This is a genomic window from Erythrobacter sp. S259 (assembly GCF_057364965.1).
On the sequence record NZ_CP200286.1, the window covers coordinates 3,223,368 to 3,281,038 of the forward strand.

The following is a 57,671-nucleotide window of genomic DNA, read 5'->3' on the forward strand; positions in this document are numbered from 1 at the left end:
ACAGGTCCGATTGCGCTCAGAGGTTACGTCACGGGCTTCTTCTATCTCGCCGCGTGGGGGCCGCTCTTCGTGATCCTGCATATGATCCTGATGTTCAAGGGTGCTGGCGATGTCGCAGCTGCCAGTGGAAATTCAGGTCTCAGTCTTGCGACCTTTGCCGGAATGAGCGACGTCAACAGCGATATCGGCATTCTCGCTGGTTATCTTGTGGCCTCAATCCCGTTTCTTGCCGGCGGCGTGGCGCGCGGCGCGCTGGCGATCTCAGGGCAAGCAACGAGCTATCTAAACCCAAGCCAGAACGCAGCAGAGGAAGCGGCACGCGACGCGAGCACCGGCAATGTCTCTCTGGGCAACTCGAATATCGACAATTCAAACGTGTTCTCGCGGCAGTTCGCTCAAGGGAACCTCGCACCCAATGTCGCCTATGGTGCGACCCAAACGCGCAGCATCAGCGACACAGGGACGCAGACGACCAGCTTTCCCGATGGCGAGTTCGCAGCAGTCCCGAATTCGAGCTATCCGTTTACTCCCACGCTCGGGCAGGATTTCTCGAGCCGATTGTCGACCATGGCCAGCGAGAGCCGCAGCCAAAGCCAAACCTTCTCCAATCTAGCACAGCAATCGACAAGCTCAGCGGTCACGCGCTTCAGCGAGCTTCGCGATGCCTACACTCGGTCGCGGTCTAATGAGACGGTCAGCGGAACGTCAACCAATGACAGCATCGGCCGAACCTTCAGCGAGCTCGACAATGCGTCCAACACACTGCAGCAGCAGTTCGGTCTGTCGCGCCGGGCATCAGATGACATCACGGTCTCATGGTTCCTGAATGGAAACGCAGGGGCCGAGGGAAGAGTAGAACGAAAAGGCACACGTGGCTCACTCGGTTTAAGTGGCGGTCGCAATCAGAGCTGGACCGACAGTGATATCGGCATCGCTTCTGAAGATCGTTCGCGTATCGAAAGTGCGCTCAGCCAGATTTCTGAGAGTCAGAATTGGTCAAGTTCGAGAGAAGGTTTCTTGCGTGAGACCAGTTCGAGCTCAGAAGCGCTTGTCTCGAGTAGTGCAGCGGGCGTCACAACTTCACTCACTGAAGCCCAAAGTTATACGCTCGAAGCGCGCCGCGCGGAAGAGATTGCCAATCGGCTTGAGAGCCAGGCCAGCTGGTATGAAAGTTCCAATGCCGCGGGAACCTTAAATCTGAGCCAGGCCTACCGCGAATGGGGCATGGCGGAGATCGAGGCCAATCGCGATTATTACGGCCAGGCGCGTTTTGATGATATCGATTTCCAGATGAGCGCGCAGGGACAGCAGCTGCAAGCGCGGTTTGTTGAAAGCTACGCTGACGGGCTCAATGAGGAGATCGCGAGCGAACTTGTCTTGCCTGATGCAGCGCCAGTGGCCCGGCCCAACGTGGGAAGCGCAAGCAGTGTGCGCGGTTCGGTTCGGCTTGGCGGCGTTCCAAGCTCGCTCGGAGATCCGTCAGATGGCAGAGATGAAATCGCGCGCGAGGTCAGTCAGAGGCAAAACGAGGGCTCTCGAAGCATCGAACAACGAAGAGGATCACTTGATCGAACCACGCGAGACGCGCGAGGAGCATCGGCCGAAGCAGCCGATGATGTGAAGGAATGGTAGCTAGGCCCTGTTGACAAACTGATTGGTCCAGAGGCGCGCAGCGGCGATGTGTATGAAGCCGAGATAGCTTGCTGATGTTTTGTCGTATCGGGTTGCGAGGCGGCGAGAGCATTTGAGCTTGGCGAAGCATCTCTCGATGCGGTTTCTGAGGGCGTAAGTGACGGTGTCGTGCGGGATGGGTTCTTTGCGATTGGTCTTGGCCGGGATCACGGCTGTTCCGCCGCGCTCGTTGATCGTGTTGCGGATGTGGTCGCTGTCATAGCCCCGGTCGGCCAAGAACACGCGCGCGGTTGGCAGATCATCATCGACCAAAACGTCGAAGCCCTTGAAGTCGGAGACTTCACCGCCGGTCACTTCCGCCCGGACAGGGAGGCCGTGAGCGTTGGTAATGAGGTGGATTTTGGACGTGAAGCCACCTTTTGAACGGCCAAAACCCTGTCTTTGAGTCCCCCTTTTGCGCCCGCTGCCAAATGGTGCGCGCGGATCACGGTGCTGTCGATCATCTGGACGCTGTCTGGCGCTGCGCCGCTATCGTTGAGGGCATCGAGCACCAGCTCCCACAGCCCAGCCAAGGTCCATCGACGGAACTGGCGATAGACGCTCGACCACTTGCCGAACTCTTCAGGCAAATCGCGCCAGGCAGCACCCGTGCGGGCAATCCAGAATATCCCATCGAGAACAAGCCGATGGTTCGAGGCAGGCCGACCGCCTTGCCCACGCACCGCCATCAAAAAGGGTTCAAAGAACGCCCACTCGGCATCCTCCATCAGCAACCGCGCCAAGATAACCTCCGCAAAAGCTATCTTGAATCACATCTCGCCGCGCTTGTGAATCCAGTTTGTCAACAGGGCCTAGATCAGTCCGTCGTAGATCACGACGTATATTGCGAATGCGATGAATAATACTGCAAAGAGATATATACCTCTGCGTTCCCAGGGATCTGCCCAAATCTTCTTCCAGGTGTAAGATGTCAGGCGATCTTCAGCGATAGCGCGGTCGATCTCCCGGAAGCCATCCCAGTCCTTATCCTTCTGATTTTTCTCATCGGGCATACCGGCACTCCTTAATTCAGCTATAACGTATCGATATTAGCGCATTAAATGCTTTTATCACGATTACGCATCGATATTGACACATTATAAGCCACTATGTAAAGATGCAAAATCGCTACACAAAGCTCCATTTCTGAGGTAACGTCTCGATAATGACGCATTACAATTCATCAGACTTGCGTCCGCTCTCGGTGCTGCTGTCCGATTTGGGGCAGCAGCTCGAAGCCTATCGTATATCACGCAATCTCAAACAGGCCGAGGTTGCAGAGTTAGCGGGCATCTCGCGTTCAACACTTTCCCGCTTGGAATCAGGCAATGGCGGGACCATCGATAGCCTTGCCAGGATCATGCGCGCGCTCGATATCGAAGATCGCCTTCTGGATATCGTGCCCGATGCAAAACTAAGCCCACTCGACCCGCGATCGGACACGGGCAGAGCGCGGCAGCGAGTGCGGAAGTCTTCGGCAAGCGAGCCAAATGAAGACTGGAGTTGGGATGACGAAGCCCCATGAGCCGCGCCGTTGTAAACCTGTGGGGCCGGCAGATCGGCGCAATTCTGTGGGATGAGGACCGCGATGTCGGGGTTTTTGAATACACTCCGGAGTTCGCCCGCAGCGGTATCGAGGTCGCCCCGCTCACTATGCCGCTGCGAAGCGGAGTTTATGACTTTCCTGCACTGAACTATGAGACCTTCAAGGGTCTGCCGGGAATGCTCGCTGACAGTCTACCCGATAAGTTCGGCAACGCCCTCATCAACCGATGGCTCGCTGAACAGGGCCGAACAACTGACAGCTTCGATCCGGTTGAACGGCTCTGCTATACCGGTCGCAGAGGCATGGGCGCGCTTGAGTTCGAGCCTTCGACGGGAGAACGACGCGAACAAGGCGGCCCCGTTGACATTGCGCCGCTTGTCGACCTGGCCAACCGAGTGCTCGCCGCGAGAGAAGAGCTATCTGGCGTCCTCAACGGCGATGATGATCATCATGCTCTCCAGGAAATCCTGCGTGTCGGTACCTCCGCCGGTGGCGCGCGCGCAAAAGCGGTTCTCGCCTGGAACGAAGAGACGGGAGAATTCCACTCTGGCCAGCTGACGGCAGGCCCAGGCTATACCCAATGGCTCGTCAAATTCGATGGCGTATCGGGCAATGCCGACAAGGAACTCGCCGACCCCATGGGCTTCGGGCGACTTGAATATGCATGTTATTTGCTAGCGAGGGAGGCCGGTATCGACATGGCTCGCTCACGCCTGCACGAAGAAGGCGGGCGGGCACATTTCATGACTCAGCGCTTCGACCGCACGCCTGATGGCAAGAAGCTGCACATGCAATCGCTCTGTGCGATGCGTCATTTCGATTTCAATCAGGCCCGGGCCTACAGCTATGAGCAGGCGATCGAGACCATCCGCATGCTCGGTCTCGGACGCGAAGTGATCAAGGAGCAGGTGCGACGAGCGTTCTTCAACATTTTCATCCGCAACCAGGACGATCACACCAAGAACATCGCCTTCCTTATGGACCGGGCTGGCCGTTGGAGTCTCTCGCCTGCCTACGATGTGGTTTATGCCTATAATCCTGACGGCGACTGGACCAACGAACACCAGATGTCACTAGCTGGGAAGACCGATGACTTCGAACTCGAGGACCTACTAACTTTCGGAAAGTTCGCTGACCTAAAAACAGGCGAGATCAAGGCCATGATCGAGGAAATCAAAGTGGCCATAGGCAACTGGGAGAAGCACTGCAATGCAGCGGGAGTGCCTAATGAAATTGTGCAGCGGGCGATCCGCGGTTTTCGTTCAAGCATTCGATAGCAGGACCGAATTTCATGAAAATCATTGAGACGAAATCGACTTCGGCCAACTTTGCAGGCAGAAGAATGCGATGACACAGCATCGTCAGATCAGGCTTCCGGAAGTCGCAAGACTGCAAGAAGCCTTTCTGGCTTTGCGCCCTTTGGTGCGCGGCGGGCTGCCTCGTGCTCCGAAGCAGACTTACCACCTCAAAAACCTTGGGAGTGCATTTGAGGAACTCCGAACCGGGCTTTCTCAAGCGAGAGACGAGGGTGGATTTGTCAATCCATGGTCGATTGCAGGACTCAAGCGCGACGAAGTCAGAAACGCTGCTGCTCTCGCTGGAATATGGCTTACTGAGTTTGGCGGAGCCGCTTCAAGGCGCTTCTTGGCAAATGTTCTGAATGCTGCATTGCCGAGCGAAGAATGGAGCGAGGAGCTCGCTGAGGACTACCGCATAGAAACCGAATTCAGCCCGATCGGAGATATCTCTGATCGGGTGGACCTAGTCATCGAGTCCCAAAATCATCTTGTAGGTATCGAGGTAAAGATCGACGCAATGCTCGGGCACCAGCAGCTTGAGAGATACTCAGCAGCGATTGCTCGCCGGGCGTCAATGACAGGCAAACAGCCTCATGTTTTCCTCCTTGCTCCGTTCGCACAACCGAACTCAGCTACACCTTCCATAACCTGGAGGGAAATCACGCGAGCCGCCAGAGCATCAGTCCCAAGTAGGTCGAAACAGTGCTCATTTGCGGAGCGGCTCATCGTCAGTTTTGGCGATCACGTTCACGTTTTCTAAGGTTTGGAAGTCATGACCGAAACTTCTGTTGGTAGATTGATAGTTGAGCACATCAACGAATTGGAAGCAGCCCTGCGCATCGCGAGAGGAACGATGAGTCAGGCACTCGGAAACGCTGTCGCCGATCTAGTGGATTATCGAAGGCGGGCTGTGGATTGGGAAGGCGAAGTCAATCGAGATCTAAACGAAGGAATCTGGCTTGCGCCGAGTGAATGGCGAACTGCAAATGACGAGTATGACAATTACGACCTTTACGTCGAATTCGAGGAAACAGATTGTCTCGATGGGGAGGAAGCGGAGACTTGGATTGGTGCCTTCTGCGGCTTTGCAGGAGCAGGAATTCGTCTCCGCCTAAAAACCAACGCACTTGGTCAGCGCGACTGGAAAACACTGCTTCGTACAGAAACCGAGGTCATTGATAAGCTAGTTGAAGGCGGTTTTTTGTGCGACCCAAAGAAGGGCGAACTTGCAGCTCTCATTTCAATTGAGAAAGACAAGCTGTCAGAAGCATTCGCTGACGAGGAATTCGATGAGGCTCTTCAACCCGTTTGCTGGGCAATCGATAGAATAATCACACACCGGGCGACTCTGGACCAGCTTGTCAACGCAATCAGGGCTAAGTCCTGAGTGGGAGCAACATGTGGGGGCTGAAGCAAAGAAAACCGACGGTGATCCGCTGTGGACCAAGACGGGCAGTTGGACGATGGGCCTCGACCCCCTTGGGCTTCAAGCTACCAGCATCAGGATCTATCAGTCTCTGGTCCCGAACATCACCAACATTACCAACAGACTGAGATACTACGCATATTTCCCGTGGCTGGTCAGCTTGTATACGAAGCTCCACCACTCCGATGATCCAGCAAAATTTGCCAACCTCATGCGTCGCGGCGAGGCCCTCTATGCTCTCGCCACCCTCGTGGACGATCAGCAAGGCAGCGACGGCACTGGGTGGTTCGAATTGGGCAAGCCAGCATCGTTCTGAGGCAGCAATCAAAGGCATAGATTTCCGCCCCTACACCGACGAGACGACGTCGCCTCAAACCTACCTGCAAGCATCGCGCGGCAACTATGGCGTTGCCTATGCTCCAACCCTGGTCGAGATGGAGTGGCTGACCCGCTCATCGGTGCCCGTGACAAACGGGCGCGGTGAAACAGTGGCTTCCGCATTTGCCCACTCAATTGGACAGGTAGCCGACGACATCGAAGCCGTCCTGCTTGCCGGCACAGCAACCGCCAAGCAGCTTCAGGATATCGGAGCCGCAATCCACCCGGCCAAAATTCCGTCAGGGTCTCAAGAGCAGTCCGTCCTTCGGGAGTTCCTGATCGGCACGCACGATACGACGAAGGACGCCGTGTCGCGGCGATCGACGATCTGGCTTGTTCTCGACCTCATTCGCAAGGGTAACGCCCCCGGCGACATCGACGCACTTCGAGAAGTATTTTATGCCCGACGATTGCCCAATGGCGAGGTGTACAATCAGTCTGCCGAAACGCTTGATCGCTGGCGTGCATACCAGGCCAACGAGTTGGGGCAGGTTGCAATGGCTGGTGCGTTGAACGCGCTGACCGGCTTGCAACGAGAAGATCATCCTTCTGGAATCGGGCCAAAGGACCTGATCAGGAAGGTGATCGCAAGTTCACTTCCGGCAAGCAACCAAAGCTGGTCGCAATGGGCCGGTTCATTGGCGGCAGACTCTGAAGCTGATGAACTGAGGTTGATCGAGCCCATACTCCAAGACCTGGGTAATGGCGTGCGGCCGGCAGAAGAAACCATGTTGAGCGCATTCAAGCTGCTCGCTGTGCTTTGGGCACGATGGGCGAAAGGTGACGAAGCTGTCCGGCCAATCATCGCGCGAATGGCGGGCCCCGACGGTCGCTCGCTCGATGGTATTCTGCGGACCCTGGATCTGGCTCAGAGCCTAACAGCCGGTGACGCCTTGGCCGCCGTAATGCTGAAGCACGTTGTTATCGACCATCAGATCATTGCTGGCCGTAAGCTCTCGACGGCAGGAACCTTCACGTATCACTTTCTTGTCGAAGACGGCCTGCTCAGTGAGGGCTTGCTGGGCGAGTACGGCTACACGACGCCGCGGTTGTTCAATTTGACCCGTGTTCTGAGAGATGCAGGGTATCTCAGCGACGATGGCGTGACGAGCGATGGGGAGGCGTTCCTTGAACAGCATCAGCCTCTTTAAAGATCTCGCGCGCACCGGCTTCCACACCTCGATCGTTACAACCTACTCGGTGGACGCGGCATTCTACGATGGCTCGCTGCATCATCGGCTGCGCGTCTACGGAAGCGACAACAACATATTGATGGCCGATGCCAATATGCTCCAGCGGGCCATATCCGAGACGCCAGAATCGTTTGGCCGTGCCGGCACGGCCTATGCCTTGTTGCCAATTTCAGTGCCTGGCGCATTCCATCCCAAAATCAGCGTTCGACTGGGCAGTGATGCTGGCTGCGTCATTGTTGGATCTGCCAACGCGACCGCAGCGGGCTGGGGCAGGAATCGCGAGATCGTCGGCCAATTCGAGTGGTGGCGCAAGCGCGACGATGGTGAGGAGAACGCCAATCGTCAGTTGATCCGCAAGGCTTTCGATTATCTCTCAAAGTGGCTTCAGCAAGCGGGTCTCGAAACGGTCAAGCGCAAACTCGACCTCATCGAACGCGATGCCGCGTGGTTGTTCGAGACTGAAGCAAATGAAGGGCCGGTCGAACTTAATGATGGCACACTGATCGATCTGCTGTGCGAGGACGCCAGTGGCGGACCTGGTATCCTTAGCCGAGTAGTCGAACTGGTCGGGGAAGCAGCTGTGACCCAGCTCGTCGTGCTCTCGCCCTATTGGGACGCAAAACTCGATGGCCTGCTTGGCCTTATCGAAGCTTTGAAGCCTGAGAAGGCAATCATTGCTCTCAGTGCCCACAGCCCCGAGTTCCCCGTCGATCAACTCCATCGCATTCCACAAGTCAGTTTTACCGGGGTTTTCGATGGCAATGATGGCGCGCGGTTCATCCATGCCAAGGTCTTTGTGATCCAGACGGAGGATTGGGACCATATTGTCTACGGGAGTGCCAACTGTTCCGACGACGCATTGGGCCTTACTGACCTTGCAGCGCGCAACGCTGAGTGTTCAGTCTATCGCCGTCTTCCGTCGGGTTCCGCACTTAAGCTGTTGGGCCTCGATCTGTCATCGACGATAGACCCTTCCGACTTGATGGAGCCGACAAAGGAACTTGTTGAAGCGAAAGCCGGCGCACCGCTACCTCTTGGCACGATCGAAGCGGCGGGAAGCAGCTTGCGCTGGGTGCCATCGAAACGAATTACCGATCCGGAGGGCGCGGTACTTGTGATCCCCGAAGGCGAGTTTGCATTCTCGGGCGTCCGCAGTGGCAACTATTCACTCGATTTGCCGGCAAAACCTCGGTTTCCGCTGATCGCACGGATCCGGCTGAACAACGGAACGCTCACCAGCGCCGTTATCGTGAACGATACGGTCAGTTTGACCCACGCTGCACCCGGTTTGGGAGACAAGCGGTTGCGCTCGGCGTTTGCGAAAGTGGAACTCGAGGGTGGCGACTTTCTCGAACTTGCCAGCCTCGCCGCGATCATCTTCTCCGAAACACCCGAGAGCCGCCGAAAGGCGGCAAAAGCGGTCAGATCCATTGGCCGCGCCCATGGCAAGGGAACAGAGGACGGCGACGACCACGTCGTCTTCGACTACGAGAGTCCTGAAGCCTTCCGAGAGGCAATGTCGGCCAGCGCACCGTCCAAGGGCGATAGCAGTCGGCTCAATTTCGACGACCCCGATGCAGTCAATCTCCTAAGGATCATTCTTCGTGGCATCGGCCAGGCGGATGAGGAGGAGGATGACCTCTATCGCGACGAGGTGCCCGACGGCGGCGATGGAGCCGATGGAAGCGACGGAGATAATAATTCGGAGCAGTTCGGCGATCGAGGAGCTGGCGATAACGGGGACCCGCCGCCTCGAGAACCGCGTACGTACCGACGTGATGAGGCCGAAAGGCAAAGCCTCGACATCCTGAAAGCGGTCGATTGCTTCGAAGCCTACATTGCGCGGTTGGCTGCCGAGGAAACTCCTCCGCCTCGCAAGCTCACTGCGGAAGTCTGCTTCATTCTGCGACTGATGGTCGAGGCGTGCCGTCGCCCACTCCAAGTCAAAGAAGGCGAACAGCGAGACCAGCTGTTCGCACTGGACCTAGAGCCTAAGCAACACGATCGCGAGCGCGCGTTTGTGGTCCGTGTTGGACGAATTCTCCAACGCCTGTGGCAGGGCAGCAAATCGGAAGCCGCTTTGCTGTCACGGATTTTGATCGGCCAGCATCAGACAGAACTGCCCTTCGACTGTTTTGCCTTGGTGGCGATCACGCGATGGGCGCTAGCGCGTTCAGTGATGGCAGTTGCTGACCACAAGCAGGCGGCTTTGGCAGGGTTCGTGACGAAAAGTGCAATCGCGATCTGGAAAGCAACCCAATCTTGGCCGCGGCTCGATCAAGAGGCCGAACTCGAATTTGTCGGCAAACTGGATGCTGCTCTAGGCATTGATCGCGAAGAGACAGAGCTTCTCCTAAAACACTATGCCCAGCTCAACCAGCAACTCACGAACGCCAGCGCATCTTGGGCGTGAACCTGCAGGCCTGCTCATTGCGCTCTCTCGAGGTAGCGACAAAAGGCATTTGCAAGTTGCATTTGTCTCGGCGTGCGGCACTCGGCTTCGAAAACTTGCGGAGAGCCAACTAGGATCGTCACGCACTTCGCGCGGGATGTCGCAACGTTGAGGCGATTGAGACTGTAGAGAAACTCCATCCCTCGCGGAGCGTCTGCATGCGAAGAGCTGGCGAGCGAGTAGATAGAAATCGGCGCTTCCTGCCCCTGAAACTTGTCGACGGTCCCAACCCGCGCCTGCGGCAGGCGCTTCTGAATTTCGAAGACCTGCGCATTGTACGGAGCGATGATCAGGATGTCGTCACTTCCGATAGGACGCTCGTCCCCATTTCGGTCAACCCAGGTCGCTCCTTGCTTGAGAATATCGTCTACCAAGGCTGCGATAACGTCGGCCTCCGCCGGAGAACAGTTCTGATTGCCTTTGTGCTCGACGGGCAAGAAGCGGAGTCCCGTGCCCCCGGCAATGCCGCTGGCATTGACGCGTTGACCCGCCGTCTCCTGCTTCGATTCAAGCTTTCCCTCATAGAAGAGCTCTGACGTGTATCCGGAAATGTCGGGATGTAGCCGCCAGGTGACGTCGAGGAACAGTCCTTCGTCAGATGCTATCGTCTGTTTCCCCGACAAGAGATGGTCGAGAGCCGAGCATCCTGTGCCGTCCGGATGGCTTCCCTGCATTGGTTGATCGAGTTGCTGAGGATCACCGAGCAACACCAGCGTTTTGGCTGCCTGTGAGACCGCGAGCACATTTGCGAGGGACATCTGCGCGGCCTCATCGACGAAAAGAACGTCAGGACATTCAAACGCGTCTTCGGTGGACCACAGCCACGCCGTCCCGCCTGCAACCTGGCAATCGCCATGCAAAGCGGCGAAGACCTCACCGTTACTTTTCTTGGCAAAGCGAAGGCGGTCGGTCGCTTCTTCCTTTGAACCCCCTTTCGGCTTTTGAATGCACGCAAGCGGTATGGAGGTTTCCTCGGCAACCTCGATGACCTTGTCGAGAAGGTTGCGGATGACATCATGACCGTTGGCGACGATGCCTACCTTCTTGCCTTGCTTCACCAACTCGCAGATCATATGCCCGCCAGTGTGCGTCTTGCCGGTTCCGGGTGGCCCCTGGATCGGCAACACTCCTGACGCAACTAGCGGCGCAATCCGCACACCGGCGGCCAGCGGCGTTTCGTCGTCCATCCTGATGGGCGCATCACCTCCAACTTGCGGACCTACGCGCATGAGCATGTCACGGGCAGGCCGGTAGGCAGCGCCGTCGAACATGCCGTGCTCACAGACATAGCGCGCCAACCGCACCAGCGATTCCTGCATGGGCTTCGATGAAACATGCTCGTGGACGAAGATCGCTTTGGGATGCTCGCTCGCCATGGCGGAGGTCTTCTTGATGTCGACAGTCCGGTGGCTGCGGGAAATGTCCTCGACAGAACCGACCGATTGGCCGCCACTGGACCTTAATTCCCTTGCCCGGGCGTATGTCGGCTTCCTGAGCTGGAAAGCTGTAGCGGTCGACCGGACATTTTGCCGTTCCACCAACTGTCTCGATGTACTGGAGACCCGAGAGGCCCGCGCGTTCATCCAGTAGATCTTCGGCAGAAAGATCGCACAGGCGGAAGTATTCCCACCAGCCTGCCTTCTCCTCGCGGCGATGCCACTCGATCAGGTTGGCCAACAGCCAGCGACCATGCTCCTCGGCTGATCGATCGGCCGGATCGACTGGCACTCCATCGGTAAGTTGCTCGATCAACGGCGTGATCAGCTCGAGCCATTCGGAGAGGTTTTCGCTTGGTGCGCCATCGGCGAACTCCGGACGCGCAATGTCGGCTCCCTGTTCGACCAATTTCTGCCGCTGCACCTCCAGCCAATCGCGCAAGTATCGCGTCGCAACGCAGTCATCGCGGTTGTAAGCCTCGACGGTAGCGCGATCCTCGGCCTCGATCCCAGTGGGATCGTTCGCTTCGAGGCACAGCTGAAGCCGCGTCAGAGCTTGGTTCACATCGGGCAGCTTGGCGTCCCGCACATAGCCGAACAGGGGCTCTAGCTTCTTAATTGAGTAGCTTTCGACACCGGCACGAACAGCATGTCGTACCACGCTGAGCAGGTCGACAAGAACCTTGCCGCGCAGCAGCCTGTCAAGCTCATCTTCGCGAGTGGCATAACGGCCCATAAGCCGCTTGAGCGCTCCTGGCTCGTATCCGCCGTAATGATAGATATGGAGATTTGGATAAGTCTCGAGCCGTTCGATCACAAAATCGATGAAGGTCTCAAAGGCAGTTTTCTCCGCTTCAATATCAAGGGCCCATAACCCTTGATATCTTGCTTCACCATTTTCGAAGTAATGGAAGCCATGCAGATACTCTAGACCGTGCTCGCCAACGAACGAGTCTCCTTCGAAGTCCAGAAAGATATCTCCTGCATCAGGTTCAGGCAGGCAGGCCAAACCAAATCCAGGGACTGATGCAAGGAGCTCAAACTTGAGTTCTCCTGCAAGGCGGCTTTCAAGCTGGACACGGGCCTGCTCGCGAACGCGCGTAAAGCCCTCAACTGAGCCGCGTTCTGGTTTCCACTGCAAGGGCAAAGGCATTTCAGCAAGCTGACTGACTGTCTCAATTCCTTGCTCTTTGAGTTCAGACATCTGCAGGCTCGAAATGCCTGCCACGAGGCAAAGATGGTCGTCGTCGCGGCGCTGCTTGTCACAACGCGTGTTCCAGACGCAAATATCGCAATGCGCGGCCGGGTCCGGGTATGTTTCCTGCGACTCACCGGAAGTAAAAGTGGCCGCCATTCCTCCCTTAACCTGACGGTAGTATGCCCCGTAATCGGAGACGCGATAGCGCTCTGGCTCAAAATCGGTCCAGGGTGGAACGACGTACGCAAACTCTGGCGTACGGCCTTGAACCTCGCCGATGAGCTCAGAATAGAGGCAAAGCTGGAGGACTGTCCCGCCTTTGGTTTCGCGGGCGAGCTTGGTGTCGACAGCTTCATAGGACCAACCGCCGAAGTCGCTCGGCGTATCGACCTTCCGGAGAATATCGGCGCGACCGACCCATGCGCCCGAACGCAGAGCGCCCTGCACGATGACGTCAACGCCCGCGCGCATGGCCTCGTGTGTCGCTGCAACAGCGCCATCCGTAATTTCAACACCGTCGATATGCACGACGTGCAGCCCGAGGGATGCCAGGTGCTCGACATAGTCCTGCTCATGTTTGGCCCCGCGTTCCCACAAAGCTTCGAGCAGAGGGTCGTAGTATTTTGGTTTCGCCAGCTCACCCTTGGCAACGGCGTGTTCAAGACCACTCAGGTGCCGACAATTGAGGTAGCCAACCAAATCGGTCGCACTGAAGCGAAGCTGATCATTCTGGATTTTCACGAATGTCCTGCCTGAAGCAGAGATCTCAGCCGAATAAGCAATTTCTTTCTCCTCTCAAAGTCTACGCATAATTACGCGTTAAGACAGGCATTTGGGAAGACTTGGAGAAGTTTTGGGAAAATATCCATCAAGGTCGAAATAGAGGCATGGATCGTGAGGTTTTAATGTACCTCCGCTTTAGGCTTCCCGTACATAAGTCACATAGAAGTTCTTCAACATGCGGTGCTCTTGTAAACGGTCGCCAAGGCTAAACCCGTCCCGCTTCATCGGCGCTTGGAAGATATCGAGGCCTCGATCGAGAACGATTTTCCAGCCCGTGTCAGTGATGATATCTCTAGAGTGGCCAGTACCTGAACTGTCAAATGCCCAAGTGAAGTCAACGCCCGTGCCGGTGCATGCCTCTGTAATGCTATCGAGCAACTCGCGCTGCTTTTGCACGTTGTCATCGTCAGGCCCCGTGACGAGATGGATGGCCACCTGGTCTTCGAGCGCTTTGCGCTGAATGACCATTTCGACAAATTCCATCATGTTTTTGATCTGGTAGAAATAGCGAATGTAAGGGTCCGTCACGATGATCCGGGACGCTCCCTCCAGATAGGGCCCGAACAGTTTATTGTAGCTGATGCCCTTCCGGTTTTCGGCAAAGACGTGATGGCCCTCTTCGGCAACCGGCTTCGCAGGTCGTTTGGGAACTGGCGTCTGAGCTGGTTCAGGTCGGCTATCGGTCCCATCATTTTCGACAGCATCGCCAGCGTCATCCTGCTGCTTGGGGTCCAAGGCCGGTTTCAGATAGTAGAATTGTGGGAACTCTTGTTCTTCAACGGTCTGCACGCGACGCTTTTCACCGTCTGAGCCGGTGTAAGAGAAATCGACCTCTGGATAGGTCGCATCGATGCGGAACAGTTGGTCTTTTACGCGCTTCCGACCCTCAAGCGCGAGCTGCAATAGCTCTTCAACATCTTCGGCTGTTTCGCCCCCGGCGGGGAAAATGACTTTCAAAAAGCCAGACATGGTTTTGTAGACGGCATCACGGTCACGGGTAGAGATCTTCTCACTGATCTTGAAATGCAGGTCAGGCCGGTTGGAGAAGTCTTCCTGGCGCAAATGGCGAAGGATCTCGGCGAGATAGTCGACGATGAAACCGTATCCAGCGGTGAACATTTCACTGCGAATTACGTCGATCTCCCATCCGGGAAGATAGGCGTGAAGGCGGTCGATAAAGGCCGAGTCATGGAACTGAGGGGGAAGAGCTTCGAACAGGTCGCTGTTCTTAAGCATGAATGGCACATTGTGGTCTGTGTTCCCCACGAAAGCGAAACTTGCTTCGGCTCCCATGGGATTGATCCCGCGCGAGAAGGTCTTGTTCGCCATGTAGTTCTTCATGATGTCGACCAAGGCTTTGTTCGCGGTCTTTTCACGCCCAGCGAATTCATCGAAGGCCACGACATCCCAGTAGCCTACCAAGCCGATCCGTCCGTTCGCGTTATTCACGAACAATTTTGGGATGGTAACTTCCCCGCCGGATATCAGCTGCCCATGCGGAGAGAATTCTGAGTAGATGTGGGACTTGCCCGTTCCCTTTGGACCGAGTTCAATGATGTTATAGTTGCGCTCGACAAAGGGGATCAGCCGCATGAGTTGCAGGAGCTTGCTTCGACGACCGAAGGCTTCAGGATTGAATCCTATCGACTGCATAAGGAGGTCGATCCACTCGTCTTTGGAAAATTGCGCTCGCGCTTGCTTGTAGCCCTCGTAATCGACCTTTGCGATCTGGATGGGTTTGATGGTCTCAATCACCCACGGCGAAATCCGCGTGTCCTCTGAAAACTCGTATTGGACATCAGCAATGCACCATACGCCGGTCACCAGCAGCTTGGGATGCGCTTTGACTGTATTGCTGTCTACAGCGACCTTCTTAATGCCCAGATTGTCGAAGGTCGCTTCGTAGCTGTCTGTCTTTTCGTTCAAAGAGACGCTTATCTGGTCGATGACCTTGTAACGTCCTTTTTCCTTGATCGTTGATTGGATCAAGCCCGCTTCACTTCTGTGAACGTAGTGCTTCTTAAGTATATCTTTGACCGTATCGATCCCACTATCGATCGAGGCTTCATCGTCAGTCGCACAGTATTGGCCGAGCAGATACTCAAGGACATAGGTTGGGACGATTGCGTTGCCCTTGACCGCTTTCACCAGGTCTTTGCGGACCACATAACCTGCGAAATGCTCGTTAATCTTATCGTCAAGTGCGCTCATGAGTGTCCCTAAAAGTCGAAATCTGTCGATATGCCACGGCGCAATTGGAAGCGGTGACTTGTGTAATCTTCATAATGGCTTGTCTTGCCGACGCGCTCCCGAAGCTTGAGCAAAACGTCTTGATTGTTGAAGCGGTCCGCGTCCCGGGAAAGAAGGAACTTGAGTGGCAGCTCGCGTTCGCGTGCATTTTGCGAAGTGTAGTCGAAGGTGAGAGCATGCTCATCAGAGATGAGTGTGCCGTCGGAGGCGTAAATGCCAGCGAGAAGATCTCGTTGCTGCTGCTTTTCCGAGACGGGCTGAGCCTGATAGAGAGTGACCGAAGTTTGTCCGGACGAAATTAAACTCTTTCCGGCAACGATGATCTGAACTTCAACCGTCTCGACATCCGAGTCGCGTTGTTTCCCGACACGGATTACAGGAATGACAATTTCCTGAAGCGTCGCTCCGCCATGCACGAAACGACTGCCCGATCCTTTGACGCGCATACGATTGATGGAGTTTGGCAAAAGCACATCCAGGTCTCCCGCCAGCCCTAGGTCGGCTGAAGAGAACTTTTTCATGCCTGAAGTCTCTTGAAGATCGCGGCCGATAATGAAGCGACGGTTCTTGACGAGAATTTCGGCGCCCGCTGGGACCGCAATCGAAAATTCTGTCTCGTCCAAGGCGCGATGCTGATAGATAAAGCCGTGGTCGGCCGTCACCAAGATGTTTGAGAAGTTGGCTGTCGTGAGTTTGCGGACAAGCTTGGTCAAATCCTCGATGGCGTCCTGGGCAGCTTCGGCCGTGTGTTCCTCGGTGGCCAGCTTATCGCCAATGTTATCGATCCTGTTGTGATAGAGATAAAGGATGTCGTGATCGCGGAAGATCTCTTTGCCCTGATCCGCTTTCAAGCTCATAAAATCATCAGCTTTCATAGCTTTGGCTCGATCTCCCGAGCGCCCCATTTCCAGAACCTTTTCGCGGTTGACGGTTCCTTGAGTGGGTAGACCGAAAGAAGACACACTTGCGTCCGCTTCCAGCGTTAGATCCTTGTTGGGTAAGAGCGCCGCCATGCCAAGCTGCGTGTAGCTGGGCAGAGCAGAAATCATCGGTTCGAGCTCGGCGTCGAACCTATTCAGTTTGCGGATTTCGCGCAGGGCTTCTTCTGCAACCTCATAGCGCAAGGCGTCCGAGATAATCACCACCACCTTTTGATCTCGGCGGCGGAATTCTGCTGCCTGATCCACGTAGAAGTCCGTCTGGTTCGCGAAGCCCGAGATTCTCCAGTCCTTGAGCTGAGCAATGTGGTCTTGCCAAGCATCGTTCACAGCCTGAAGGAAGTTAGTCGTATACCGGTTTTCGACGCTCTCGAAGAGCGCGCTGAGGAGCGAGGCTTGGCCGCTCTTTTGCATATGATAGATGAATTTGCGGTAGAGCTGGTCGATCCTATACCAGTGGGAAACATAGCGCTTCACCCCCTCATCGGGGGAGGCCATAGTCAGGTTTGCCTCAGCCAAGGCCTGCTGGAATTCTGTGGCATGGCCGATGGCTTGGTAGATATCTTCGTAGGTCGGATACCAATGGCTTTGTCTCCGCTCCCGTACGGCTTTCAATACCTCAGCTGATGACACCGTCTGACTTGCCATCTCATGTACGAGAGAACGGATGATATGGCGATCGATCTCCTCGAAGTGATCAATCGCACCCAGAGTCTTGATGTCGCGGTCTTGCACATCCTCAGGTATATTCAGGAGGTCCTGATACTTACCGCTCAGCGTTTCAAAGGCGGTCGACCATAGGCGATTGTTTTTCCAGCGGCGGAAGACAAGCAAGGCTTCGCCATTCAGCTTGCCATCCTCACCCAGAGCGCGGGCATAACAGGACTGGAACAGGGTTATCGCGAAGTCTTCGAAATCGGGCTCTTCGCTCGTGTAACCGTAGGCATTCTCAACCTGCTTCCAGAAGAACACTGTCAGGCCGGAGCGTTCAATCAGGCGCATGGAGTCGTCGCGCTCGTCTGCGAGCTCTGCCAGCAGCTCCTCGATGACCGTATCCAAGGCACCCTGAGCCCCTGCGCATACGGCGAGCATACGGCGTAGCACTTCGCTCTTTGTGTCTGAAGGAGTGACCGACTGCTTCAGCGCTTCGATGCGAACTTTGGAGCGGTAAAACTCCATATGGTCGCGCACCACGTCTTCAAACTGCAGCGGCAGGCCCAGTTCCGCTAGCCAGATTGCCGCCTGATCTGCTTTGAACACACCACTGGCGAAATACAGATCCAGCAGCCAATTGTCGGCCATTTCAGGCGCGGGCCCATCGTGAAACACCAGAAACTTCTGGCGAGGCTCCTGCCGCAGCATTCGGTATTTCAGACCGAACTCGTTATTCGCGATCTCGACCTTCTGCACGTCTGGCAGATCAACTGCGTCAAATTCACCCCGCATGTCGCGCGCTGCATCGTACCAGAACACTATCCGGTGCTCGTCGAAGAGCAGCTTAAGACCCGTTTCGATACGGCCTGACATCAGCTCAACCCAGCGATCTTCTTCAAGGCCGATCCGAACTTCGGATAGTTCGCTTTAACCCCGTCATCGAGATCGATCTCGATCTTCTGCTGCGCGAGTGGGAAGATCACATCTCGTTCCCATTCGTTCAGCTCATCGATCTGCTTGGCGACTTTGGTCGCATCCTTCAGCGCTTTGGTCTTCTGACCTTGGCTAGCGGCAGGGTCGTCGGAGAGCTTCTCTAACCTTGTACGCTCTCCCTCGAGCTTGGTGATAAACTCGCGCAGGTAATCGTTGAGGATGACTGAAAGAGTGTCGTCCCGATAGCGATGCATGTAAATCAGCGCGTTGAACGTGCCTTTGGGGGAGGAGACCATCCAGTAGATCGGGCGCTTTTTGTAGCGCTTTACGTGGTCGGAATAGAAATCCTTGGTAAAGTATTTGCGGATGTCCTTGCCAAGGCTGTCCTCGATGAACTTCAGGTTCTCGCGGAAATGCGTCTCGCCGAAGGTCACGCGCAGGAACAGGCGGAAGCGTTCGGTGATGTCGTCGGGGAACCAGTTTTCGTCAAGCACTGGGATAACGTTGTCTCCGTCCGGCATGAAGCTGGGCTCGGTGATGCGGGCGAGGTAATCCTGCAGCCGCTCGCCCTGATTGGCGAGGATCAGGCCCGGCGCGTCGAGGCTGTAGCGGCCGAACATGCAGCCCACGGCGTAGCTAAGGAACTCGGCCATCGTGTCGGCGCGCAGGCGGACCTCGCGGTCGTACTCGGAGATCTTCACGCCATAGCGATAGGCAGGGTTGCAGGTGAGGGTGATCTCCTCGATCGGCACCTCGGGGGTCAGCTCATCCTGCAGAGCATAGGCGTTGATGAAGATGCGGTTGTTCTCTTCCTCTAGCCGCTGCATTTCGTCGGCCATGCCCTGCCAATGTGCGCGGAGCGTGGCATAGCTGTCTGCCAGCGTCTCGCCGGCATGATCGGGCGAAAGCAGCGGGAGCGTGGCGAAATCCCAGGAGGTTTCGTAGGCGTCCCAGTCGGATTTACTTAAGGATATGATGCTGTTCGTCATAAGTGTTGCATCCGAAGCGGCAGCGTTTCTTCTTGCTTTTGGCAACACGGGTATCTTGCTGAGGTGCTCAGCCTCAAAATTCAGTGTCGGCGAAAGTGCAGCCAAGAATGACGTGACAACACATGAGTTGAGTAAGCCCGTAAAATAGGCCGTGTCCTTCTCGCCCTCAAAGAAGATAGCTGACCCTGCAACATCGAAGATGAAACCAGAAGGAAAGTACCGAACCGCAAAAGATCCAGTCGAGATCTTGGACCAGCTCACACAGGGTTGGAAATAGTATTCTTGGTTTTTTAGTCTTCCGCCAGGGCTGGTTTTGTTCAGCTCTTCGTGGAAGTCTTTTATTTCTTCACCATCATTTGCATAATTTATGGCAAATTCTTGGTTTCCGTACCAACGGCGAAACTCGCCTCCTTTGTTATAAGGAAACCATTTTTTTGAACTCGCTGCCGCGCTTTCTCTATCAGTGAGGCGAAGTCCAAACTGCGATTTTGAAATTTCACTCCACACACGCAGGAAACGATTGTTGTCTGAGGTGGTCGCTCCCTGTCTTGGCTTGGAGGTTTCGCTCAGTCCGTCAAGAACTCGAAATAGCTCGTAAAATCGGTCGCTCTGCCAGTAGACAATCGGACTGCCGGGAATGCTCTGCACCTGCTCGGCAGATGCGTTGAACTTGGCGAAGTGCTCTGCCTCACGCGCTGCCGCAATCAAAAGGTCATTTTTTTCGCTTTCGGAACGGCCCTGAGTAAGGCGAACATACTGCCCTATATGCTCCCTCATTTTCACCTTCTGAATCACGAATGCCGTGGTTGAGACGACCGAGCCTCCGATTGAGTCAAATGCTCGCTCTCCAAGATGAGCCATAGAAAGAATGGCGCCATTCGAAAGCAATGAGCCTCTTAGCTTCTCGAACGATGACAGAAACATCCATGACTGCATGTTTATCATGGACATTAGGCCATTTACGACGGCCAAAGACATGCCGCGCTCCATAAACATTGCGAACAGGTCCGACTTGCTGTCCAAGTAACTCTGTTTGGCGAAGACCTGGAGCTTTCCGTTCATTCCCTTGCTACCCATATATGGCGGGTTGGCCACCACCACGTGATACTTCGGCGACAGCGCCTCGGCCATGTGCAGCACGGAGATGACGCGCTCCTGCACTTCTTTCAGCAGCAGATCGCCGCCAAAATCCCGCGCCTCGATAACCCTTAGGGTCTCTGCCGGATCACGCAGTTTCGGTACGATCAACGAGCCGAAGTTCTTTACCTGCTCGAACTGCAAGAGCGTCTCGCGCAGCTCATCAGTGAATAGGTCCTTGCCCACCACGGCAGCCACGTCCTGCATCTCGGCCTCTGTAAAGGCTACGTTCTGCAACACGCAGATGGGTGGCTTGGCCTCCAGCCGCAAAAACCGCCGCCGCCCCAGCCGCGCCGCCGCCTTCATCGCCAGCGCAAAGGCCGCAAGCGCGCCCGCGCGGTCGTCGATCTCCACCCCGGTCAGATTGTGCTTGAGGATCAGCGCGGGGATATCTGTCCCGTCATATCCCTCTTCCTCGTAGATGGCGTAGAGCAGGTCAAAAGCATAGGTCAGCATGTGCCCCGAGCCCGCGGCCGGATCGCAAATGCGGATCTCTTCGGGCTTGGTGATGCGCAGGAAGTCTGTTTCGGGCTCTGCTGGCGCGATGTAGTAGTCCATCTTGGCTGCCAGTTCGCTGTGCGGATTGTTGAGCAGCCAAAGCCGCCCAAGCGAGTTCTCGACCAGATAGCGGACGATCCAATGTGGGGTGAACAGCTGTGTAGCGGCGGGGATGTTCTCGGCCGTGATCTTTTGGTTCTTCTTCAGCCCCGCGAAGACCTGATCCTTCTTCTCCGAGATATAGAACTGATAGAGCCAGCCGATGATCTCGACGTCTTCACAGACGTCAGGCGTCATTGCTTCACGAAGGTATGCGAGTATCGATGCGTTGGACTGGAGGTCCGAAGGCATTAGAAGCTCGGCGTAATCGTCGATGCGCTCGAACATAAAAGGCATAGCGTCGTGCCAGTAGTTGCATGCGGCAACGACAAGCAGTCGGTAAGCCTCACCCTGCGGGTCGGGGCTCGAGGTGCGACCATCCAGTAGGCTAAAGACCTCATCTCGAGTGATTTCGGGGACGATTTGCTCGTTGATACTCCCCGACTTCGCATCCGAGAGTATTTCCGGTTGAAATTGACCAACGGACGGAGACACAACGCGAACCGGGGAGAGACCGTTGACATCCATGTACCGCAAAGCAGTGAAGCGGTTGAACCAGGTGTAGGCGACCTTTTCGACAACTTGCTCTCGTCCGAGTTTGCCAACTAGTGCCTCAAGCTTCTTGAAGGCTTTTGGGTATTCACGCCGAGCCGACGAGCCGTCGCTCAAGACGGCTTCCAGCCTTGCGGCAACTTGATCAATCAAGGTACTCCGCGCAAATTGCGCAAATTTCCTGAGCTTTGTGGTATCCATCAGGCGCCGACCTCCGCAATAGGAGACACTTCTGCAACTCGGGCTACAGGCCAATCAACAAATGTTTTGTTCCAAACATCGACGGACATCACAACGCAGTCAGCTATGTGTTGCCGTCGCCAGGGAGTGTCTGTTTCACAGCGAATGTCTGCCAGAAGGCGATCTTTGAATCCTGTAAGCAAGGCCTTCTGCTGAGACGGATCGTACGCATCTAGACCGATGAGCACGACATATTTGAACGGCTTCGTGTCGCGCTCCATCAAGTGCAAAAACGTGTATGAACTGCGTGCTTTCGGCGTTAATTCTTGGGTTAAGATTGAATTGTCCGAGAGCCTCTTGAAGTATCTTGCGCGCTCATCCGCTGGGGTTCTCTTGTTTGAAGGATCCTTGATTTCAACAAGCAAAATGTCGTTTTCTCGTTCGATAACGAGATCGACAAATTTCATTTGAACCGGGAGCTTCACCCCCTGCTTGTCAAGTTCATCCCATTTCGCTTCATCTGGAAAAGAAAACACGAGATCAGCATTTTGCTCGGCTTTGTATAGCTTCATATGCTCGACACCTCGAGCGCACGAGCCATGTCTTCATCGAAGAGTTCAGCAAAAGTGTCTGATATGGCCGTCTTAGAAATAAGCGAATAGCTATCCGCGCTTTCGACGCTCATTTTCTGCGTTGTGGGATCCTGATAAATCGCGTGGAAACGAATATGGTCTTCTTTCCCTTCGTCCATAAGAAGGTCTAGCCACTTCAACAGGACATAGTCGTGGGTGGCGAGAATGATTTGTTGCCCGTTTCGGGAGAGTTCCAATAGCACCTGAACCAACTTTTTCATCAGTTTCGGATTCAGGTTCGACTCTGGCTCATCCCAAAGAAGGGGCCCCGTGTTGCCAGGGCTTATGGATCCGTTACACAGCAAGCGATGAAGAACACCGATTTTTCGATATCCTTCAGCGGTCATTCCAGTGGGAAATCCCTCGACGTCGGTTGGGACAAATCTGGTCTCCGTCGAGTCTTGATATGCCTTTGCGATTTGAGCTCTAGATTTCGCCTCACCGCCTTCTCTATTGGACTGGGCCCGTTCTTCATATTGTCCGGGCTGAAACTCGAACTCACCGTCATTTTTTTCGCGATATCGCCCTACTACAAGAGCAACCAGATCGCGGATCACATTAGAGAGTCTTGGATCTTCGAGGAGGTCAGATGTTTTCTCGTCGAAGCCGGGCTTCACGAGAAGTTCTGCAAGGTTCAGATACCCATCATCGAATATCATCTCGACAGTGTCGCGATCATGCTTCGGGTGGCGAATGCCACGAACTAAGGAAAGCACTTCTTTCGTCGGAATGTAGACCGGTGTGTTTGCAGACTTGGGTGTCACAGCGTCGGCGGAAGAATCCATATACTGAGACCGCGCGCCGAAAGTCACTTCCGTGGCGGATCCATCAGCGCTTACCAGTCGCAGCCGAGTCAGCGATCGTGTCCCTTTGGATGAAAGGGTCCCAATTCTATCGTTCTCAGTAGAAAATATGCGCAGGAATTTGCCCGATGCAGATGCCACAAATCCGTCGTCGGAGCGATCAGGATACTGTCCGTCGGCTAACAGGCCTAAGCCATAGATAGCCTTCAATAGAAGTGTCTTCCCAGTCCCGTTTGATCCAATGACAACGTTGACCCGAGGGGAAAGAGCAAGGTCGAGGTGTTCGAATACGGCAAAGTTATCGAATTCAAGATTGGCTATCACTAGACGATCACCTTTTTGCCTGCTCGGATTTCGTTCAGGAGGGCCCCTTTCATCGCATCAAGATACTCATCAACGTCGGCCTCATCGGTCAGCAGCGTTTTCGGGGAGGCGACCTTCAACTGTGAGGCAAGGACCGTTGTGGGAGCCTGCGGCGCCGGCGCTGGCCCGTCGGATTGGCCTGGCTGCGGCTGAGTCCCTGGTGCTGGGCGCGCGAGACGATCCAATTCAGTGACAACGTCTGATAGCAGGTTGGTGCGTGCACCATTGGCGCGATCGCGCAGTACGGGAATCAAAGTGACCGTATCGAGGCCTTCTTTGTGGTTATCAATGCGCGCGGTGATGCGCGCCTGTTGGTCAGTATCGAGCGCCTGGAAGTCCGGCATTTGTGCGATCTTGGCTGAAACGTCTTCTACCTCTGCGATGACAGCTTTGCGCTCCTCAAGCACCTTAAGTTCGACCTTGTTTTTCAGATCAAAAAGATCGGACTTGAGGTTCTGGATCGTCGATCCTTTGAAACAGTTCGGATCCTCCAATGCGGCACTCAGCTTCGCACCACCGTCAGGGTTTACATAATCGATATTGGCAGACTGGCTGGCGAGCATATCGCGGGCATCGTCGTAGATGTCCTTTTGTGCGCCGCCCATGAAGGACTTCACCTTGTCGAGGATATCCTCCTTCGCGTTCAGAAGGTCATCCTCGCGCTTAGGCGCCTCTGAAATATACCAGTTCGCCGGTTTGCCCTTCATGCTCCGCAGCAGCTCATTGAGTGGCTCGAGCGAAGTCAGGAACGGGTAGCGGTACGATTGGCGAACAAGTTCGTCCACTTCGGCTTCAAGCACATCAATGCTTGCAGTCCATTCTGCACCCAAACTGCGCGCGTCGGTTCCCGAGGAGGGGTGTGCAAAGAGTTCCTGATAGAGCTCCTTTGCTCGCCGAATTTCGGCGGCAGTGAATTCCGTTTGTGGGGTAAGCAATATGTTCGGAAGCGCGTGGCTGTTGTTCAACGCTTTGGCGAGATCCAGTCCCTCCTTCACAGCGCTGTCCAGTCGCGCTTCGATCTTGCCCCTCGCGACCAGACTACCTGCAAGGCAAAGGACCGCATTTACTGGCCAGCCGTAAGGTTTCGACGTGAAGCGATCAGCCAGATATTTGAAGGAGACTTTTACACCGTTGCGTGCCTGCGCATTGATGAAGCTGAGGACGTCTTGCTCGGCCTCATTGATCCCTGTGCCGTCAGATCCGAAGAGCCTACTTTCAGCTTGCACCGCCTTGTTGATATCAGCCTCGGTATAGCTAACACCGCGCAGCATCGGGAGATTGGTGTAAACCTTGTCGACCAGCGATTGGAACGCCTTGGCGATGCGCTCTTGAGCATCTTCACCGCCGATCTCGAGTTCGTCACCTCTAACGAACAGGCGAGCGCTTCCCATCAATTTGCGGAGCCGCATTTCGAGGTCTTTTAGGCGTCGACTGTTTTGCTCCCCTTTTTCCGCGACAATGCGATCACGTCCTGGCTGCGGTGAGCCGCTGCGTGACTGGCGGATGAACTTGTCGGTTTGCTTGAAAAGGATCAGGTCGCGAACGAAGGTCGCATCTGGATTCATGGCAACCGCAAGCTCTTCGCGAGACATAGTTTTCATACGAATGCCATCGGGGCTTTCAACTTCATCGCTCAAGGGTGAAACCAGATTGATGGCCAACTCGTATTCGCGTCCTACAGCGTGATCATCCAGCTTTCGGGTGAAGGGGTATTCGTTATTTGTCGCGAGATGTTTGATCTTACGGTGACGTAGAATGGTATCGAATGCGAGAGTTTCGAGTTCTTTCGAGAGCTCGGACGGATCGATGTCGAGAGCCTTGATTTCGGCTTCGACATCCTTTTCTTCATTGGTCAGGAACTCATAGACCTCGCCATTGCGCTGGATATAGGTTTCTCTCTCCAAACGGCTTAATGCTTCCTCAATCTTGCGGCGCATTGTCGTCTGGTCCGCCTCAAATTCCGACAAAAGCAGAATGGCGATGTTGCGAACCGACGGTTTGAAGCCCTTGACATATTTGACGAGGAACAAGGACTTTAGGACTCGAACGGCAAAGGGGTCGTCCAGATTCTTTTCGGCGATCTGAATGCTCTGTTGCACCGAAGACTTCAGCGCGGTGCGTATCCCTTCAAACATGAGGTCAAAGGTGGCCAGCCCACCAACCTCCTGGTCTTTCAGCTTCTTGGCAACCTCTTGGAAGACGGCCAGCATCGACCGCTCGCCAACAGAGCTGTGCTTGCCTTCAAATGCGTTGTGCTCCGATAAAGACGTGATCGCCATTTGAAAGAGATCGTACTGATAGGGAGGGAATGGATAGCTCGATATGAAGTGGTCGCGATCGCGATAGTTTTTGAGCTTCTGCGACCCGTCCGCAAAATCGAAAAGTGTCTTGAGGTTGTTTTCTTCGCGATCATGCAAATTGCCGAGCGTCACTTGGCCTTCAGAAGTCTTGGCGAGCAGGCGACGCTGGATGACTTCGGCGACATCGGCCGAATTCAGCGGCATGCGGTTGCCGAAGCGAGCTTGAATTTTGGAGAAGTCATTCTCCTGCCGCTGGGTCATATCGCCGATCACGGACGCCATGTCCTGCTGCGCCGTTACGATGATCCATGCCTGGCCCTTGCACTTGGTGTTGAGGCTTTCTGCGATGGTCTGCAGATTGGTCATCAGTTTTACGTTGTCGGCAATATATTGGCCGACTTCGTCAACGAAGAAGTTCACTCGAAAACCCTTGGGTTGATCATCAATCCAAGCTTTCACAGTGTCTGCGAAGTCCTCAATCGAGACACGCGTGTCCTTTCGGTATTGGCTCAAAATGTCTTTCGCATCCGATGATTCGCCACCAGTTGCCGCGGCAAACGCGGTCGCGATATTTTTGGCTTCGAGCAGCGCCTGTTCTCTTCCGTGCTCCCAGTCCTTTCCTGCAGCGCTTCGGAAGGCTTCTTTGAAAGCCTCAAATTGCCCGCGGCTTTGCAGATCGCGTTCGAATTGCGCGATGTGAGGTTGCTTGCCATAGAACCCGCAAGCTTCGTCGAAGACTTTCTGGAACACAGATAGAAGCGCATCGACATCCGTCTTCGAGATGACATCGGCCTTCTGGTCGATGTTGAACAGAATTGATTTCGACGGGATAGAAACGGCCTTGTTGAGGGCGCCGGCGAGCATCGGCTCGTCTTTGAGTTTTGCAGCAAAGATCTCGTGAGCAGTTTTTCCGTCGACCTCACGGTTTTCGAGCAGCAAGGCCAACATTTTTAGCAAGTGAGACTTACCAGAGCCAAAGAAGCCAGAGATCCAGACGCCGTTTGAGGTGTCATAAGTGTTGTAAGCTTCGAGGAATTGCTCGAGCCTTTGGCCTATTTCACCCGTAATGACGTACTCGTCGAGCTCGACGCGAAGGCTGGCCTCATCATCAGCCTTGATGACGCCATCAATTGCGCGATCGACGGGCTTTTCAAAAATGTCTTTTAACAGCTGAGCCATTGGGCTTAGACCTCGTAATTCAGGATGTTGAAGGCGCGGTAGTACTTGTCGTCATGGAGCTGACCGAAGAGCTCCAGCGACGCGCCAGTTGCCAATGCATGGGTGTAGCTTCCCGGGAAAAAGAGTACGGTGGGCGCTTCTTTCGCGGTGCTCTGTAGATTGTTCAAAACGTTGTGTGAGCGGATGTAGGGGTACACTTCACCAACGCCGGACAAGAAGATGACGTCGTGCGGTGTGGCTGCGATTGCCTTAGCAATATGTGGGACGAGATGAGCCTTTGGATCTAAGACCCCCTGCAAAAGTTCCTTAATCTCACCCTTGCTGTTTTCCGCCTCAATCTCGAGCACCTCTTCGAGAATCCCACGCTCAGCTAGGATAGTGAGTGCAATATCAAAGAGGTTCAAATCCAACACCCGGGTACCGGAATGTTGAAGGCGAGTAACGAGATCCTCGCGATCTTCGACCATTGTGAGCCCTTCCTCTGCGGGAAAGGGATAGATGAAGAATGGGACTTCGTTTCCGAGGCCTTGCTTAGTGAGGAAGCGCTCACTTCTGATTACGCGATAGAGATGCTCGGCGCGCTCTTTCCGGTTTAGTTCACGCATCAAATCAGCCTCCCTCGACCGGAACACTGGGGAATATGGCCAGTTCGCTGGGGTTGGTGGCTTCAATCATGTGCCGCACGCGGGTTGAAATGACAGCCGTCTGAATGCGGTGATCTTCTGAGATTATTCCGGCCTCACGCATTATTCGGAACATGATCTGACGAAGCTTGAGGCGGGTTGATTGGCTCAGACTGGCCAAGTCATCATCCCATTCCGCTTTTGCCTCAAGAAGAATGTCAAAGCTTTCGAGGGGCAGTTCGAGTTGGTAAGCAAGGTATCGATCCCGCACCACTTCGACGGCAAATTCACGTATGAAACGGTAGGCTCGGCAAGTGGCGACCCAGAGAAGCGCTTGTTGTTCAGAACGGTCAGCCTCATCCAAAAGGTAAGCGCGCTCGTCGGTTGTTAGAGTAAGCAGGCGGTTCGAGATTTCACGCAAGGATCGGCGGTTCGATGCTGACTTTGGCAGGCTCGTTGCGCCTTCCTCCATGGCCCTGAGAATCGTGTCCTCCCAAGACTCTCCATCTAGATGCAGGCGCGCGACTTCCAAGCTTTCGTTATGGAAGAGACCCCCGGTGCTAAATGACATTTTGTAATCTTGTTTGGCCGAAGCACTCATCCCATCCCCTTGAAGCTCGTCTTGCTGACGAGCTCACGTAGCCCTTCTCCAGCGGCAGAACTAGCCTGATCGCGGCGAGTCCACGGAGGAGAAGCTCTCACAAATTGATCTAGAGAAGTGAGAGCATCGCGCCAAGATATGTTTCAGCAATCTCAAGAGAAATTCAGAACCGCAGTAGTCATTTTACAATGATTTATCTGCGTTGAGGTAATCCTCCACCTTCTCGATAGTCCTTCTGCGCGGCCTGCGGCCAGCTCTTAGATCAAGAACGAACCGAGGGTCGCCCACGGCACGCCGACCGAACCGCGTCGCCGACATGTGCGATTCCTTGAGATGACGCTCTATTCTATCCAATAACTTCATGGGCTCTCTCGACTCACTCAACGCTTGTGTTCTTGTTTTGTTCTTAGTAGGAAGGTTCCATCGAGTCTAGGAGATTTCCTTCACTCCTCAGACCGTCAGAAGGAATTAGACGATGGAACATGTCAGAGAGGAGCTTGACCGGCTGATCCAGCAGCGACGGCTCGGCTATTCGGCTATTTCGCGGTTGATCGGACGCAATTCGTCCTACATCCAGCAGTTCATCAAGCGCGGCTCACCGCGCAAACTCGATGACGATGACAGACGCGTCCTCGCGAGCTTCTTTGGTGTTGACGAACAAGTCCTTGGCGGCCCGCCCGCACCGATACGCGATGGGCTGATCGAGATCCCGGTGCTCAGCGTCGATGCGTCGGCAGGCTTTGGAGCGATTGCCGAAAGCGAAACGGCACATACCCGTTTCGGCTTTGATGAGCGCTGGCTCGCCGCGCTGACACGGGCAAAGAGCGCAAGCCTCTCGATCATCCATGTATTGGGCGACTCCATGGAGCCGACACTTAGTGATGGCGACGAAGTGCTGGTCGATGCATCGGACGAGGGTTCACGGCTGCGTGACGGTATCTACGTTCTGCGCGCCGATGACGCTTTGGTGGTCAAACGCGTGACGCTCAAGCCCGGCGGACGCAAAATCACTATCAGCAGCGATAACGCAGCCTATCCCAGCTGGGACGATGTCGACCGGTCAGAGATCCAGGTGGTCGGCCGGGTGATCTGGTTTGGCCGGGCGGTCTAAAGCTCGAACAGTCAGAAACCGGCAAAACGAGCCCGATGCTTGGCCACAAAGTCGGGACGGGGATGATCTTTGGGGTCAGCCGGTAGTCTGATCTGCTGGCCTGACGGGGGGAACAGCGTAAGCAATTCGGATGGCACCTTATTGTGCGACACCAGAAGGCAAAAGTTGTCGTCGAAGCTAATAAGGTGACGATCAAACAGCCAATGCGCTGTTGCCGAGAGCGCTACACCATTGGGCACAATATCGGGGCCGCCATCCGCTACTGACCAGATGTGAGCTGCCTGCGCTTCTGCTTTCCCGCCACCATTGACGATCCGCAAACCCGTCACGGCACAGGTGCTGTCGTAGGCATCGAGAACATGATTGCGGAAGGCGGCCGATCGGATCTTCTTGTTCACGAGGATCTGCTCGATCCGGCGCTCGCCAAATTCCTCGGCCAGCAACCCAGCAGTCGCATCATCAATGTACCGCTCGTCGAGCTCAAGCCTGATCCGGTTGTCCGGATCCAGCGTCTCACGCAGACCCTTGTTGACGATGGCAACGAAATCGTCGCTATCGAGCGTTCGCACCGATTTGCCGCGCAGCGTCCTTCCTGCATCGCCCGGACGGGCCATCTCGCGCAAGAAACGCTCGGCAAAGCGTCCGTCCGTGTCGCGATAGGCAACCGCATCATCGAACGGCAGATAATCTCTGACGCGCGCATAATAGTGGGTCGGATCAGCCTCATCGGGATCGATCCACTCAACAAAGGCTGTCGCAATATAGGCCATGCGGCCACCGGAAACGCGGGTCTCACGGTAGAGTATCCAATCGTTCTCGAGCTGCTTGGCTTCGGACAGATATTGCGAGGGGAAATGATACCGCTCGGTGATGAGGTCGTCATAGCGCGAATTGCCGCTGATTTCGAACACGCCCTTCACTGACGACACTCCGCATTTCCCATTTGAATGCATCGTGCCTGGTAAGACCAAGTCCGTCCAGGCCATCAAACATCAAATCCCTATTTCAAATGGCTTTACTCGCTCTTTTGTCAGTTCCGGCGGCTCCTTCACAGGCGCAGCGCTTTCATTGGCCTTACCTTGAGCAATACCTTTTTCGGCTGCTGACTTGAGACGCTGTGTCACCTCGAGTGCCGAGCTCTTCTCGCCGCTGTTCGCTTTGATTGCGCGGCCCAGTTTCTCTGCGCTGTCGGCAACAAGCGTGAGACCATCGCGCAACCTGGTCACCGTGACGAGGAAGGTTTGCCGGTTAGCAAGATTGCGCTCGTTGCTGTCCATCACCGCTATGCCGCGGTCCGAGGTCAGCCCCTGCGCCATATGCGCGTTCAAGGCATAAGCCAGATCAAGCCGCTTGAGCATCGGATCGCCGCGCGACAAGCGGAGCTCCTTGCCCGCTGACGTTTCGACAGTAACGCCCTTGGTATCCACCGCGACAATCTTCGCCTGATCGGCATTGAACAGTGCGCGCTTGTGATCGTTGTCGGTCCATCGGATCTTGTCGCCCTCAAAGAGCCGGAGGGGTTTGCGCTCGAACAGAGAGAAACGGTCGTCGCTCCGACCTGGTCTGAGGCGCGAGGGGCTGAAAGTGTGCTTCCTGCCCTTCCTGTCTTCGAGCATGACACGCTTTCGGGCGTGGTCGATGGATTGCACGGTGTAGTCGCCCTTTGACAGCTTCTGGGAACTGTCGCGCGAGCGGACATTCAGGACCATGCCGGCGCGGTAAGTGCCCATGTACCGAAGCTCCTCCCGTGTCGCGTTTACCCGGGAGTGAACAGTCAGTCGTGCGGCACGCGCGCCAAGCTCGCCATTGGCCTTAAGCCCCTGCTGTACGGCATCGTTGACGGCTGAGCGCAGGGCGCGTCCGGAAGCATAAATCGAAGTCGTCGCGCGCTCAGTTGGACTAAGCGAAAGCCATCGCTCGGCGGCAACGATCGCGCTGCCTCCCTTCGCTTCGATGGTCGTTGGCGCAAGCGCTTTCAGCGCATCATCAATCCGACCTTCCTGCGCAGCCGCACTGGGCGCGCCGGAGCACCGGATCACGTCCGCGCAGATTTTCTTCCATATTGGCGCGCTCGATCCCGGCCTGCTGGACGAGGTCGAAGGGTTTGCCGGCATCAACCGCCCCCAGCTGCTTGCGATCCCCAACAAGTACCAGTCGCTGAACCTCAGCAAGGTTGGCGAGACGAACCAACACTGGCCTTGTCCTCGTTCGAGACCATCGAGGCTTCGTCGAGCACAATCACATGGTCGCCGAGCGCGCTCTTCGCTTCCCTCAGCAAAGCGGCATTGCCCGGCTCACCGAGCAAGCGACCCCATTGCGACAGGAAGCGGGCAATGGTCATCGAATGAATGCCGGTGTCGCGTTCGAGCATCTGGACGAGCGTGTTCTGCACGGCGAGACCCAGCACTTGCCTGCCTTCCTCGCGCAGAAGCTGGGCAACCGGTTTCATCACGCTGCTCTTCCCGGCGCCGGCAACGCCCTGGATTGCGACAATCCGGTCGCGCGATGAAAGCACCAGGCTGGCCGCCTCTTCCTGGCCCGGATTGAGCGTGATGCCGTGATTGAGCGCGCAGACCGCCTGAACACGCGAAGCGCCTTCTTTGCGTTCAAGGATTGGCAAGGAAGCGCTGCGCCCCTCATCGACACCGGCAAGGATCAGGCCTTCGAGCTGCAAGGCCTCTTTGCTCGCAAGCCAGCCGGATTGCGCACCTTTGCCGCGTAAGAGCGCGCCCTCCCGGACCAACGCATTCACCTGTCTTTCGACCCGGTCCACAGTCGTCGGCAGCCCGAAGTCCAGTGCTGCTTTGAGCAAGCCTTCACGCGGAAAGGCTGCTTCACGTTGGGAGAGATTGCGCACCGCGGAAGCGACAGCCTGCGCAGCGGCGATGGTAGACGCGTCTTTCTTAAGTACATGGGCGGGGATCAGCGGGTCTGCCGGATCGCCTTTGATCCGCTGGGCAAATTCTCGCAGCTTGGCCATGCCGCGGTGGAGAAGGCTTTCCGCTTTGGAATTTGCTATGGTCTTAGCCGCTGCCCGCATCTGTGATGCATCGATCATCGCTTGTAGATCAAGCCCGACCTCTCCTGCGCTTTGCTGCCACTCCCCCAGGAGGCCTTCACGATCCCTCACCGGTGCCTTGCTCTTCCTTGTATCAAGCACAGCAACGTCACGCGCCTTAGGGGAGTTTTCGCCAAGTTGGCGGACCGCATCGAGGACCTCTTCGCGGCGCGAAGAGAACGCCTTGACCTGATCTCGCGTAATGCCGGCGGCTTCAAAATTGCCGTGCTTGCCGACCGGGCCTGCTTCGTAACCCATTTTCTCGACCGACATGCGAAAGCGGGCCATTGTCATCGAATTGAGCAGCGTGTTGAAAGACCAGAGCTTGTCATTGCGCAGCGCCCGCCACTTGCCGTCGGGGCCTTGAGTGACATTCGCGACGACCGCGTGAAAATGCAGGTTGGGCTCCTGGTTGCGATTGGTATCGTGCTGGAAGAGGCCGATTGTGAGGTTATCGGTCGCGACCTTCCCGTAACCCTCCTTGCTGCCCATCCGGGTCTGTGCCGCGTTGGTCTCGGCCCAGCGCAAGGTCTCGACTACCGCTCGGCGATAGGCCTCGATTATCCGCTTGTCCCCGCCAACGAGCGCGAGGAGCGACCAGCTTTTGGGAAGCGAGAATGTGAGGTCCGTTCCGGGTCTGTGGGACTGGCCAGCGTTACCAACCTCGATACCGCCGGGCAGTTCTCCGCGCAGCAAGGCGTCGAACTGCTCAGCGCTGACCCTGCCCTCAAGACCAAGTCGCTCGGCGCCCTTACCGGTCCAGAGCCCTGAGCGATCAGCATCAGCGCCGGTGTAGTAATTGTCGGCGGCAAAGTAGGCCGCTGCAGCCGAAGGTGAGCGCACATTGGCAACGGAAAGCATCGTCTCTGATCCTCGTCACGGCTCCCCTCCAGACCGAAAAACCCCTTCCCTTGCCCACCTCACATATCGGGCTCGAACTCTCCCAAATCCTTCGCAGGCGGATCGCTTACAGCGCCTTCTCGCAGATCCTTTTCGGCTGGTCTGAGTGGCTGGCGCTCACTCTCGCGTGATGGTCTCTGGGTAGGAGAAAGAGCTTTGTCGGAGGTTTTGGCGGTGGCAGAACCGGCCTCGGCCGGGTCCTTTTCGCCAGCCTCGACCGGAGAATTATCGCCCGTTTGCACGGCAGATGGTGGCAGCGTCGCAGACGCCTCATCGACTGCATTGCCGCCGGCTCGGAACCTGGCTGCACCTGCCTGACGCCATGCCTCCAACTGCTCGCGGGAATCCGCTTGCTGATGATCTCGCGCCTCATCAAGGGGACTATCACGTCCTGCAAGATTGAGTTTGAGCTGCTTTGAATCGACAGGCTTTCCAGCACCGTCATCATTGGACGCAGGATGCTCACCGTCCGTTTTATGCATGGTCTTTCGCTTCTTCGCCGAAGTGGTGCCCGAACCCTTTGTGCTCTTCGAGGCCGGTTTCTCGCGAGGAATGAAACCCTCGGCAATACGCTCGCGCGAACAGGGTATCAGCGAAACCGGGGCGGCAGGGAAACCGTCAGGAAACTTGATATAGGCTGACAGCCTTGGAAGGTTCATGAACTGGTCCGGGAGGAGCAGAGGTTCGACCTGCCGCCTCGGTGTCAGGCTCACCGCGTCGCGGGCATTGTTATACCCGTAGCTGAAGCCTTCCTCCATATCGCGCACCTGCCGATGGCCTATGAAATCAGAGCACCATGTTGCTGTCTCGCGGTCGGCTGTTGCCAGGATCAGCTTGGTCCGCGCAAGCGATGACAGTGTCATGGCCATGTTCTCGCCGTAGACTTCCTTAAGCTTGGCAAAGGCATGGACGCCGGTGACGATCGCGCCGCCGAAATTGCGCGCGGTCTGCAGGCCCTTTTCGAGGGCAGGGAGACGATGGAGAGCCCCGAGCTCGTCGATCAGGAACCACATTCTGAGGTCCTGTGTGCGTTCGAGCGTCATCAGCGTGTTCATCGCTGTATCGAGCCATAAAGTGAGCAATTGCGAAGAGATGCTCATGTCGACATAGCGCGCTGAAAGAAACAGGATCGAACCCGGTTCGCAGTGGCCCTTAACCCAGTCACGGACCGAGAAGCGTGGACCTTCCGAGGGCAGGAGCTTCAGCACTTTGGCGTTGGCATTGAACACCGCGCGGATCGATTCCGCCATGCGGGCAGCCTCCGGAGCGGTGAGCGGATCAGCCATTGTCCCGCGCATCAGCTTGTGCACCTCGGACAGATCCGCGGTCATCAATTTCTGCGCAAGAGCCTCGTTGGTCGCTGCCGCTTTGCGCGAGAGTTGGAGACACATCTCGACAAATAGCATGCGTGCAGCAAGCACCCAGAACTGTTCCGATCCGCCGCCATCATGGGGCACCAGCGCCTCGGCTGCGGCATGGAATTCGGCTTCGCTCGAGCAGTCATTAAAGACGCTCCACACCGGACAACGCGCATCGATCGGGTTGAGAATAATGTCGCGTGCAGGCTCGTAGTAGGCCTCGATAAAGGCACCGGTGAGATCGAAAATCACCGCGCGTTGGCCGCGCTCACGGGCCTCGGTCACGAGCTGTGTAAGCGCGACGGTCTTACCGGTCCCGGTTGTTCCAATCAGCATGGTATGGCTTTGCTCAAGCCGCCATGGCCAGCTTACACCGGCGAGATGGGCGGGCATGTAATGCCCGGCTTCCGCCAGCGCAGAAGAGCTTGCAAGCCGCCATTTCCAACCGAACTTCCGGCTCAGCTCCTCAGCGCGATATTTGCGATTATAGCGCTCGATTTCGTCCTCGAGTTCATCGAGTGAAACGAGCATGGCCCCGCGCTCGTGCTTACGTTCTTTGGAGCGGCCACCGAAGCGCTCGGCGAACCACCAGAAGAACACAAAAGCTGGCGCAAGAAAGACAGCTGACATGAGCAAGCCTTGTTTGGTCGCGGATACGAATGCGTCGATTGCATCACGCATGGGTGGGAACTCGCGAACCACCGCAAAAGGCAGGCCCACCTTGTCACCATCGGCCAGGGTGAGGTTGACCAATTTTGCCGGATCGAACTCCATAAAGGCGTAAAGGCTGGCATAGATATGCATCCAGACCAGGTAGAACTGGTGATCGGTCAGGCTCGTTCGCACCTCCCAGTAACAGGTGCTTAGAACCACAAGCGCCGTGAGGATCACGGGTCCTTTGAGGCCGGCTGCAAACATGAAAACAAAGTGTCCAAGCAACTGGCTTCCGCGGGTGAAGTTGAGAAGGTTATGCTTCATGGGAAGCGCCTCCCATGTTTGTGCTCAATGGCAGGCCGAGCCGCTCGAGACGGCGGCGATAAGCCTCGTGCGTCCGGTCCCGCAATGTAACATCCGGATGGCCAGCGAGCAGCGCATCAAGCGCGACCGAAATGAAGATGTTCTGCCGCGCCGGATCGAGACCAGCGGGCCTGTCTTTTGTCTCGTTATCGAGATGCCAGGCTGCAACAATGAGGTCGCGAATGAAGACACTGACGCTTTCGCCCTGGTCCGCAGCAGACTGGCGAACCCAGCTGCTCACGGGAAGCGATACGAATGTCTGAAGCCGATCTTGTCGGGTCATGAAACAGGTTCCTTGTCGGGCCGACGGAACCTGGCTCACCCTGCGGAAGGTGAGGATGAGAATAAATCGTGAACAACTCGCAGTCAATCGAAACTTTATAACATGATTACAATGCACTATAACGAAGTGAGTTGTACACGGATCAGCGCAAACCCGCTCTACTCGCAGACGGGTTGATTCCGCCCAAAACGAGATTTTACAATAAAATCAGAATGATAGTTCCCGAATTCGCGGGGTAGGGTGTGCTCCCTTGTTCCCATATGCGCGCGGGTTATCCAGGCGATCTGAGGTTTTGACCAAGGGTGTCTTTTCCTGTCCCTGAGGATGGAGCGCGAGCAACGGATGTCGGCGGGTCAGCAAGAGCAAGTGAGAAGCTCTTGGATGCCCCAAACAGAAGGCTGCACCTGCGAAAGAGGCAGCGGCCAAGGGCGCGTGGGAAGCGAAGCACGCGGGGCATGTCGCGTGCCTCGCTTCCCGCCGCCCGACCCGCTGCCGGTTCGCAAGTGCATGCAGGGCCCGGATACTTAAAACGCCGCACCCTTAGGAGCGCATCGCATGATGCGCGGGACAGAGTGCGTCCATAGCCCTGCTCCTTTTTCGGGCGCCGCTGCTAAGCACGCGGCGCCCGTCAGCGAGGGATAATGTCTGTCGGCGATCCGCTATTCTCTACCAAGGCGAACATGAAAAAAGGGCAGGAACCGTTGCCGGTTTCCGCCCTGCCTTTGGTATCAGAACTCGTCGAGCATGCCGCCGTGGACCGTGTGGACCACCCGCGCTGTGAGATGCGCTGGCAAGGCGTTGTAGTCACCCTCGTCGAGAGCGATGTATCCAAGCTCATCATCCTCGATAACATGCTGATCAAAGAAACTGTGCAGCGCCCTTTTCTCGGCGGTTTCCAGGGCCTCGAAGTAGCTGTGCGATGGTGGAGTGCAATGTGTAGAACAAGCCATGGTAATCCTCCTGATATCTGTCGTGAGACGACAGGAGGTCGTGTGATGGTCTTGCGTATTCCGGGTCACAGGATCGCCCGAATGGGCGACCGCGTGAGCGGCGGTGGGGGCAACGATTTTGTCCGACGCCGGATGCAATCCGGTGGCGGGTAAAATGGTGGGGCCCCGCGCGTCCTTGAGGCGGAAGGCGCAAGGCCATCATGCTGGGATGTCCGTGAGCCAGGACCCACCACCTCCGCCCCAACGTCAAACGTCTGCTGGGTGCGAATTGCCTTTCCTACACCCCGATGACGCGCGCATGGAATCAATCGGGGAGCTGATCCGAGGGGGATAGAAGGACAAGTAACATGCCCCGAAACAGAAGCGCGATTGCAGCCCTGCAAAAGCTCGAAGCGGACCGCGAGGCGCTTGACGCCAAACAGCGAGAACTTGAAGTGCAAGCGGCCAGAGAACTTGGCCAAATCATCCTGGGAAGCGGCCTCGAAAGCTTCTCGAAGAAGGGCCTGAGGAAGGTTGCCGAAGAACTCGGGAAACTCGGCGAGGATGCCGCGATCGAGAAGCTGTCTGGACGCGGTTCAACCCGTGCTTCGAATGGCGCACGGGGAACCCAGTAATCACAGAAGAAGAGGCCCTGCCGCTTGCGGCAGAGCCCCTTCGTCAGGGGGACGACCGGGATCGACTTCAGTCGATTTCGGGAGCGTCGGTGTTGTCGTTGTCGTCGCCCGACCCGTTGCCGCGTGAGAGAAAATCGACCTTGTCTGCGAGGATCTCGGTGCCGTAGCGCGTGACTCCGTCCTTGTCCTCCCACTGGGTGTAGTGGATGCGGCCCTGCACGCTGACCAGCTGGCCCTTTGAGCAGTACTGACCGACGGTCTTGGCGAGGCCGTTGAAGCAGGTCACCCGGTGGAACTCGCTTTCCTTGGCGGTGTAGCCGTTCTCGTCCTTGTAGGTCTTGCCGTCCTTGTCCCGCGCAGGGCGATCGGTGACGACGGTGATCCCGGTGACATTGGTGCCGCCCTTGGTCTCGCGGATGTCGGGATCGCGGGCGATGCGGCCGGTGAGGATTGCGATATTGGTCATGATAATAGTCCTTCAGTTCCTCAAACCGGAGACCATCTCCGGCTTGCGAACTTGCCAAAGAAGCAGGGCATGGGAGGACTGCACCGCAGGCCTGTGAGGCCGAAGGGGAACCTGTTCATTACGGGTGGTGCGGGCAGGCGCGCGAAGCGCGACAACACGGCCGGAAAGGAACGGGTTGCTGTCGTCAGCTGACCTGATTCAGGACTGTTCGCGAAGAAAGCCGGATGGGTATCGGGTGTGGGTCTGAAGGCTCGCGTGTCCCCAATGCAATCAGCTTACCCATCGTCTTCCGATGCTGCTAAGAGATCCATGAAGTTGCGGGCTGCTTCCCGGTCTTCCTCGTTCTTGAACGCCACATCAAGATCGGGGGCGGATCCGAACATGTGGAGGAATGACCACAGCGCAAAGCGCTTGCCCCGGTCCTCCTCAAGGCCGAGATCGACCCGGCAGTGCTCAATGCCGGCTGCAAAGGTGTCGGGAGTAACCCCGGAGAGGTCGGTGGTGGCAAAGTAGCGCTGTAGCAGATCGTCAAGTTGCATGACCGGTCCATAGTCGGGTCGGCGCCGAATGCACATCCAGGCAACTCAGATGCAGATGATGAAGGGCCCCTCAGGACCCGGGAGAGGTACCCAACGGGCCGCGACGATCGACCACGGTGATCCGACGCTTCTTGGCATCGATCACCAGCCTTTCAGTCACGCCATTGCCCGGAAAGGCGACGACATAACGAGGATTGAGGGAAAGCATCTGCTCGTTGCGCTTGAAGCCGGCACGAGCACCAAGCCGACGATCGAGCGAATAGGTAAGCTGCTGCACTTCGCAGCGTTCAGCCCAGCTCGCGGCGAGGCGATCGGCACCCTTGCCGTCGCCGCCATGGACCAGGAAGAGATCGGGAACCGCATCGCGAACCTTGTCCAGCGTCGCCCAGATATTGTCGGCATAACGCTTCGCATCCTCGGCGATCTCGAAGCTCTGGCGACCACCGGCAAAGACGATTGGAGTCCCTTCCGGGATCAAGGCTTGGCGCCGGTTCTCAGCACGTGCGCGGAGGAAGTCGCGGGCATCAATTACGGCCGACGTGAGCGAGCGCGAATGGCTCGTGCGTGAGCCGGAAACCGGCTTCCACGAGGAACCTGTCTCGTCGCGATAGAGTGCTGCCGCAGCTTCGCGCATCTGCTCGAAGGCCAGCATGCTGGCTTCGGCAGCCTGCGCGCGCTCGACCTGCTCTTCCAGATTGCTCGAATGCACTTCGGATCCATCAGCGGATGCCAGCAGAACCCGGATCTCGTCGCTGGCCCGATCCAATTGAGCCGACTTACGGCTGGCTGCGCGGTGAAAGAGATTGACCATGCCCCGGGCAATATCCTCGGCATCAGCCTCCAAAGCAGTGTCGGAAAACATCGCGAAAAGGTCGGACCACACGGCGCCAAGTGTCTGGTTGATCGCGTCCTCGCACGGAAAGTCGGTTTCTTTGAATGGGGCTGGCCTGATGCTGAGACCTGAAAGGTCAAGGCCGCTCAACTGGTCGATGAAGCTGTCGTACATTTGGTGTCTCCTGATCGCGGGGACAAGGAGAGGAGGCACCATTGCCTCGGCCCTGTCCGCCGGAGCCCGATCAGGGCCGGGCGAAGGGGCGAGACGCACCGCGCAGCGGGAAACCTGCGGCCCTAGGCTGGCGCGGGCAACACGGGCCGACGGGCCGCAGGTTGCGGCGCGCCCCGACCGGCCCAAGGGCCTCTCCCGGCGGACTGGGATGAGGCAGGATCAGGACCCGGTGGCGCAAGCGGATCGGGAGCGCTCGAAGATCGCTTCGCCATTCGAGAACCGACCGACCATGCGCAGCTCACCGAACAATTCGATGAACCTATCCGACACTTGGCCAAGCCAGTGTCGTGCCCTTGCCGTTCGTGGGTTGTAGAAATCGGCCTCCCAGTACCGGGCATCGTCGCGCTCGGCGAGCCAGATCGCGGCGAGCCCGCAATAGGTCGATATGCCGCAATCGGCGAAGGCGTTGCGCAGGAGAATACGGTCCTCGCGGCCGCGCCATCCGTCGAAGCGCTCGAAGGAAGGAAAGGCCGCCTTCGCGGTATCGATGACCTCGTCGACGAGGCACTCGTAGACCCAGTCGACATCTTCGTTTTCGCCCTCATCAAGCAGGCGAAAGGCCACTACGGAGCCGGTCGGATAGCTGACTGAACGTCCCATCTCACTGCTCCTCAGGCTGCATCAGCGAGATTGATGTCGGGCTTGCTTTCGTGGGATTGGCAACCACCCAGTTTGAGCAGCAGGCTTGCCGCTTCCTCGGCCTTGGCCGCAGCAGTGAGGATCGCGCGCTCGTCCGATTTGAGGATCTTGAGCCAGGATGCGATGTAGCTGGCGTGATGGTCGAGGTGGGTGACCGGAAGACCCAGTTCGGCTCCGAGGATTGCCGACGAGAGTTCGGCGATCAGTTCTTCGGCAGCATAGGCGTCGCTGCCAAAGCGGTTCTTGAGATCGCGATCGAGCCGCGAGGAATGTCCCGTCCAGTGCGACAGCTCGTGCGCGAGCGTCGCGTAATAGTGGTCATACGCTTCGAACAGTTCGGTTGGCGGCATGGTGACCCGGTCGCGCATCGGCTCGTAGTAGGCATGAGCACCATGATGCTGCAGGTCTGCGCCAATATGGGCAAAGAAGGCATCGAGCCGGTCTTCGCGTCCTTCGGGATCAAGCGCAGCAATGAATGGCTTGGGATGATAGAACTCGGGGAGGCCATCGCACTGGTCAGCGTTGAACACGGCATAGGCCTTAAGCACGCGCCGGTTTTCGGTGTCGGCCTCGCCTTCGGCGTTTTCGACCTCCTTGGTGTAGCTCTTGTAGAAGATTGCGATGGTCGATTTCTCGCCCTTGCGGACCTGTCCACCAAGCTTATGGCACTGGCGGTAGGTGATCCAGTATGGCGAGGTGTAGCCACAGCCATCGGCCACCATCCACAGCCAGAAGGTATTCATTCCGCGATAGGGCATTCCGCAAGAACGCAAAGGACGGGAGACTGGCACGCCGCGCCACGGCTTTACCCACGGCTTTGTCCCTTGCTCGAGCTTTTCGATGATGGCCGCGGTAATGCGCTGGGCAGGTGAAGTCGAAGCAGTGCGACGGGACTTGGTCATGGGAGTTCTCCTGATGACCGGGACGGAGATGTCCCGGCTCAGGAAGAGCAAAGCTGCCTCCTCTCTCCTTCAATGATGACCGTTATGCGCCCTCATCCAAGACATAGCATTCGAATTCTCCGGCGCCGAAAGCGGACCTAGGCTTGTCCCGAACAAGCTGAATGAAAAGTCGCGCAACAGATTGATGGAATGCTGATCAAGGCGGGTGAAAGGACGGTAGGCGATCGCAAGAAAACCAATAACCCGGCAAAATTGAAGTTTATCGCGTCAATCAATGCACGTCAGCCATATGGCATAGTCTGGGGCGTATAGGGTACATCAATTCTGCAGTTGCCATCGTCATCAGTGCTGAAGAACAAACCACCGCTATTGAAAACCTCCTTGGCAATGGCTTCCAAACCACCAAAAACATTGAGAGAAGGCTCCCAGTGTTCTCGGCTTTCCCATAGGTCGCGGAGTTCGGCCCAGAGCTTCCCAACGATTTCGAGGTAATCCTCATCTTCGAGGGCTTTTTTAACTTCAGGATAAGACTCCCATCCGGCTTCTTCCGCATCCACACCGCCGAGCAAGTATGCCGCCGCTTTGATAGGTTGCTGGAGCAATGGACCTGCTTCCGCAAGAAGCTGATCCACGTCGCCATGAACTCGGTAAGCACGAATGGCCGCGCCGGAGTTTTTCCGCGCATTCGCGACTGATGCAATAACCGTCTCTGCATGGCGCTGATTTTGATTGGGGTTGAACATGGCCGATAATCGGCATGCAGCGTATTCGTCCCAACACACCTCCGCGATCTGGAACATCACACTATGCTCGAAACCCTCGATCGCAGTTCCAAACCTGGCATCGGGGATTGCGTCTTCCTTCGCCGCGGTGATTTCGACATGCGCACATTCGTGGCCGATGAGGCCGTAGGTCAGATTCCGGTCTTCCTCAGTCGCTTCGTCCGTAATTAAGGCAACGACATAGGCGGCGTTGAAAACCAGATGGGACTTCACGACACCATCGCGAAGAACAGCTGGAGTCATTGCAACCCCCTGCATCTCCTCGGTATTTGATCGCGTGAGCGGCCTTAGTCCGTCGATTCCCCGATCCAATTCAGTCAGGGCTTCATCGTAGTCGCAAGCGATTGTCACGCCGTCGAGTTTGGTCAAATCAATGAAGGACCCAACCATACGAATCACATCCGCGACCGCATATGCGAGGCGCTCGCCAACCTCCTCATCACAAAAGCCTTTCACGCAGAAGGGTACATTGCTGGGCATCGTAGATGGCGGCAATTCATCGGAAATTGTGTCGCTCATAAAATTTTCCATATTGACCACTTGAGGGGGATTAGTGCGTCAGCGTCCGGGTGCTGTTCGATGGTGTGTCATCCGAAAGCGGAGCGGCTTCCGACGGTATTCTCCCGAGTGTATCGAGACCCTCGTTGGTGTCGGAAGCCGGACATGGCGAAGGGTGATGGTGCCATGCTCTCGAGAGTTCTCCCAGTCCTCTAGTCGCTACTATCATGAGGTGCGGCAGGCTCATGCTCGAGTGAGACTTCGTCAGACAGCATCGCGGCGTCTCTCGGCATCCTCAGCCGGTCGCCCGGAAAGATGTCGTCCGGGTCGTCGACAAAGTCTCGATTGAGTTCGAAGATCTCGGCGCGGCGATCTGGATCGCGAAGAATACGCCGTGCTATGCGGTAGAGGCTCTCGCCGGGTCTGACAACGTAGAACGGCAAATCGGACTTGGCGGGCGGGTCGAAGGTCACGCGCTGCCTCTCGATCTTCTCTTCCAAATGGAGCAGCGGCTCGGGACGATACGGTTCGCCTCCGAGCGCCTCCTCCGGAAGGAACCAACGCCTGAGGGCCGAAGGATGGATGTCCTCGACTTGTCTCGGGCCGCCGCGTCGCGTCGTAAGCAGACGGGTCTTTAGATAGGCTATGCCTGACTTCAGGGACCTGCCGATCGACTGGCGCCCCTCGTCCGCGATCGGCGTGTTCGACAGCGGCGCGTCGGCGCGATAGCGGATGTCGTCTAGCTGCGAGCGCCCGGCGAGCTGGACCTCCAGCCCCATATCGACCGCTCCGCGCAGCACCCATTGCAGGGCCGCATTGGAGAGACCGCGCTCCGGACCGCCGCCGCCGACCGAGCCGTGGTCGCCCGCGAACCACTTCTGCTGGTAAGGTGCGTCCTCGTCGTATGGGTCGTGTCCGGCCTCCACGTTGAGGTCGCGCACGTTGCGCCAGAGCGTCGGCATGAAGTGCACCCGCCGCTCGTCAATCGCCACGGCGTGTCGACCGGCCTCGACGAGGTCAGATAGCTGCGTGTCATGTGAGCTATAGCGCTTGTCCCTGCTGCGGTCGAAAGTCGCGGCGACAGCCTTCCAGCCCAGCGAACCGACCGTGTCCCATACGCCGCAGTAACTGACCTTCACGAGGTCCGCTACGTGCTCTGGGTCATCGCGCCTCCGCCAGGCGAGTTCACTTTTTGACACGCACGTCGTCGGGCAGTGACGCCTGCGGAACTTGAGCAGTTCTTCGGGTTCGTCCGCGTCGCGTGCTGCATGCTTGCGATAAAGTTCCCAAGCGCCGCGCAGCTGGTTCGCGTCGTTGACCGAAATGATCCCCGCGCACCTGATGAAGCCTATGAAGGTCCGGGCGGTGAATGCGCCTCGACTGAACCCGAAGACGAAGATCTCGTCACCGGGACGGAAGTTGAAGATCAGGAAGCGGTAGGCCTCCTGCACGTTGGCCACCAAACCCTTGCCGAAGGCGCCTCCTCGGAACGTCTCGTCAGATGCCGTGCCGACGCCCTCGTCGTAGTAGACGATCTGGTCTCGTCCGTCCCTCGCGACCGGTGGGATGCTTTCAGCTAGGAGTACAACATTGGTGGGATGCTGCTTCACATCCAGCTTATTCCATGAACCGTCAAAGCAGAAAATCAAACGCCTCGATCGGATGGAAGTCTCCCACTCGTCGCTCCGATCGCTACTCGTGAGCTCGAATTCGTTCTGCATGTCGTTCACAGACGTCATCCCCCTGGCTGGGTGTGTGCGTTGTTGCGCAGGCGGACCGGCTAGTTCCGCCTGCGTGTGATGCCTTACTTCTCCCTCAGCGTGGTGCTGGGGCTCCTCTTGCCGTGCTTGGCGGTCACGAACCGACCGCTGATGGCGCTGCGGTAGGCGCCTCCGGTGCTCCCACTTTTACCGGGTGCCTCGCGGACGGTCGTCCGCGGACTGGCCTTTCCGTGCTTGCTGGTGACATAGCGCCCAGTCTTGGCGCTCCTGTATCGACTTCCTTTCATGACGTGTTCTCCATCGCTTGCCACATGGTCGTACCGGCTGCTCGATTTGCCGGACGATCCCTTCTACCACGCGGGGGTGTCAGAACGTGTCATCCACACATCAGGCCTCGATGTCGGGTCCGTTGCTGGTCCCGGGGGCGGCTCCGTGTTCGGACAGGAGACACAGGGTGTTCACCAGCTTCATCTGCTCCACGGTCCTCACCGGCGCGTCGAGCAGGGCGGGGCTCGCCACGACACGCGCACGCACCTTGGCACGCGAGACCGCTACGTTGATCCGGTTCGGTGAGAACAGGAACTCCATCCCGCGCGGTATTGCCTCACCGTCGGATGTCGTCATTGAGACAATGCAGACCGGTGCTTCCTGGCCTTGGAAGAGGTCGACGGTACCGACGCGCACATCTGCAGGAAGCGTGTCGCGAAGGGCGTTGACCTGCGCGTTGAAGGGGGCGACGACGAGCACATCGCGCAGCCCGATCTTCCTACTCTCGCCGTTCCGGTCGGTGTAGGTGGCGCCAAGGACCTTTCCGATCTCGGCCTCGACCGCCTCAACCTCCTCCGGGCTGACCTGAGACCGTCCGCCGTGCCGGATGGGGACGAAGCACGCGCCCGTCAGTTCTTTCCCTTCCGGGCAGACGAGATCCTGAGCCGATGCACCGGCGTCGTTGTCGAGGCGGCCTTCGTAGATCGCTTGCGAGACGTAGCTGCAGACGTCGTCGTGGAGACGCCGGGTCGTCGGGAGAAAGATGCCTCGATCAGGCGGCACCGTCCGGTGGGAGCCGATCAGGTATTCGAGGCTCGAGAGCCCGCTCTGGCCGGGATGGCTGCCTTGGATAGGCTGGGGTAGCTGCATCGGATCGCCCACCAGCACGATGTTGCGTGCCGCTCGCGACATCGCGAGGATGTTCGCCAACGACACCTGTCCTGCCTCGTCTACGACGAGATGGTCGAAGGCCGCGTTCCGGTAGCGGGCGAAGTGCCACGACGTGGCCCCGACGACGTCGGCGGACGCGATCTCAGGCGCATCGTTGTCCCTCACGACCGAGACGCCCGGATGCTCGATACCATCGTCGTCGGACGAGATCTTCTGCGCGATCGAGCAGCGTAGGCCCGTCGGAGCCGACCTTTCGGCCACTTCCTTTAAGAGGTTACCGATCGCGCGATGGCTATTCGACGAGACGGCGACGCGACTGCCGGAACCCACAAGGGCGACGATTGCCTCGGCCGACACGTAAGTCTTGCCCGTTCCGGGCGGTCCCCGGATCGCAAGTACGGTGTCGTCCATCGCACAAATCGCCTCCACGGTTTCGTCCACGAGATCGCGTCCAGCCTCGACGATCGGCGCCCCCGGCGTCCGCCCCTTGAGACGCGGCGCCGAACGGGTAAGCAGGTCGCGGACGGCTCTGACACGCGGTGCGGCATCAATGATGCGGTCCGTAACGTCGGCCACAGCGTCGCGCAGGACGGTATTGCGGAACGGCTTCGGAGGTAGGAGGTCGAGCTCGTCGGGAAGCGGCCCGCTCCTTTTCGACCGTCGCAGGACGAGCTTACGAGCCTTCTCGTCGAGCGAGACGAGGTTGATGCTCTCGGGCATCGTTGCGGGCTTTATGCAAGAGGATTTGCCGACCCGAAGCTTCGTCTCCTGCTCAGGGAACTTGTATTCGCGCTCGTCAGACTGGGTGGTTGCCTTCCATGCGGGGCCGGTGGCGACGAGACCCTGTATGCATTCGAGATCGTCGCGCAGGTCCTCGCTCTCCTGCGCGAGCCGGTCGAAGATTGCCCAGTAGGCAGGCTTGTCCTCCCGCTTGTAGAAGCGGGAGAGGTCGAGGAGCAGGTCGGCGACGTCCTGCCCGTCGCGCTCCGCCACCGGCTCGAGCCGTTCTGCGAGGCGACGATCCTCGGTCTCTTCCTCGTCTGTCGAGGCGTCCGCCGCCGGTCCGGGTTCGTCGCCCAGCACGGGGAACGGGCTGTCCGGCCTCACGTCCGAGATGAGCCAGTCGCGCAGCATCTTGGTCGATATGCAGTCGGTCCGGTTGTATTCGCGTATCTCATCGAGGATCAGTTGCTCACCGGTCCGGCGCCATTCCTCGTAGGCGACGACGCTCGCACCTGCCGTCGCTACGTCGCCGTCGCGCTTCGTCATGTAGAAGGCCTCTAGATCCTTGATCGAGTAGCCACCCTCCGACGCGACGATCGCACCGGAGACCACCTTGAACAGATCCACGAAACGACGCTCGCGCTGCAGTTGGTCCATAGCGGCCTCACGCACGCGATGCTGGGCGGTCAGCCGTCGTAACGCAGCGATCTCATAGTTCGCGTAGTGGTAGATGTGCGCCTTGGGATGCGCGCGCATGTGGTCCGTAAAAAAGTCGAGAAGCTCGGCTGTCATCGCGGCCTCCTCCTCCCGGTCGTGCGCCCAGAACTCGACGAAGTGCCAATCGCCGCCCTTTCGCATCCAAATACCGTGCAGGTATTCCAGGCCGCCACCCGGATAGTAGGGGTCCCCCTCGATGTCGTAGAAGATGTCGCCGTCGTTCGGCTCGGGCAGGAGGTCGAAGCCGCGTCCCGGCACCTGGTCGCGCAGCACGAACTGCGGCCCGCCGCCCTTCCTGCGGGCGGTCTGCAGACGAGCCTGCATCCGCAGCCGATCGAGTGTCTCTGACGAGATACGCGAGACCTTCGAAGGCGCTTCTGAAAGTGCCCCCATCGTCGTTATACCGGCGTCGCGCAGCTTGTCTCGCTGTACGCGCGTCGCGTTCGCGATAAGAGCCAGGTTGTCGGTCTCCTCCCATACCGAGCGGCAATGCGAAGCCCAACGGCAGAGCGCGCATGCGGCGACGGGTTCGGGCACAGTCTCAGGCCGCTGTTGGATGAAGCGAGAGAGGTTTCCGCGCGACCTGCGCGCGTAGGCTGACACGTCGGCGAGCCGGATCGAGAAGCGCGTGCCGTCACCGAGCTCAAGATGCGCTTGGTCCGGATTGACGCCCTGCATCCTTGCAAGCATGTCGCTGTACAGGCACAGCTGAAGAACGTGCTTGGGATCAGGCCTGCGTTTTAGCTTTGTGTCCACGACCTCGTAGGACCAGTCTCCGAGGTCCGAAGGCTTGTCCACCTTCTCCAGGAAGTCCGAGTATCCGCCCCACTCGCCCTCAAGCATCGCGCCACTGGAAAACGATGTCGGCTCCGCTTTGCATCGCGGCGAACGTGTCGTCGACGCAATCTGCGATGTCCCGACCGTCCGTTTCGATCTCGACGACGACACGGCCGTCCTCTTTGAGCCTCTCAAGGAAAGCCAATTCGTGGGCGTCCCCCTGCTCCTGCAGCAGAGCAGCCTCGGCGTCGTCGGTGTCAGGTTCGAGGTCGCCCACCTCAAGTCTGCGGAGATCGAGCGTGGTGGCGTGTGCACATCCCTTGTATCTCATGAGGTCCGAGGCTGAGAGCCGCATATTGCCGTCGATAATCTGCATTCCAGTTTTCTCCTTGCCTGCTCCCTACTGGCGAAGGATGACAGAACGTGTCATGGTAGGCCGATGTCACTCGTCAAGGCAACTGATCTGCTCCGTATAGCCATGAGGGCAACTAGCCTTCACGGCGTGACGCTGCAGGACATCCGTGACGAACTGGACTGCTCCCATCGTACGGCGCAGCGCTGGACGAATGCTTTGGAACAGGCCTTCCCGCAGACGGAGATCGAGGACGGCGAGGACCGCCAGCGGCGATGGCGCATTCCTGCAAAAAGTCTTGCACCGCTCCTCACGCCGAGCGGTGACGAGATGGCAGCTCTGGGAGCCGCCATCCAAGAGTTGGAACGTCTCGGTCTCACCGAACAGGTGCGACATCTTCGTGAACTGAGAGCCAAGGTGCGCTCGTTGTCCCCGGCCGTCGGGCGTGCGAGTCGGGAGGTCGATGAGGAGATATTGCTCGAGGCTTTGGGACACGCGACACGACCTGGTCCTCGACCTCGAAGTGGCACAGGCGTCGAGGCCTCGCTTGTGGAGGCCTTCAAGGGGCCTTTTGTGATTGAGGCACTCTACGAGAAGCCTTCCGGCGAAACGAGTCACAGACGCCTAGCTCCTCACGGCATCTTGCTCGGGATCAGGCGCTATCTCGTGGCTCGGGATCTCGGCAAGCCTTCTTCTTCTCCGCTACAGCATTTTCTCTTCGAAGGGCTGTCGAGGATTGAAGTGCTAAGCGAGACCTTCGAGATGGACGCGGACTTCGATCTTGGCGCGCATGCCGACACCGGATTCGGCTCCTTCGTAGATGGCTCGAAAGTCGTCGATGTGGTGTGGCGCTTCTCGCCTAAGGCAGCTACCCGTGCAGCGGGCTTCCAGTTCCATCCGACCCAGCGAGTGGAACGGGAGAAGGACGGCTCATTGCTGGTCCGGTTCCGTGCGTGCGGCGAAGTGGAGATGAGCTGGTTCCTCTACCAATGGGGCGACACCATTGAGGTACTCCAGCCTGCCGAACTTCGCGAAATGGTGCACCCCTATCGTCGAAGCACGGCAATCCTACCCTGAGCGACGCTTCGGAGGACGGCTCATGGCAACGATTGAGCCATGCCAGGATTAGAAACGGTCAATACCTTTCCAGCACTAGGGCGTGATGCCTGAAAACGGGTCCTGCCAGAGGGTCTGCTCCCGGTATTGAAAGTACCGAAAGCGGACTGTCGGCAAACGGCCCAACTCGAGACATTGTCCAATAACAGATAGTGGGGTGAAAGCGGACATCATCGCAGATCGGAAATCTGCTCCCAAGTGAGGTCGAACCGTCCTAGGTACTTTCGAAGACGATCGGCATCATTTGTCGACTTTCTCAGGGTTCGCGAGCGGGCAAATAGGGTACGACCAGACTCTGACAGAGTGCGTGATCGGCTGCAGATCTCAATAACGTATTCGAGCTGCACGCGGTCGAACGGATCGATCTGCTCGATAGCCTCTTCTTCCAACACCTGGGGCAATAAATCTGAGCCATGCATAACGCCCGAACTGCCTGCCCAAAGCGATTTGAGCCGAATGAGTTCAAAATCGACGGCCTGACTGTCGATGCGACCTCTCGGGCTGAGCGTTGCCATGCGGGTGACACTAGCGGCCAGATCTCGGAAGTTGCCGGCCCAAGTGGCATCAGGCCCATCAGCAAATTTGAGATAGGCCGCCCGCGCTTCAGCGTTGAAGGTGACTCTATCGCCCTCTCGCTCAGCGTAGCGTTCCAGCTCGTATTCCAGGTTAGGTGCAATATCTTCGCGCCGTTCGGCTAACCCCGGTAGCGCAAAGGTCCAAAGGTTGAGACGGGCGAACAGGTCATCACGGAAACGTCCTTCGGCCACTTCATCGACAAGGTCGCGGTTCGTGCCTGCAATGAGCTGAAAATCACTGGTCGTCTCGTGATCTGCGCCAACGGGCAGGAAACGGCCTTCTTCGATAGCCCGCAGGATCATGGCTTGCTCGTCCAGTCCCAATTCACCAATTTCATCGAGGAACAAGACGCCAGTATCAGCGCTCTTGAGCAAGCCAGCACGCTCGCTTGCCGCACCGGTAAACGCGCCCTTTTTGTGCCCAAACAGAGCCGACATCGCGCTATCGCCTTTCAGCGTGGCGCAGTTCACCTCGACAAAAGGCCCCTTCACCTGATGGCGCAGCTTCTTCAGCTCGTAGATCTTGCGGGCGAGTTGGCTCTTGCCCGCTCCAGTCGGACCCATAAGCAGGATTGGCGCGCGGCTGCGCATGGCAACCTGCTCGATCTCGTCGATCATGCGGTTGAAGGCGGGGTTGCGGGTTTCGATACCGCTCTTGAGGAAGCTAGCGCTGTCAGCGGAGGTTTCGGCAAAACGGGTCGCGATGGAGTCGTAACGCGAGAGATCGAGATCGATGGCCGCCCAGGTTCCAATTGGCTGAGGTGCGCCGCGCTGCGGCTGCGTCTGGAGTAGCTTGCCAGGCAAGAACCGAGCTTCAGTCAGCAAGAATAAGCAGATCTGCACCACGTGTGTGCCAGTGGTAATGTGAACTAAGTAGTCATTGTTCTCGGGGTCGAAGGGGTAGCTTCGGGCGAAATCGAGAAGTTTGGTGTAGACCTCTTCAAAGTCCCATGGATCGTCAAACCCCAGCACCCGCTCATCAACTTCCGTTTCGGGAGAGGTGTCCTCGATGTCCCCAATTACCTTATCAGCAAGGCGTTGATGAGACTTACCATGGATCAGAACAAATCGATCCACGCGCAGATCTTCCTGCATGCAGATGCTGACCGTAGGGCGCCATTTGTTCCAGCGCTCTGGTCCCCATTTGGCGGCATCGAGTGTCGAGCCAAGGAATCCGATAACGGTAAGTGGTTTCATATTGAGATTATACTAACGTATAAATTCATATACAAGAGGAGCGCACCACAAGAATAATGGGCTCGAGTCCCTGCAGTGCGAATAATGATTTTTTATATAAACGTCAGTGCTTTAAGAGACAGTTGTGTCGCCTTCTCCAAATTTGGCACGCCTCCTGCTGTTCCATATGCGTCGGGTAAGTCGAACTCCCGACCAAGCGGCGGAACCGGGATGGCTGGAATGGGCCAGCCATCCCAAAGGCCCTTACAACGAGGGAACCGCGCTTGATCAAAGGGATATAGACGATGGAAGAAACTTACGAATTCACCCTGGTTGAAGGTGGCGCTCCGATTAAATCGTGGACGCGCGGTGTTCCAGTGGACGAAAAAGCCAAAGAGCAAATGGCCAAGGCGGCCAAGATGCCTTTCATCTTCAAACATGTTGCCGCGATGCCCGACGTTCACGTTGGGATCGGCGCGACCGTTGGCTCGGTTATTCCGACCAAGGGTGCGGTGATCCCGGCGGCTGTGGGCGTCGACATTGGCTGCGGCATGATGGCTGCGCGAACCTCGCTCATGGCGAGTGACCTTCCAGACAACCTAGCTGCCATCCGGTCCGCTATCGAAGCAGCTGTGCCTCATGGTCGGTCGGCGGGACGTCGGCGTGACAAAGGCTCTTGGGGCGACCCGCCAGCCGGTGTGGTCGATGCCTGGGCAGTTCTCAAGGCGCGGTTTGACGCTCTTTGTGAAAAGTATCCGCGGCTGAAGAACACCAACAACGTTCTTCATCTCGGTACGCTTGGCACGGGCAACCATTTCATTGAGCTTTGCCTCGATACCGAACAGCGGGTGTGGGTGATGCTCCACTCGGGTTCGCGGGGAGTGGGTAACGCGATTGGCCGGTTCTTCATCGAACTTGCGAAGAAAGACATGCGGCAATGGCATATAAACCTGCCCGACGAAGACCTCGCCTATTTCCCGGAAGGGACGGAGCATTTTGACGATTATGTCGAGGCTGTTGAATGGGCACAGGACTTTGCCGCACTCAACCGTCGGGTGATGATGACCCATACGCTCGATGCACTGCGCTCACAAATCACTAAGCCGTTCGAGGCTGAGTGCGAAGCGGTGAACTGCCATCACAATTATGTGACGCGCGAACACCACTTTGGCGAAAACGTGCTGGTAACCCGGAAGGGCGCAGTGCGGGCGGCGAAGGGTACGCTCGGCATCATCCCGGGTTCGATGGGAGCAAAAAGCTTCATCGTGCGGGGCCTTGGCAATGCGGAGAGCTTCGATAGCTGTTCGCATGGCGCAGGCCGGGTGATGAGCCGGACTCAGGCGAAGAAGCTGGTGACGCTCGACGAGCACATTGCTGACACCGCTGGGGTTGAATGCCGGAAGGACGAAGGTGTGATCGATGAAACGCCTAAAGCCTATAAGCCGATCGAAAAGGTCATGGCCGCACAGGCCGACCTTGTTGAGATCGTGCATACATTGAAGCAGGTGGTGTGCGTGAAGGGTTAGCGCTCTTCACGCCGCCGCCCAATCCATTAGAGAAGAAAAATGATTACTATCGACGGCTCGGAAGGTGAAGGCGGAGGTCAGGTACTCCGGTACTCGGCAGCCCTTTCGCTCATTACCGAAGAGCCATTCACTATTGAAAACATCCGTGGTGGCCGGAAGAAGCCGGGCATGATGCGGCAGCACGTGACCGCGCTTGAAGCCGCCTGCGCGATTGGCGGTGCGGAAGCGAGCGGGCTAGCTGTTGGGTCTGACACACTGACCTTCCGTCCCGGCAGCGTGACCCCGGGAGAATACCACTTTGCCGTTGGCACTGCTGGCAGCACCGGTCTCGTGCTCCAGACAATCCTCGTGCCGCTTATGCTGGCCGATAAGCCCTCGCGGGTCGTGATCGAAGGCGGCACCCACGCTATGGCTGCTCCCCCATTTGAGTTCACGGAAAAGACGCTGCTGCCGTTGATCGCCAAGATGGGACCGAAGGTCACAGTCACGCTGGAACGCCATGGATTCTATCCACGCGGCGGTGGGCGTATAGTGATTGACTTCGATCCTGCTCCACTGAGGCCCATCGAATGCATTGAGCGCGGCGAGCTGAAATCACAGCAAGCTGAAGCTTTGGTCGCGGGCGTGCCTTTTGACATCGCGGACCGTGAGCTGAAGGCCATGCAGAAGGTACTTAATGATTGGCCTGAGGAAGCTTTCACGCCACGGCAGCTGGCCGCCGATCAAGGACCGGGCAATGCACTTTTGATTGCAGCTGAATTCGAGAATGTGACCGAAGTTATGTCAGGCTTCGGCAAAATCGGTGTGCCTGCTGAAAAAATCGGTAAGACCGCCGCGAACCGGATGGCAGGCTACTTGGCGAGTGGCGCGTTTGCAGGACCATACCTGCAAGACCAGTTGCTGTTGCCCTTCGCGCTGGCTCGGTCTGGTGCCTTCAGCACAGTCAAGATCAGCCAGCACACTCGCACTGCCATAGAGCTAATTGACCGCTTCACAGGCATGTCCTTCCGAATCACCGAAGGCGCTGAGAAGGCTCATCTGGTCGAGGTCGCGCGGTAATGTCTGCCCTTGTAGTAATATTGCTTTTGGGTAGTCTCAGTTTTTTGTTCCGAGGTAGCCTAGTAGACAAAGCACCGGGCTCCATACCCGGAGAGCGCGGGTGCAATTCCCGCCCTCGGACCCTCACAGGAAAGGGCTGTTAAGTGAGCGACCGGACGGGTGATACTTATGCCTTCTTGCAGTTCATCAAGGCCAAGGAGGGCCAGCAGCCCGAAAAGGCACGACGCTGGTCTGATGTCCTGTCGGGCATACTGTCTGGCGAGCTGAAGATCGGATCGCGAATTGTCGGTCCGCTATTACGCCCTTATGGATACGAGCAGACAGTCCGCAATCGGCCCAACATTTGACATGAAAAAGGCGGCCCGTCCCCATTGGAACGGACCGCCCGCCGAGTGACCTGGACCTGTCAGGAGGGGTCAGGCAGCCTGCTCGGCAATCTCGTCAGCTAGAACTTCGCTGACCGGCTCATCACCTTCAGCGGCAACCGGTGCGACCTGCTCGGCACCGGCGAAACGCATGATCGGCGGAACCCAGCCCTGCGCCCGTTCCTTGACGTCGGCCTCACCAATGAAGTTACCCGAGAAGATGCGTTCGGCAGCGCTCGCAAGCTCAGCCTTCTTCGATGCGGCATAGCGACTGACCAGCTCCGGACCGCCGGCGGCATCTAGCGCTTCGAGTGTGCGGGCCTTGGCCACGCGGTCGAAGTAGTTGGCCGCTGTGGGACGCCACCACTGCGCGGTCTCGATTTCGAGGAGCGAGCCAAGCGCCTCGTGCAAAGGCACCGAGCGCTCGCCTTCACAGGCAAGGCTGGCGACAAGCGTGCGCGAGACGACATGGCCAAGCCATGCCGAGCGCGCCTCGTCTGAGAGTGTCCGGAATTTGGCAAACCGCTCGACATCGCTCTCGCCAGCACGCCAGCTTTCATCGAGCGCCCCCGCGAACTCGGCCATTGCAGCGCTTGCCGGTGCATCCTTGGCTTCGAAGCCGGTAACCGGTCCAGACGCCACCGATCCGACAAGCGTCGACGCTTTCCTGGCGCGCCAGTCATGGCCATCTGCATCGGCGAGCGTGAAGACCATGAAGTCGAGCGCCAGTGCCGGGTCGTTGGCGAGATGGATTGCCAGGATGTCGCGGCGCTGCATCGCGAGTTCGTCGAGCAGGCGCTGTGACAGCGCGCTCCCCTTGGTCTTCACCGCTCCGCTTTCCTCGATGGCCTCGACCACACCTTCGTCGGTGATGACCTCGGTCTCGGAATAAAACTGCGGGACCAATGTCGGCTCGCCATTGCGCGAGAGGACGAGGAAAGCACCAGCCTCGGATTTCAGCTCGTCGGCAAGCACAGGAGGACGATCATTGAGCGCGCGCATCGCACGGTCGATCACCGCCAGTTCCTTCTCGGCCTTGGCGACTTCGTCCTCATCGCTGTCTTCGTCTTCAAGCACAGCGGCGACGCGGTCGTAGTCGGCCTCGAGCTCGCCGAGTTCCTTCGCTTCCTGCTCGGTGATTGGCGCAGGCTCGCAAGGCAGACGGCCGAGACCTTCAACAAGGTCATGACTGACATAGTTGCCAAGCGTCGGCCGAACCCAGGCAAGGCCATATTCAAGTGCGGTCTTTTTTGCCGCTTCTTCCATGGCCTTGTGTGCGAGGTCTTCGAGCAGCGCGATATCGATCCAGCTCTCGCTGGCATCATCGTCGAACAGTTCGCGCTCGATCCGGCCACCTGCGGCGAGATAGGCATCACGACCGACGAGAACTGCTCGCGGATCGGAACCGCGTACCGTGGCATCGAGCACCATACGACGGATCGTGTCGGGCGTGATCTGATACCAGGCATCCTGCAGCTCGGCATAGACATGCGCCTGGCGCTCGACGTCGGAAATCGCGCCATAGGCCTTGGCCATGTCGAGCGTGATCGTGCCCTCGGCGAGTGCTTCGAAGACGCAGGGTGCGAGACTTGCCAAACGCAGGCGCCCTTCGACGAATCGGACGGTGAGGCCGAAGCGGCGCGCCACGTCTTCGGTGGTAGCGCCTGCCTCGATGATCGCCGCGAAAGCCTGCGCCTCGTCGGCCGGATTCATCGCGAGACGCTGGAAGTTCTCCGCAAGGCTGGCTTCGCGCACTTCGCTTTCCTCGCCTTCGATGACGAGGCAGGTGACTTCGTGAGTGTCAGGCAAGGTGCCCTCTTCGGCCAGCGCCTGCAGCGCGGCGAGCCGGCGACCGCCGGCCTCGACCTCGAACTTGCCGCGCTTTCCTTTGCGCACGACAAGGTTCTGCAACAGGCCGCGCGCGGCAATGTCTGCTCGCAGCTGGAGGTCGGCCAGCATGTCGCTCGACTTGCGAACGTTACGCGGGCTCGGGACGAGCTTCTTCAAGGGAATCGACTGGATCATGGGTGTTCTCCTGATGGAATGAAGGCGCAGGTGAGGATCACGAGGCCCACAAGCCCAAAGTGCTCCCTCCACTCTCATTCTGAGACTGGCGTCTACCCGAGGGATCAGGCGGCAAGCGCGGGGAGGACCGACAAGGCTTTCGACACTGGAACGAACAGCCGCGTGCGGTAGCGGATAATCTCGGTGAAGCAGCCCTTGTTCTTGTACCAGTCGAGCCGATCGGGCGAGAACCCGGTCAGTTCAAGGCGCTGTTCGCCACCGACCAGCGAGCGCTTCACGATAAGTGCATCATGGCTTGCGAGGCCCAAAGGTTTGCCGCTGGCAAGGACGAAGTCGCCGATCTGCTTCGCCGATGGTCCAGCAATCCCGGAAAGACCAAAGGTCTCGGCGATCGCAGCGAGATCGATATCGAGCACTTCGCGCCCGATGATCGACTGGCCGTCCTCGGCAACGAGCCGTGTGACGCGGACATGATCGCCGAGCAGGCGTTTCCAGACCGAAAGCAGCAGCCCAGTGGCAAGATGGACGCGCTCGGTGACCGGTGATTTGGCCGCCTCTTCTTCCTCGGTCCGCCAGGTGCTGGTGAATGCGGTGACGCCAATTTCTTCCCAGTGGCTCTCAGCGAGTGCCTCAAGGGTCCAGTTCGCGGACTTGAGCGGGCGCAGCAGGCGCCGGCGTTCGATCACGGCCCCGTCGTCGGCGATGAGGCGACGGGCTGGAACCGACAGCGCGACCTTGCCTGACCGCATATTGCGCATCGGGATCGCGTGCCGACTGCCGATCTCGTGCATCCGCACCAGGCGCTGCAATCGCAGAGGTCGAAGGTGCCTCGTCACTTCGAGCGAGACGAGGCGGGTCTCGGCTCCGGTCACGGGGTCGGTGCGCAACAGTTCATCGGCCGTGACCGTGAAGTGATCGACCCTCACAGTTTGAAGTCCCTGGTCGAGCGTTCCGGCCTCGCGCGCGGTTTCGATCCGCGCTTCGACGAGGCCGAGATATTCCTCGAAGATCGCGTTTTGTAGCGCGATCGGCAGCGCGAGGATCCGGTTGAGCCAGCGCTGGATCGTCGGGAGATTATCGGTCAGCCCGCCATCGGGGCTTTCAAGCCGGAGGCCGGTGCGCTCGACGAAGTTACCGAGGCTCGTGGCTTCGAGCTTGCCGTCATAGAGCAACTGGAACCATCGGGTGAGCGCATCGCGCGCATAGTCGCTTTCGAGATTGTCTGCCGGGTCAAAGAGGTTCTGTCCGCCGGTCTGGCGCTGGCCACGAGTAAGCGCGCCGAGGGCATCAAGCCGACGCGCAATGGTCGAGATAAACCGGCGTTCTCCCTTAACGTCGGTCGTTACCGGCCGAAACAGCGGGGCCGAGGCCTGGTTGGTGCGGTTGGTCCGACCAAGACCCTGGATGGCGTTGTCGGCGCGCCAGCCCGGCTCGAGCAGGAAATGGACCCGGCGTTGCTGGTTCCGACAGCCGAGGTCGGCATGGTAGGAACGCCCTGTCCCGCCCGCATCCGAGAAGACCAGGATGCGCTTGGTCCCTTCCATGAAGCTTTGCGCTTCGGCAACATTGGCGCTGGGGCTTCGTCGTTCGAGCCGCTGCTGACCGTCGCGGCCCAGCACCAGCCTGCGGGTCCGGCCCGTCACCTCGGCCACGGCATCGGTACCGAAGTGCTCGATGATCGCATCGAGCGCGGTAGCGATGGGCGGCAGTGCGCAGAGCTGTTCGATCAACGCATCACGCGCGGCGATGGCACGCGAGCAGAAAACGGGATTGCCCTCCTCGTCGCTCATTGCCTCGGAGCGGAGATTGCCATCCTCGTCCGCGAAGACCTGCATCAATCGCACCGGGAAGCTCCTCGCGAGGTAGTCGACGACATATTCACGCGGGGACAGATCGATATCGAGCGCTTCGCGTTCCTCGTCGGAGAGGTCGGCAAGGCGTCGGTCGAGCATGGCCTCCGCGGTCGAGACAAGCTGCACGACTACCGAATGGTCTTCGCCAAGCGCTGCTTCCATCGCGGGGATCAGGCTGGGCAGTTTCATCGAGAGCAGGAGCTGGGCAAAGAAGCGCTGCTTGGTGCCCTCGA

42 protein-coding genes, 1 tRNA gene and 1 pseudogene (2 of these 44 cut by a window edge) are annotated in these 57,671 nt (G+C 57.6%); 15 read left to right on the plus strand and 29 right to left on the minus strand.

The window, feature by feature from the left end; all coding sequences use genetic code 11:
* Nucleotides 1-1,632 carry the 3' portion of a conjugal transfer protein TraG N-terminal domain-containing protein gene (locus AC0V60_RS15265; protein ID WP_486179279.1) on the plus strand. Its footprint begins 1,071 nt before the window's first position, so only the last 1,632 of its 2,703 coding nucleotides appear in the window; the start codon falls outside the window, past its left edge; its stop codon occupies nt 1,630-1,632.
* On the opposite strand, the gene AC0V60_RS15270 is transcribed toward AC0V60_RS15265, so the two are convergent.
* A protein-coding gene (locus AC0V60_RS15270; protein ID WP_486179515.1) for an IS5 family transposase occupies nt 1,633-2,399 on the minus strand; the annotation gives its coding sequence in 2 pieces (ribosomal slippage) (nt 1,633-2,078 and nt 2,078-2,399; 768 coding nt in all). It lies immediately after the preceding gene.
* An 84-nt stretch (nt 2,400-2,483) separates the two neighbouring features.
* The gene (locus AC0V60_RS15275) at nt 2,484-2,684 is read right to left on the minus strand and encodes a hypothetical protein (RefSeq protein ID WP_486179280.1); all 201 of its coding nucleotides are present in this window, start codon (nt 2,682-2,684) and stop codon (nt 2,484-2,486) included.
* Between the two features lie 152 nt (nt 2,685-2,836).
* Between AC0V60_RS15275 and AC0V60_RS15280 the strand changes: the two genes are divergently transcribed.
* The 7 genes from AC0V60_RS15280 to AC0V60_RS15310 all read left to right on the plus strand — a co-directional run bounded on the left by AC0V60_RS15280 (nt 2,837) and on the right by AC0V60_RS15310 (nt 9,925).
* Nucleotides 2,837-3,196, plus strand: a complete 360-nt coding sequence (locus tag AC0V60_RS15280; RefSeq protein ID WP_486179281.1) for a helix-turn-helix domain-containing protein — start codon at nt 2,837-2,839, stop codon at nt 3,194-3,196.
* Nucleotides 3,193-4,494: a type II toxin-antitoxin system HipA family toxin gene (locus AC0V60_RS15285; RefSeq protein ID WP_486179282.1), complete on the plus strand. Its 1,302-nt coding sequence runs from the start codon at nt 3,193-3,195 to the stop codon at nt 4,492-4,494. The genes AC0V60_RS15280 and AC0V60_RS15285 overlap by 4 nt, the downstream gene beginning before the upstream one ends.
* A 70-nt stretch (nt 4,495-4,564) precedes the next feature.
* On the plus strand, nt 4,565-5,275 hold the full coding sequence (locus AC0V60_RS15290; protein WP_486179283.1) for a PD-(D/E)XK nuclease family protein: 711 nt from the start codon (nt 4,565-4,567) through the stop codon (nt 5,273-5,275).
* A 12-nt stretch (nt 5,276-5,287) separates the two neighbouring features.
* On the plus strand, nt 5,288-5,902 hold the full coding sequence (locus AC0V60_RS15295) for a hypothetical protein (RefSeq protein WP_486179284.1): 615 nt from the start codon (nt 5,288-5,290) through the stop codon (nt 5,900-5,902).
* Between the two features lie 13 nt (nt 5,903-5,915).
* On the plus strand, nt 5,916-6,257 hold the full coding sequence (locus AC0V60_RS15300; RefSeq protein WP_486179285.1) for a hypothetical protein: 342 nt from the start codon (nt 5,916-5,918) through the stop codon (nt 6,255-6,257).
* Nucleotides 6,175-7,470: a hypothetical protein gene (locus AC0V60_RS15305; RefSeq protein ID WP_486179286.1), complete on the plus strand. Its 1,296-nt coding sequence runs from the start codon at nt 6,175-6,177 to the stop codon at nt 7,468-7,470. The genes AC0V60_RS15300 and AC0V60_RS15305 overlap by 83 nt, the downstream gene beginning before the upstream one ends.
* A complete protein-coding gene (locus AC0V60_RS15310) occupies nt 7,448-9,925 on the plus strand; it encodes a phospholipase D-like domain-containing protein (RefSeq protein WP_486179287.1) in 2,478 nt (825 codons plus the stop codon). Before AC0V60_RS15305 ends, AC0V60_RS15310 begins: the two co-directional genes overlap by 23 nt.
* 14 nt (nt 9,926-9,939) lie before the next feature.
* Here AC0V60_RS15310 and AC0V60_RS15315 read toward each other — a convergent pair whose 3' ends face one another.
* The 10 genes from AC0V60_RS15315 to AC0V60_RS15360 form a co-directional block, all read right to left on the minus strand.
* Nucleotides 9,940-11,151, minus strand: coding sequence for a DEAD/DEAH box helicase (locus AC0V60_RS15315; protein ID WP_486179288.1), 1,212 nt, complete (start codon nt 11,149-11,151; stop codon nt 9,940-9,942).
* A gap of 91 nt (nt 11,152-11,242) precedes the next feature.
* Entirely contained in the window at nt 11,243-13,339 is a 2,097-nt protein-coding gene (locus AC0V60_RS15320) for a TM0106 family RecB-like putative nuclease (protein WP_486179289.1), read from the minus strand.
* A 177-nt stretch (nt 13,340-13,516) separates the two neighbouring features.
* Complete coding sequence (brxL, locus tag AC0V60_RS15325) at nt 13,517-15,592, minus strand: BREX system Lon protease-like protein BrxL (protein ID WP_486179290.1); 2,076 nt, start codon at nt 15,590-15,592, stop codon at nt 13,517-13,519.
* A gap of 8 nt (nt 15,593-15,600) precedes the next feature.
* Nucleotides 15,601-18,096: a BREX-1 system phosphatase PglZ type A gene (gene pglZ, locus AC0V60_RS15330; protein ID WP_486179291.1), complete on the minus strand. Its 2,496-nt coding sequence runs from the start codon at nt 18,094-18,096 to the stop codon at nt 15,601-15,603.
* Complete coding sequence (gene pglX / locus AC0V60_RS15335) at nt 18,096-21,632, minus strand: BREX-1 system adenine-specific DNA-methyltransferase PglX (RefSeq protein ID WP_486179292.1); 3,537 nt, start codon at nt 21,630-21,632, stop codon at nt 18,096-18,098. The genes pglZ and pglX overlap by 1 nt, the downstream gene beginning before the upstream one ends.
* The gene (locus AC0V60_RS15340) at nt 21,632-22,183 is read right to left on the minus strand and encodes a hypothetical protein (protein ID WP_486179293.1); all 552 of its coding nucleotides are present in this window, start codon (nt 22,181-22,183) and stop codon (nt 21,632-21,634) included. The genes pglX and AC0V60_RS15340 overlap by 1 nt, the downstream gene beginning before the upstream one ends.
* On the minus strand, nt 22,180-23,370 hold the full coding sequence (locus AC0V60_RS15345; RefSeq protein ID WP_486179294.1) for an ATP-binding protein: 1,191 nt from the start codon (nt 23,368-23,370) through the stop codon (nt 22,180-22,182). Before AC0V60_RS15345 ends, AC0V60_RS15340 begins: the two co-directional genes overlap by 4 nt.
* Nucleotides 23,370-26,888, minus strand: coding sequence for a BREX system P-loop protein BrxC (brxC, locus tag AC0V60_RS15350; protein ID WP_486179295.1), 3,519 nt, complete (start codon nt 26,886-26,888; stop codon nt 23,370-23,372). The genes AC0V60_RS15345 and brxC overlap by 1 nt, the downstream gene beginning before the upstream one ends.
* 5 nt (nt 26,889-26,893) lie before the next feature.
* On the minus strand, nt 26,894-27,493 hold the full coding sequence (locus tag AC0V60_RS15355) for a DUF1788 domain-containing protein (RefSeq protein ID WP_486179296.1): 600 nt from the start codon (nt 27,491-27,493) through the stop codon (nt 26,894-26,896).
* Between the two features lie 4 nt (nt 27,494-27,497).
* Nucleotides 27,498-28,082: a DUF1819 family protein gene (locus AC0V60_RS15360; RefSeq protein WP_486179297.1), complete on the minus strand. Its 585-nt coding sequence runs from the start codon at nt 28,080-28,082 to the stop codon at nt 27,498-27,500.
* A 505-nt stretch (nt 28,083-28,587) separates the two neighbouring features.
* Between AC0V60_RS15360 and AC0V60_RS15365 the strand changes: the two genes are divergently transcribed.
* Nucleotides 28,588-29,223 carry a S24 family peptidase gene (locus AC0V60_RS15365; RefSeq protein ID WP_486179298.1) on the plus strand — a complete coding sequence of 212 codons (636 nt, stop codon included), beginning with the start codon at nt 28,588-28,590 and terminating at the stop codon, nt 29,221-29,223.
* A gap of 11 nt (nt 29,224-29,234) precedes the next feature.
* On the opposite strand, the gene AC0V60_RS15370 is transcribed toward AC0V60_RS15365, so the two are convergent.
* From AC0V60_RS15370 to AC0V60_RS15390, 5 genes and pseudogenes are all read right to left on the minus strand, one after another.
* A complete protein-coding gene (locus AC0V60_RS15370) occupies nt 29,235-30,152 on the minus strand; it encodes an HNH endonuclease (RefSeq protein WP_486179299.1) in 918 nt (305 codons plus the stop codon).
* 63 nt (nt 30,153-30,215) lie between these two features.
* Nucleotides 30,216-33,142, minus strand: a pseudogene (gene mobF, locus AC0V60_RS15375) (MobF family relaxase).
* 59 nt (nt 33,143-33,201) lie between these two features.
* A complete protein-coding gene (locus AC0V60_RS15380; RefSeq protein ID WP_486179300.1) occupies nt 33,202-35,517 on the minus strand; it encodes a type IV secretion system DNA-binding domain-containing protein in 2,316 nt (771 codons plus the stop codon).
* Nucleotides 35,507-35,839 (minus strand): hypothetical protein, encoded by a 333-nt coding sequence (locus tag AC0V60_RS15385; RefSeq protein ID WP_486179301.1) that lies wholly within the window; start codon nt 35,837-35,839, stop codon nt 35,507-35,509. Before AC0V60_RS15385 ends, AC0V60_RS15380 begins: the two co-directional genes overlap by 11 nt.
* Before the next feature lie 728 nt (nt 35,840-36,567).
* Entirely contained in the window at nt 36,568-36,789 is a 222-nt protein-coding gene (locus AC0V60_RS15390; RefSeq protein WP_486179302.1) for a hypothetical protein, read from the minus strand.
* 347 nt (nt 36,790-37,136) lie between these two features.
* On the opposite strand from AC0V60_RS15390, the gene AC0V60_RS15395 reads away from it, so the two are divergent.
* Nucleotides 37,137-37,403 carry a DUF6437 family protein gene (locus tag AC0V60_RS15395; protein WP_486179303.1) on the plus strand — a complete coding sequence of 89 codons (267 nt, stop codon included), beginning with the start codon at nt 37,137-37,139 and terminating at the stop codon, nt 37,401-37,403.
* Between the two features lie 67 nt (nt 37,404-37,470).
* On the opposite strand, the gene AC0V60_RS15400 is transcribed toward AC0V60_RS15395, so the two are convergent.
* The 9 genes from AC0V60_RS15400 to AC0V60_RS15440 form a co-directional block, all read right to left on the minus strand.
* On the minus strand, nt 37,471-37,869 hold the full coding sequence (locus AC0V60_RS15400) for a single-stranded DNA-binding protein (protein WP_048885061.1): 399 nt from the start codon (nt 37,867-37,869) through the stop codon (nt 37,471-37,473).
* A gap of 275 nt (nt 37,870-38,144) precedes the next feature.
* Nucleotides 38,145-38,408, minus strand: a complete 264-nt coding sequence (locus AC0V60_RS15405; protein WP_486179304.1) for a hypothetical protein — start codon at nt 38,406-38,408, stop codon at nt 38,145-38,147.
* Nucleotides 38,409-38,478: 70 nt separating this feature from the next.
* Nucleotides 38,479-39,414: a DUF2493 domain-containing protein gene (locus AC0V60_RS15410; RefSeq protein ID WP_486179305.1), complete on the minus strand. Its 936-nt coding sequence runs from the start codon at nt 39,412-39,414 to the stop codon at nt 38,479-38,481.
* A gap of 219 nt (nt 39,415-39,633) precedes the next feature.
* Nucleotides 39,634-40,074: a hypothetical protein gene (locus AC0V60_RS15415; protein ID WP_486179306.1), complete on the minus strand. Its 441-nt coding sequence runs from the start codon at nt 40,072-40,074 to the stop codon at nt 39,634-39,636.
* Between the two features lie 11 nt (nt 40,075-40,085).
* Nucleotides 40,086-41,015: an ArdC family protein gene (locus AC0V60_RS15420; RefSeq protein ID WP_486179307.1), complete on the minus strand. Its 930-nt coding sequence runs from the start codon at nt 41,013-41,015 to the stop codon at nt 40,086-40,088.
* A gap of 281 nt (nt 41,016-41,296) precedes the next feature.
* On the minus strand, nt 41,297-42,316 hold the full coding sequence (locus AC0V60_RS15425) for a hypothetical protein (protein ID WP_486179308.1): 1,020 nt from the start codon (nt 42,314-42,316) through the stop codon (nt 41,297-41,299).
* 191 nt (nt 42,317-42,507) lie between these two features.
* Nucleotides 42,508-44,016, minus strand: coding sequence for a phospholipase effector Tle1 domain-containing protein (locus tag AC0V60_RS15430; RefSeq protein WP_486179516.1), 1,509 nt, complete (start codon nt 44,014-44,016; stop codon nt 42,508-42,510).
* A 387-nt stretch (nt 44,017-44,403) separates the two neighbouring features.
* The gene (locus AC0V60_RS15435; RefSeq protein WP_486179309.1) at nt 44,404-47,457 is read right to left on the minus strand and encodes a TM0106 family RecB-like putative nuclease; all 3,054 of its coding nucleotides are present in this window, start codon (nt 47,455-47,457) and stop codon (nt 44,404-44,406) included.
* Nucleotides 47,450-47,767, minus strand: coding sequence for a hypothetical protein (locus AC0V60_RS15440; protein ID WP_486179310.1), 318 nt, complete (start codon nt 47,765-47,767; stop codon nt 47,450-47,452). Before AC0V60_RS15440 ends, AC0V60_RS15435 begins: the two co-directional genes overlap by 8 nt.
* Nucleotides 47,768-47,830: 63 nt before the next feature.
* Between AC0V60_RS15440 and AC0V60_RS15445 the strand changes: the two genes are divergently transcribed.
* The gene (locus tag AC0V60_RS15445; RefSeq protein WP_486179311.1) at nt 47,831-48,820 is read left to right on the plus strand and encodes a helix-turn-helix transcriptional regulator; all 990 of its coding nucleotides are present in this window, start codon (nt 47,831-47,833) and stop codon (nt 48,818-48,820) included.
* A 209-nt stretch (nt 48,821-49,029) separates the two neighbouring features.
* Here AC0V60_RS15445 and rtcR read toward each other — a convergent pair whose 3' ends face one another.
* Nucleotides 49,030-50,631 (minus strand): RNA repair transcriptional activator RtcR, encoded by a 1,602-nt coding sequence (gene rtcR, locus AC0V60_RS15450; protein WP_486179312.1) that lies wholly within the window; start codon nt 50,629-50,631, stop codon nt 49,030-49,032.
* A 284-nt stretch (nt 50,632-50,915) separates the two neighbouring features.
* Here rtcR and AC0V60_RS15455 point away from each other — a divergent pair, with 284 nt between their 5' ends.
* The 4 genes from AC0V60_RS15455 (at nt 50,916) to AC0V60_RS15470 (ending at nt 53,542) form a co-directional block, all read left to right on the plus strand.
* Nucleotides 50,916-52,136 carry an RtcB family protein gene (locus AC0V60_RS15455; protein ID WP_486179313.1) on the plus strand — a complete coding sequence of 407 codons (1,221 nt, stop codon included), beginning with the start codon at nt 50,916-50,918 and terminating at the stop codon, nt 52,134-52,136.
* A 39-nt stretch (nt 52,137-52,175) separates the two neighbouring features.
* Nucleotides 52,176-53,195, plus strand: coding sequence for an RNA 3'-terminal phosphate cyclase (gene rtcA / locus AC0V60_RS15460; RefSeq protein ID WP_486179314.1), 1,020 nt, complete (start codon nt 52,176-52,178; stop codon nt 53,193-53,195).
* A 48-nt stretch (nt 53,196-53,243) separates the two neighbouring features.
* Nucleotides 53,244-53,316 (plus strand) — tRNA-Trp (locus AC0V60_RS15465).
* 22 nt (nt 53,317-53,338) lie between these two features.
* Nucleotides 53,339-53,542, plus strand: a complete 204-nt coding sequence (locus AC0V60_RS15470) for a hypothetical protein (RefSeq protein ID WP_486179315.1) — start codon at nt 53,339-53,341, stop codon at nt 53,540-53,542.
* 69 nt (nt 53,543-53,611) lie between these two features.
* Here the strand turns inward: AC0V60_RS15470 and AC0V60_RS15475 are convergent, their stop codons facing one another.
* Together AC0V60_RS15475 and AC0V60_RS15480 are read right to left on the minus strand one after the other, a co-directional pair.
* Complete coding sequence (locus tag AC0V60_RS15475; protein WP_486179316.1) at nt 53,612-55,585, minus strand: ParB/RepB/Spo0J family partition protein; 1,974 nt, start codon at nt 55,583-55,585, stop codon at nt 53,612-53,614.
* Nucleotides 55,586-55,689: 104 nt separating this feature from the next.
* Nucleotides 55,690-57,671, minus strand: partial view of a strawberry notch-like NTP hydrolase domain-containing protein gene (locus AC0V60_RS15480; protein WP_486179317.1) — the 3' end only. It continues 2,266 nt past the right edge of the window; only the last 1,982 of its 4,248 coding nucleotides appear in the window; its start codon lies beyond the right edge, outside the window — the gene reads right to left on this strand; the stop codon is at nt 55,690-55,692.

Excerpts from the sequence above, each read along its gene's own strand:
- AC0V60_RS15275 (WP_486179280.1), bottom strand. The coding sequence starts at position 2,684 with ATGCCCGATGAGAAAAATCAGAAGGATAAGGACTGGGATGGCTTCCGG.
- AC0V60_RS15280 (WP_486179281.1), top strand. The coding sequence starts at position 2,837 with ATGACGCATTACAATTCATCAGACTTGCGTCCGCTCTCGGTGCTGCTG.
- AC0V60_RS15285 (WP_486179282.1), top strand. The coding sequence starts at position 3,193 with ATGAGCCGCGCCGTTGTAAACCTGTGGGGCCGGCAGATCGGCGCAATT.
- AC0V60_RS15290 (WP_486179283.1), top strand. The coding sequence starts at position 4,565 with ATGACACAGCATCGTCAGATCAGGCTTCCGGAAGTCGCAAGACTGCAA.
- AC0V60_RS15295 (WP_486179284.1), top strand. The coding sequence starts at position 5,288 with ATGACCGAAACTTCTGTTGGTAGATTGATAGTTGAGCACATCAACGAA.
- AC0V60_RS15305 (WP_486179286.1), top strand. The coding sequence starts at position 6,175 with ATGCTCTCGCCACCCTCGTGGACGATCAGCAAGGCAGCGACGGCACTG.
- AC0V60_RS15315 (WP_486179288.1), bottom strand. The coding sequence starts at position 11,151 with ATGGACGACGAAACGCCGCTGGCCGCCGGTGTGCGGATTGCGCCGCTA.
- brxL (WP_486179290.1), bottom strand. The coding sequence starts at position 15,592 with ATGAGCGCACTTGACGATAAGATTAACGAGCATTTCGCAGGTTATGTG.
- pglZ (WP_486179291.1), bottom strand. The coding sequence starts at position 18,096 with ATGTCAGGCCGTATCGAAACGGGTCTTAAGCTGCTCTTCGACGAGCAC.
- pglX (WP_486179292.1), bottom strand. The coding sequence starts at position 21,632 with ATGGATACCACAAAGCTCAGGAAATTTGCGCAATTTGCGCGGAGTACC.
- AC0V60_RS15340 (WP_486179293.1), bottom strand. The coding sequence starts at position 22,183 with ATGAAGCTATACAAAGCCGAGCAAAATGCTGATCTCGTGTTTTCTTTT.
- brxC (WP_486179295.1), bottom strand. The coding sequence starts at position 26,888 with ATGGCTCAGCTGTTAAAAGACATTTTTGAAAAGCCCGTCGATCGCGCA.
- AC0V60_RS15355 (WP_486179296.1), bottom strand. The coding sequence starts at position 27,493 with ATGCGTGAACTAAACCGGAAAGAGCGCGCCGAGCATCTCTATCGCGTA.
- AC0V60_RS15360 (WP_486179297.1), bottom strand. The coding sequence starts at position 28,082 with ATGTCATTTAGCACCGGGGGTCTCTTCCATAACGAAAGCTTGGAAGTC.
- AC0V60_RS15365 (WP_486179298.1), top strand. The coding sequence starts at position 28,588 with ATGGAACATGTCAGAGAGGAGCTTGACCGGCTGATCCAGCAGCGACGG.
- AC0V60_RS15380 (WP_486179300.1), bottom strand. The coding sequence starts at position 35,517 with ATGAAGCATAACCTTCTCAACTTCACCCGCGGAAGCCAGTTGCTTGGA.
- AC0V60_RS15385 (WP_486179301.1), bottom strand. The coding sequence starts at position 35,839 with ATGACCCGACAAGATCGGCTTCAGACATTCGTATCGCTTCCCGTGAGC.
- AC0V60_RS15390 (WP_486179302.1), bottom strand. The coding sequence starts at position 36,789 with ATGGCTTGTTCTACACATTGCACTCCACCATCGCACAGCTACTTCGAG.
- AC0V60_RS15395 (WP_486179303.1), top strand. The coding sequence starts at position 37,137 with ATGCCCCGAAACAGAAGCGCGATTGCAGCCCTGCAAAAGCTCGAAGCG.
- AC0V60_RS15400 (WP_048885061.1), bottom strand. The coding sequence starts at position 37,869 with ATGACCAATATCGCAATCCTCACCGGCCGCATCGCCCGCGATCCCGAC.
- AC0V60_RS15405 (WP_486179304.1), bottom strand. The coding sequence starts at position 38,408 with ATGCAACTTGACGATCTGCTACAGCGCTACTTTGCCACCACCGACCTC.
- AC0V60_RS15410 (WP_486179305.1), bottom strand. The coding sequence starts at position 39,414 with ATGTACGACAGCTTCATCGACCAGTTGAGCGGCCTTGACCTTTCAGGT.
- AC0V60_RS15415 (WP_486179306.1), bottom strand. The coding sequence starts at position 40,074 with ATGGGACGTTCAGTCAGCTATCCGACCGGCTCCGTAGTGGCCTTTCGC.
- AC0V60_RS15420 (WP_486179307.1), bottom strand. The coding sequence starts at position 41,015 with ATGACCAAGTCCCGTCGCACTGCTTCGACTTCACCTGCCCAGCGCATT.
- AC0V60_RS15425 (WP_486179308.1), bottom strand. The coding sequence starts at position 42,316 with ATGAGCGACACAATTTCCGATGAATTGCCGCCATCTACGATGCCCAGC.
- AC0V60_RS15430 (WP_486179516.1), bottom strand. The coding sequence starts at position 44,016 with ATGCAGAACGAATTCGAGCTCACGAGTAGCGATCGGAGCGACGAGTGG.
- AC0V60_RS15435 (WP_486179309.1), bottom strand. The coding sequence starts at position 47,457 with ATGCTTGAGGGCGAGTGGGGCGGATACTCGGACTTCCTGGAGAAGGTG.
- AC0V60_RS15440 (WP_486179310.1), bottom strand. The coding sequence starts at position 47,767 with ATGCAGATTATCGACGGCAATATGCGGCTCTCAGCCTCGGACCTCATG.
- AC0V60_RS15445 (WP_486179311.1), top strand. The coding sequence starts at position 47,831 with ATGTCACTCGTCAAGGCAACTGATCTGCTCCGTATAGCCATGAGGGCA.
- rtcR (WP_486179312.1), bottom strand. The coding sequence starts at position 50,631 with ATGAAACCACTTACCGTTATCGGATTCCTTGGCTCGACACTCGATGCC.
- AC0V60_RS15455 (WP_486179313.1), top strand. The coding sequence starts at position 50,916 with ATGGAAGAAACTTACGAATTCACCCTGGTTGAAGGTGGCGCTCCGATT.
- rtcA (WP_486179314.1), top strand. The coding sequence starts at position 52,176 with ATGATTACTATCGACGGCTCGGAAGGTGAAGGCGGAGGTCAGGTACTC.
- AC0V60_RS15475 (WP_486179316.1), bottom strand. The coding sequence starts at position 55,585 with ATGATCCAGTCGATTCCCTTGAAGAAGCTCGTCCCGAGCCCGCGTAAC.